At 68.1% G+C, this 53653-nt stretch carries 53 protein-coding genes, 2 tRNA genes and 1 pseudogene (1 of these 56 cut by a window edge); 34 read left to right on the forward strand and 22 right to left on the reverse strand.

All coding sequences use genetic code 11. The annotated features are described in order from the left end of the window. The 4 genes from ilvC to A9310_RS23890 form a co-directional block, all read left to right on the forward strand. Positions 1 to 154, forward strand: partial view of a ketol-acid reductoisomerase gene (gene ilvC, locus A9310_RS23870; protein WP_065632699.1) — the final stretch only. Its footprint begins 860 nt before the window's first position; the window shows 154 of its 1014 coding nt (coding positions 861-1014); the start codon falls outside the window, past its left edge; its stop codon occupies positions 152 to 154. Between the two features lie 457 nt (positions 155 to 611). Next, a complete protein-coding gene (locus tag A9310_RS23880; protein WP_065632700.1) occupies positions 612 to 1973 on the forward strand; it encodes a hypothetical protein in 1362 nt (453 codons plus the stop codon). 62 nt (positions 1974 to 2035) lie between these two features. Further along, positions 2036 to 2806 (forward strand): hypothetical protein, encoded by a 771-nt coding sequence (locus A9310_RS23885; protein ID WP_065632701.1) that lies wholly within the window; start codon positions 2036 to 2038, stop codon positions 2804 to 2806. Between the two features lie 47 nt (positions 2807 to 2853). Beyond that, positions 2854 to 3705, forward strand: coding sequence for an alpha/beta fold hydrolase (locus tag A9310_RS23890; RefSeq protein ID WP_065632702.1), 852 nt, complete (start codon positions 2854 to 2856; stop codon positions 3703 to 3705). Positions 3706 to 3776: 71 nt separating this feature from the next. On the opposite strand, the gene A9310_RS23895 is transcribed toward A9310_RS23890, so the two are convergent. The 6 genes from A9310_RS23895 to A9310_RS23920 form a co-directional block, all read right to left on the reverse strand. Then, positions 3777 to 3998 carry a hypothetical protein gene (locus tag A9310_RS23895; RefSeq protein WP_254661326.1) on the reverse strand — a complete coding sequence of 74 codons (222 nt, stop codon included), beginning with the start codon at positions 3996 to 3998 and terminating at the stop codon, positions 3777 to 3779. Positions 3999 to 4045: 47 nt separating this feature from the next. Further along, complete coding sequence (locus A9310_RS23900) at positions 4046 to 4783, reverse strand: SDR family NAD(P)-dependent oxidoreductase (RefSeq protein ID WP_065632703.1); 738 nt, start codon at positions 4781 to 4783, stop codon at positions 4046 to 4048. A 27-nt stretch (positions 4784 to 4810) separates the two neighbouring features. Continuing rightward, positions 4811 to 5575, reverse strand: coding sequence for an SDR family NAD(P)-dependent oxidoreductase (locus tag A9310_RS23905; RefSeq protein ID WP_065632704.1), 765 nt, complete (start codon positions 5573 to 5575; stop codon positions 4811 to 4813). Then, entirely contained in the window at positions 5572 to 6945 is a 1374-nt protein-coding gene (locus A9310_RS23910; protein WP_058252136.1) for an MFS transporter, read from the reverse strand. Before A9310_RS23910 ends, A9310_RS23905 begins: the two co-directional genes overlap by 4 nt. Before the next feature lie 94 nt (positions 6946 to 7039). Then, the gene (locus A9310_RS23915; protein ID WP_065632705.1) at positions 7040 to 7918 is read right to left on the reverse strand and encodes a polysaccharide deacetylase; all 879 of its coding nucleotides are present in this window, start codon (positions 7916 to 7918) and stop codon (positions 7040 to 7042) included. Positions 7919 to 7922: 4 nt separating this feature from the next. After that, a complete protein-coding gene (locus A9310_RS23920; RefSeq protein WP_058252134.1) occupies positions 7923 to 9002 on the reverse strand; it encodes an asparaginase in 1080 nt (359 codons plus the stop codon). 198 nt (positions 9003 to 9200) lie between these two features. On the opposite strand from A9310_RS23920, the gene A9310_RS23925 reads away from it, so the two are divergent. Further along, the gene (locus A9310_RS23925) at positions 9201 to 10271 is read left to right on the forward strand and encodes a LacI family DNA-binding transcriptional regulator (protein WP_368072727.1); all 1071 of its coding nucleotides are present in this window, start codon (positions 9201 to 9203) and stop codon (positions 10269 to 10271) included. 103 nt (positions 10272 to 10374) lie between these two features. On the opposite strand, the gene A9310_RS23930 is transcribed toward A9310_RS23925, so the two are convergent. Beyond that, positions 10375 to 11040 carry a trypsin-like peptidase domain-containing protein gene (locus tag A9310_RS23930; protein WP_058252132.1) on the reverse strand — a complete coding sequence of 222 codons (666 nt, stop codon included), beginning with the start codon at positions 11038 to 11040 and terminating at the stop codon, positions 10375 to 10377. Between the two features lie 340 nt (positions 11041 to 11380). On the opposite strand from A9310_RS23930, the gene serA reads away from it, so the two are divergent. Together serA and A9310_RS23940 are read left to right on the forward strand one after the other, a co-directional pair. After that, positions 11381 to 12976, forward strand: a complete 1596-nt coding sequence (serA, locus tag A9310_RS23935; RefSeq protein WP_065632751.1) for a phosphoglycerate dehydrogenase — start codon at positions 11381 to 11383, stop codon at positions 12974 to 12976. Further along, a complete protein-coding gene (locus tag A9310_RS23940; RefSeq protein ID WP_065632707.1) occupies positions 12973 to 13980 on the forward strand; it encodes a 3-isopropylmalate dehydrogenase in 1008 nt (335 codons plus the stop codon). The genes serA and A9310_RS23940 overlap by 4 nt, the downstream gene beginning before the upstream one ends. A gap of 71 nt (positions 13981 to 14051) precedes the next feature. Here the strand turns inward: A9310_RS23940 and A9310_RS23945 are convergent, their stop codons facing one another. After that, complete coding sequence (locus A9310_RS23945) at positions 14052 to 15281, reverse strand: MFS transporter (RefSeq protein ID WP_065632708.1); 1230 nt, start codon at positions 15279 to 15281, stop codon at positions 14052 to 14054. A gap of 151 nt (positions 15282 to 15432) precedes the next feature. Here A9310_RS23945 and A9310_RS23950 point away from each other — a divergent pair, with 151 nt between their 5' ends. From A9310_RS23950 to A9310_RS23970, 5 genes are all read left to right on the forward strand, one after another. Then, a complete protein-coding gene (locus tag A9310_RS23950; protein WP_065632709.1) occupies positions 15433 to 16203 on the forward strand; it encodes a fumarylacetoacetate hydrolase family protein in 771 nt (256 codons plus the stop codon). Further along, positions 16200 to 17024 carry an alpha/beta fold hydrolase gene (locus tag A9310_RS23955; RefSeq protein ID WP_065632710.1) on the forward strand — a complete coding sequence of 275 codons (825 nt, stop codon included), beginning with the start codon at positions 16200 to 16202 and terminating at the stop codon, positions 17022 to 17024. The genes A9310_RS23950 and A9310_RS23955 overlap by 4 nt, the downstream gene beginning before the upstream one ends. A gap of 46 nt (positions 17025 to 17070) precedes the next feature. Further along, positions 17071 to 18549 (forward strand): glutamate--tRNA ligase, encoded by a 1479-nt coding sequence (gene gltX / locus A9310_RS23960; RefSeq protein ID WP_065632711.1) that lies wholly within the window; start codon positions 17071 to 17073, stop codon positions 18547 to 18549. Between the two features lie 87 nt (positions 18550 to 18636). Then, positions 18637 to 18708 (forward strand) — tRNA-Gln (locus tag A9310_RS23965). Between the two features lie 54 nt (positions 18709 to 18762). Continuing rightward, positions 18763 to 18835: transfer RNA gene (locus tag A9310_RS23970), tRNA-Glu, on the forward strand. Positions 18836 to 18965: 130 nt separating this feature from the next. On the opposite strand, the gene A9310_RS23975 is transcribed toward A9310_RS23970, so the two are convergent. Then, entirely contained in the window at positions 18966 to 19463 is a 498-nt protein-coding gene (locus A9310_RS23975; RefSeq protein WP_058252126.1) for a PPOX class F420-dependent oxidoreductase, read from the reverse strand. Positions 19464 to 19523: 60 nt separating this feature from the next. Further along, positions 19524 to 20258, reverse strand: coding sequence for an IclR family transcriptional regulator (locus tag A9310_RS23980; RefSeq protein WP_065632712.1), 735 nt, complete (start codon positions 20256 to 20258; stop codon positions 19524 to 19526). A gap of 107 nt (positions 20259 to 20365) precedes the next feature. Between A9310_RS23980 and leuC the strand changes: the two genes are divergently transcribed. From leuC to A9310_RS23995, 3 genes are all read left to right on the forward strand, one after another. After that, positions 20366 to 21829: a 3-isopropylmalate dehydratase large subunit gene (leuC, locus tag A9310_RS23985; protein WP_065632713.1), complete on the forward strand. Its 1464-nt coding sequence runs from the start codon at positions 20366 to 20368 to the stop codon at positions 21827 to 21829. Positions 21830 to 21880: 51 nt separating this feature from the next. After that, positions 21881 to 22474, forward strand: coding sequence for a 3-isopropylmalate dehydratase small subunit (leuD, locus tag A9310_RS23990; protein ID WP_065632714.1), 594 nt, complete (start codon positions 21881 to 21883; stop codon positions 22472 to 22474). A 173-nt stretch (positions 22475 to 22647) separates the two neighbouring features. Next, on the forward strand, positions 22648 to 23253 hold the full coding sequence (locus A9310_RS23995; protein ID WP_065632715.1) for an HU family DNA-binding protein: 606 nt from the start codon (positions 22648 to 22650) through the stop codon (positions 23251 to 23253). Positions 23254 to 23357: 104 nt separating this feature from the next. Here A9310_RS23995 and A9310_RS24000 read toward each other — a convergent pair whose 3' ends face one another. The 3 genes from A9310_RS24000 to cofC all read right to left on the reverse strand — a co-directional run bounded on the left by A9310_RS24000 (position 23358) and on the right by cofC (position 27345). Next, positions 23358 to 24290, reverse strand: coding sequence for an NUDIX hydrolase (locus A9310_RS24000; RefSeq protein WP_065632716.1), 933 nt, complete (start codon positions 24288 to 24290; stop codon positions 23358 to 23360). Positions 24291 to 24334: 44 nt separating this feature from the next. Next, positions 24335 to 26533, reverse strand: coding sequence for an RNA degradosome polyphosphate kinase (locus A9310_RS24005; protein WP_065632752.1), 2199 nt, complete (start codon positions 26531 to 26533; stop codon positions 24335 to 24337). Positions 26534 to 26607: 74 nt separating this feature from the next. Continuing rightward, positions 26608 to 27345, reverse strand: a complete 738-nt coding sequence (gene cofC / locus A9310_RS24010; RefSeq protein ID WP_065632753.1) for a 2-phospho-L-lactate guanylyltransferase — start codon at positions 27343 to 27345, stop codon at positions 26608 to 26610. 144 nt (positions 27346 to 27489) lie between these two features. Between cofC and A9310_RS24015 the strand changes: the two genes are divergently transcribed. Next, on the forward strand, positions 27490 to 28497 hold the full coding sequence (locus A9310_RS24015) for an NAD(P)H-dependent glycerol-3-phosphate dehydrogenase (protein ID WP_058252120.1): 1008 nt from the start codon (positions 27490 to 27492) through the stop codon (positions 28495 to 28497). Between the two features lie 14 nt (positions 28498 to 28511). Here A9310_RS24015 and A9310_RS24020 read toward each other — a convergent pair whose 3' ends face one another. Then, positions 28512 to 29105 carry a DUF3515 domain-containing protein gene (locus A9310_RS24020; RefSeq protein WP_065632717.1) on the reverse strand — a complete coding sequence of 198 codons (594 nt, stop codon included), beginning with the start codon at positions 29103 to 29105 and terminating at the stop codon, positions 28512 to 28514. Between the two features lie 84 nt (positions 29106 to 29189). After that, on the reverse strand, positions 29190 to 29435 hold the full coding sequence (locus A9310_RS24025; RefSeq protein WP_058252118.1) for an Lrp/AsnC ligand binding domain-containing protein: 246 nt from the start codon (positions 29433 to 29435) through the stop codon (positions 29190 to 29192). Between the two features lie 225 nt (positions 29436 to 29660). On the opposite strand from A9310_RS24025, the gene A9310_RS24030 reads away from it, so the two are divergent. Genes A9310_RS24030 through A9310_RS24040 form a run of 3 tightly spaced genes read left to right on the forward strand, consistent with a single transcriptional unit; the run spans position 29661 to position 31964 of the window. Continuing rightward, positions 29661 to 30701, forward strand: coding sequence for a thiamine-phosphate kinase (locus tag A9310_RS24030; protein WP_065632718.1), 1041 nt, complete (start codon positions 29661 to 29663; stop codon positions 30699 to 30701). A 31-nt stretch (positions 30702 to 30732) separates the two neighbouring features. After that, positions 30733 to 31254 carry a gamma carbonic anhydrase family protein gene (locus A9310_RS24035; RefSeq protein WP_065632719.1) on the forward strand — a complete coding sequence of 174 codons (522 nt, stop codon included), beginning with the start codon at positions 30733 to 30735 and terminating at the stop codon, positions 31252 to 31254. A gap of 26 nt (positions 31255 to 31280) precedes the next feature. After that, positions 31281 to 31964: a uracil-DNA glycosylase gene (locus tag A9310_RS24040; protein ID WP_065632720.1), complete on the forward strand. Its 684-nt coding sequence runs from the start codon at positions 31281 to 31283 to the stop codon at positions 31962 to 31964. Between the two features lie 81 nt (positions 31965 to 32045). Here the strand turns inward: A9310_RS24040 and A9310_RS24045 are convergent, their stop codons facing one another. Both A9310_RS24045 and rpmB read right to left on the reverse strand, forming a co-directional pair. Next, on the reverse strand, positions 32046 to 32870 hold the full coding sequence (locus A9310_RS24045; RefSeq protein WP_065632721.1) for an enoyl-CoA hydratase/isomerase family protein: 825 nt from the start codon (positions 32868 to 32870) through the stop codon (positions 32046 to 32048). Positions 32871 to 32977: 107 nt separating this feature from the next. Further along, entirely contained in the window at positions 32978 to 33169 is a 192-nt protein-coding gene (gene rpmB, locus A9310_RS24050; RefSeq protein WP_065632754.1) for a 50S ribosomal protein L28, read from the reverse strand. Between the two features lie 281 nt (positions 33170 to 33450). On the opposite strand from rpmB, the gene A9310_RS24055 reads away from it, so the two are divergent. The 3 genes from A9310_RS24055 (at position 33451) to A9310_RS24065 (ending at position 38234) form a co-directional block, all read left to right on the forward strand. Then, positions 33451 to 35100 carry a DAK2 domain-containing protein gene (locus tag A9310_RS24055; protein ID WP_065632722.1) on the forward strand — a complete coding sequence of 550 codons (1650 nt, stop codon included), beginning with the start codon at positions 33451 to 33453 and terminating at the stop codon, positions 35098 to 35100. Further along, on the forward strand, positions 35097 to 37343 hold the full coding sequence (recG, locus tag A9310_RS24060; protein WP_065632723.1) for an ATP-dependent DNA helicase RecG: 2247 nt from the start codon (positions 35097 to 35099) through the stop codon (positions 37341 to 37343). Before A9310_RS24055 ends, recG begins: the two co-directional genes overlap by 4 nt. 117 nt (positions 37344 to 37460) lie before the next feature. Then, entirely contained in the window at positions 37461 to 38234 is a 774-nt protein-coding gene (locus A9310_RS24065; protein ID WP_058252111.1) for an HNH endonuclease family protein, read from the forward strand. A gap of 18 nt (positions 38235 to 38252) precedes the next feature. Here the strand turns inward: A9310_RS24065 and A9310_RS24070 are convergent, their stop codons facing one another. From A9310_RS24070 to A9310_RS24085, 4 genes are read right to left on the reverse strand one after another with little or no spacing between them, the layout of a single operon-like run. Further along, positions 38253 to 38618, reverse strand: coding sequence for a multidrug efflux SMR transporter (locus tag A9310_RS24070; protein WP_336276194.1), 366 nt, complete (start codon positions 38616 to 38618; stop codon positions 38253 to 38255). 48 nt (positions 38619 to 38666) lie between these two features. Further along, complete coding sequence (locus tag A9310_RS24075; protein WP_065632724.1) at positions 38667 to 39272, reverse strand: hypothetical protein; 606 nt, start codon at positions 39270 to 39272, stop codon at positions 38667 to 38669. A gap of 37 nt (positions 39273 to 39309) precedes the next feature. Further along, positions 39310 to 39714 carry a DUF302 domain-containing protein gene (locus A9310_RS24080; protein WP_058252109.1) on the reverse strand — a complete coding sequence of 135 codons (405 nt, stop codon included), beginning with the start codon at positions 39712 to 39714 and terminating at the stop codon, positions 39310 to 39312. A 53-nt stretch (positions 39715 to 39767) separates the two neighbouring features. Then, a complete protein-coding gene (locus tag A9310_RS24085) occupies positions 39768 to 41930 on the reverse strand; it encodes an MMPL family transporter (RefSeq protein WP_065632725.1) in 2163 nt (720 codons plus the stop codon). Positions 41931 to 42057: 127 nt separating this feature from the next. On the opposite strand from A9310_RS24085, the gene A9310_RS24090 reads away from it, so the two are divergent. From A9310_RS24090 to holA, 12 genes are all read left to right on the forward strand, one after another. Then, on the forward strand, positions 42058 to 42348 hold the full coding sequence (locus A9310_RS24090) for a metal-sensitive transcriptional regulator (protein WP_217492978.1): 291 nt from the start codon (positions 42058 to 42060) through the stop codon (positions 42346 to 42348). A gap of 105 nt (positions 42349 to 42453) precedes the next feature. Next, positions 42454 to 43782 (forward strand): glutamate-5-semialdehyde dehydrogenase, encoded by a 1329-nt coding sequence (locus A9310_RS24095; RefSeq protein ID WP_065632757.1) that lies wholly within the window; start codon positions 42454 to 42456, stop codon positions 43780 to 43782. Next, entirely contained in the window at positions 43782 to 44726 is a 945-nt protein-coding gene (locus A9310_RS24100) for a MoxR family ATPase (protein WP_175401209.1), read from the forward strand. Before A9310_RS24095 ends, A9310_RS24100 begins: the two co-directional genes overlap by 1 nt. Beyond that, the gene (locus A9310_RS24105) at positions 44726 to 46120 is read left to right on the forward strand and encodes a VWA domain-containing protein (protein WP_065632726.1); all 1395 of its coding nucleotides are present in this window, start codon (positions 44726 to 44728) and stop codon (positions 46118 to 46120) included. The genes A9310_RS24100 and A9310_RS24105 overlap by 1 nt, the downstream gene beginning before the upstream one ends. 48 nt (positions 46121 to 46168) lie before the next feature. Further along, a complete protein-coding gene (nadD, locus tag A9310_RS24110) occupies positions 46169 to 46948 on the forward strand; it encodes a nicotinate-nucleotide adenylyltransferase (protein ID WP_065632727.1) in 780 nt (259 codons plus the stop codon). A gap of 10 nt (positions 46949 to 46958) precedes the next feature. Continuing rightward, a complete protein-coding gene (rsfS, locus tag A9310_RS24115; protein WP_004023080.1) occupies positions 46959 to 47321 on the forward strand; it encodes a ribosome silencing factor in 363 nt (120 codons plus the stop codon). After that, positions 47318 to 48031: a histidine phosphatase family protein gene (locus A9310_RS24120; RefSeq protein WP_065632728.1), complete on the forward strand. Its 714-nt coding sequence runs from the start codon at positions 47318 to 47320 to the stop codon at positions 48029 to 48031. Before rsfS ends, A9310_RS24120 begins: the two co-directional genes overlap by 4 nt. A 13-nt stretch (positions 48032 to 48044) precedes the next feature. Beyond that, positions 48045 to 48869, forward strand: a complete 825-nt coding sequence (octT, locus tag A9310_RS24125; protein ID WP_065632729.1) for a diglucosylglycerate octanoyltransferase — start codon at positions 48045 to 48047, stop codon at positions 48867 to 48869. Between the two features lie 4 nt (positions 48870 to 48873). After that, positions 48874 to 49734, forward strand: a complete 861-nt coding sequence (locus A9310_RS24130) for a DegV family protein (protein WP_065632730.1) — start codon at positions 48874 to 48876, stop codon at positions 49732 to 49734. A gap of 116 nt (positions 49735 to 49850) precedes the next feature. After that, on the forward strand, positions 49851 to 50852 hold the full coding sequence (locus tag A9310_RS24135; RefSeq protein WP_065632731.1) for a ComEA family DNA-binding protein: 1002 nt from the start codon (positions 49851 to 49853) through the stop codon (positions 50850 to 50852). A 3-nt stretch (positions 50853 to 50855) separates the two neighbouring features. Then, positions 50856 to 52253 (forward strand): ComEC/Rec2 family competence protein, encoded by a 1398-nt coding sequence (locus A9310_RS24140; protein ID WP_065632732.1) that lies wholly within the window; start codon positions 50856 to 50858, stop codon positions 52251 to 52253. Between the two features lie 86 nt (positions 52254 to 52339). Further along, the gene (gene holA / locus A9310_RS24145; RefSeq protein ID WP_065632758.1) at positions 52340 to 53308 is read left to right on the forward strand and encodes a DNA polymerase III subunit delta; all 969 of its coding nucleotides are present in this window, start codon (positions 52340 to 52342) and stop codon (positions 53306 to 53308) included. Positions 53309 to 53399: 91 nt separating this feature from the next. Here the strand turns inward: holA and A9310_RS24150 are convergent. Then, positions 53400 to 53653 (reverse strand): annotated as a pseudogene (locus A9310_RS24150) (IS110 family transposase); the annotation flags it as partial.

The following is a 53653-nucleotide window of genomic DNA, read 5'->3' on the forward strand; positions in this document are numbered from 1 at the left end:
CTTCGTCAAGCGCCTCGTCGCCAACGTCGAGGGCGGCAACAAGGAGCTCGAGGGCCTGCGCAAGGACAACGCCGAGCACCCGATCGAGGTCACCGGCAAGAAGCTGCGCGACCTGATGAGCTGGGTTGATCGTCCGATCACCGAGACCGCCTGAGTCGCAGTAGTTCTCACGGTCGGCCCCCGGGGTTCCTCCCGGGGGCCGATCGGCGTTCGAGGGCCGCGTCCTCGAGCGGGTCGGCTGTGGATCGCCTGTGCCCGATTAAGCGGTTGACTGCTACCGTCATTCCCGAACATCAATGGGGGTGTGATGCGGGTAGATCCAGACGTTCTCCGTTCGCTGGCGAACCAATCCGACGACGCTGCTTCGGGCGTTCTGACAGCCGATCTCGGGGGTAAGGCCCAGCGAGCTGCAGACGGCGTCGACGGTTCGTCGACGCAGTGGGCTGCACGACTCGTCGCCATGGAGCTCCGCTCGCGAGCGGAGTCCATTTCCGACAGCATGACCGCCATCGGAGGGGCGGTTCGAGGCGCAGGCAACACCTTCGAGGTCGAGGATGCGACGCTAGCCCGGACGTTCGAGCGCCTCGAGTTCGGACCGGGGAGGAACTGACATGCTGCCGACCCGGCCGCAGCTGACCGGTTGGAATCCTGGAACACTCGCCGGTGGTGGGGAATCGATCGAAACCGCAGGGACGTCTGTGGAGTCCGCTGTGGGTTCGGTGTACACCGCGTGTGAGAACCTGCCCTCGCTGAGCGGATGGTCGGGCGAAAGCCACGATGCCGGGACCGAGGCGTTCCGACGCGCCGGCATTTCGTCTGCAAGCCTCGCATCATTTGCTGCATCTGTCGGATCGGCGCTCTCCGAGGGTGCACACACGTTGGCGACTGCGCGATCTGGCCTTCTCACGAAGGCCGATGCCGTCGACGCGAGCAAACTGTGGGTTACGGACGCGTGGGTGGTTCTGATCGATCCGATCGAACTGTCCCAGGAGGAGGCTGACCGTCTGGTCGCGGAAGCGAACAGTCAGCAAGGCGAGGTGAACCAGCTACTGCTGGCCGTCGACGCCGCTGACGACGCGATTGCGGAGGCTATCCAATCTGCGGCGGGCAGGCATGGCTGGACGAATCCAGCGGCCAACACGTTCGTCCCTGTCCCGGGGTTCGTGCCACCGACCGATCAAGTGCCCAATCCGGGAACGCTTTTGGGCATTCAACAGCAACTGATGGTGCGTGCCGAGGACATGGCTATGACGGTACGAGCGACCGAGAAGTTCGAAGACGACCAAGGTCGGCACAAGGTCCTGTACATGCAGGACGGTACTCGTCAGGTGATCACCGAATGGAATCCTTATCGAGGATCTATGCCGACGATGAAGCTCTCCGAGACAACCGTGAAGCATTATGGCCGCGGAGGAGAGACTATTTCGACCTCGTATTCGTACGAGGACCTCACCGGCACTAAGAGATTCTCAACCACATGGGCTGACGGAACGACGGCATACGCGGAGGAGTGGGAGGACGGGTACAAGAGCGGTCGGGTCACCACACCCGACGGCCGCACGGGAGACATCCCCTCTGACAGCCCGTTTTTCACACATCCGGTCGCGACGACCATCGGAGGAGCACTCAGCGGAGTCGACAAGTATGTTGCCGACGGTCATAGTATCCCGCGGGTCTCGGCCGCCGCTGTTGACAACATTGGCGTGGGCGCGAAGTACGGTGGCCCGGCGTTGGCCATCGGCGTGGGTATCTACGACGTGGTTGTGGCCGAGGACAAATGCGTTGCCAGTATCTCCGCGGCGCTTGGAGTCGCCGGAGGGGTCGCGGGCGGTGTCGCTGGGGGCGGGTTCACTTCCGCGGGGGGTCCGCTTGCCGTGGGCGGGGCGGCGGTTGGTTCGATGGCCGGCAGCTGGATATTCGGGTCGATTGGCACGAAGGTCGGCGAAGCTGTCTGCCCGTCACCGGCGTCGTGACGTCGCCAACCAACCCGATTTGGCAGCGGCACCCGTATCCCGTATTCACAGCAAGGATCGTTATGACAAACATTCGCAGGCCCGCTGAGTGGCGAGGTGGCCGTATCACCGGTGTACTGTTCGTCGCACTGATGGCACCGGCTGTAGTCGCTCTATTGGTGACGGCGCTTCGGTCGCAGGACGTGCCGACGGTGTTCGTCGCCGTGACGTTTGCGCTCGGGATGTGCGCATTTCTGGCCGGGGGGCTGCGTACGCGTGTCTTCGAACAGGTGCAACCGAATGTAGACACGGCGACCGGTCGTCTCACGCTGCGATACGACCAGATTTTCGACCGTCTATCCCGTGCCGCGCTCGCGTTGGGGGCGGCCGGCGGCATCGTATTCGTGGCACTTGTCCCGATGGGGAAACTCGACTTGTCGCTGACGCCTGGTCAGCGGACTTTCTTTCCTCTAGCGGTGGGCGTCACTGTCGTTGCTGCAGTCTATGCCGAGTATGCACGCCACAAACATGGGCCGCCGAGGATCACGCTGGACGTAGATGCTGTGACACTCAATCGAACTTCGTCGCAGACGCCGTTTCGCTGGGCAGACATCACTCGTATGGACGCCGAACGGATCGGGTCATGGCCAAAGCGTGACGTGGTGTACATAGAGACGACGGAGGCGTCAAAACCATACGTGCTGGGTGACGCGCCCTGTTACACGCCCGGCGGTGCGGCGCTGTATTCGTTGCTGCGGTTCTACTGGTTGAATCCAGAATCGCGGATCGAGCTGAGCGACGGTCGCGCTGCGGCGCGCCTTGCCGCCGAAGATTTCGTCGACACGGGTCGGTAGGTCCAGGGGTTCGCCGCGATCGGCGCCTCCGGTCTAGGGTCTGACGCGTGCAGAGCTTCAGTGTTGAATTGCCGCAGCCGATTCATCGCACCGTCGACGGCGTACAAGTAGCGACATATGTCTTCGAGCCGCCCCGCCACACCGGCGCCGAGGTCGTGATGTGCCACGGGACCCCGTGGTCGGCGTACGTGTGGGCCGGCGTGGCGCACCAGATCGGCCTCGGTCGCCGAGTCTTCCTGTGGGACATGCCCGGATACGGGCAGTCGATGGTCAGGGACGCACCGGTGGATCTGGCGACCCAGATGTCGAGATTCGCTGTGCTGCAGTCACAGTGGGGTCTGACGCGGCCGCACGTGATCGCACACGACATCGGGGGCGCGGTGGCACTGGGTGCGCATCTGCTCCACGGTCGCGAGTACGCGTCGTTGTTCCTCTGGGACATCGTGACTCTGGATCCGTGGGGGTCGCCCTTCTTTCGACTGGTCGCCGACAACACCGAGGTCTTCGAGCAACTTCCCGACCCCTTGCACGCGGCGTTGGTGCGCGAGTACATCGCCGGTGCCGCGCGGCACCGGCTGACGGACAATGACTTCGACGAGCTGACCCGTCCGTGGCTCGGCGGGGAAGGCAAAGCCGGGTTCTATCGTCAGATCGCGGCATTGCGGCCGGAGCACACCAGACCCGTCGCGGAACGCCTGTCGCAGGTCCGGTGCCCGACGCGGATCGGCTGGGGCGCCGACGATCCGTGGATTCCCGTCGAGCAGGCCACGCAGCTACGAGACCTCCTGCCCGACCGCCGCGACCCCGTGATCCTCGACGGTGTCGGACATCTCGCACCTCTGGAAGCGACGGCAGCGGTCACCCGGCAGATCGAGGACTGGCTCGGGGCGGTGACGTGACCGCGGTGACCTCACCGACGACGCCGCGGCTGCCGGAAGTTCTCCGGTAGCCGCGGCGGTGATCGTGATCGTCACATGGCGTGTGCCGGCAGACCCCGTTCCCGTACGTGGGCAGTCTCGAGTCCGGACCGCCGGGAGACGATGTCGACGAGTTCGTCGTAGGTGCGACACACCACCGCGGAACCGGTGGGGGCGCTGACCACCCATCCCGAGGGAATTGCACGAACATGGTCGCGGCGCAGCAGCTCCGACATCCGCCGGGCCACGTGCGCACGCCGGCGAGGCCCGGACACGAACTCCGCGGCCCAATCCGGCGGTGCGCCTGCGCAACCTCCGCACATCAGGGCATCACGTCGCCGGAATTGGGGCCGAGTACCTGCCCGACGAACAGGTTGCCACCCGGATCGGAGGCGAGGAGCACGGCTGCCGGTGCGATCTCCTCGGGCCGGCCGAACCGTCCGAGGGGGAGTTCGGCGCGCTTGTCTCGCTTCCACCCGTCGTCGATGCCCTCGACCATGGGGGTGTCGATCGGACCGGGTGCGATGGCATTCACGAGCACGCCACGTCCCGCGGTCTCGAGCGAGATCGACTTCGTCATCGCGATCACGCCAGCCTTCGCCGCGGCGTAATGCGCCAGCGAGACACCGCCTTTGATGCCCAGCTGCGAGGCCACGTTGATGATGCGCCCGGCGCCCTGGGCCAACATCGGCCGCAGCGCCGTCCGATTGCACAAGAAGACGCTGGTGAGATCGATGTCGATGGTCTCACGCCACATCTCGGTGGACATGTCCACGGTCGGCGACTGGGTGAGGATGCCGTGTGAGCAGACGAGGATGTCGAGTCCACCGTCCTCGTCGACCATCCGCGCCACCAGCGCATCGACCTCGGGCTCGGATGTCGCATCCAGAACGACCCCGCGCCGGGCGCCGACCTCGTCGGCGACTGCGGTCACCCGATGATCGCGATCCGCAAGCGTCACAGTGGCGCCCTCGGCGAGATAGGCCGACGCGATCGCACGCCCGATTCCCGACGCCGCGCCGGTGACCAGAGCGCGCCGGCCCCGGAGAATTCCGGTCATGTCAGATCCTCTCTTTCAACCCGTTGTTCAGTCGCGCATAGCGGTGGTCAGTGCCCCGTCGACGACGATCGCCTGACCGCTGACATAGGAGGCCTGCGGACTCGAGAGGAAGGCGATCACCTCGGCTACCTCCCGTGGATGGCCGACCCGACCCCAGGGGATGTAACCCCCTGCCCGGTCCAAGCCCTCGGGGCCGAGCGAATTGACGGCGTCACTCGACTGCGGAGTCCGGATGAGGCCGGGGATGATGGCGTTCGCGCGGATGCCCCGGGGCCCGTATTCGACGGCGAGACTTCGAGCCAGACCGATGATCCCGGCTTTGGCCGTCGCGTAGTGGGCGTGGTTCTGCCACCCGTAGACACCGCCGGCGATCGACGAGATCACGGTCACCGATCCGCCTTCGGTCATGTGGCGGAGTCCGGCGCGAGCCGTCCGCATGACGCCATGCAGGTCGACGGCCATCATGTCGTGCCATTGTTCGTCGGTGATGGAATCGAACGAGGCCTCGCGGAGGATTCCCGCGTTCGCGACCGCGATGTCGAGACGTCCCCACGCCGACACGAGGCCCGCGGCGAAGGCGTCCACCGACTCGGTCGAGCGCACGTCGACCTCGACGATCCGCCCCTGTCCACCGGCGTCGCTGACGTCCCGCAGCGTCGTCTCCGGATCGTGCGGGTCGCCCGGGAATGTCCCGATCCCCACGCGCACGCCTCGTTCGGCCAGGCAGACCGCGGTGGCGGCGCCGATGCCCGAAGCGGCACCGGTGATCATGGCAACGGCCGGGTCGGTCATGCCTGTGCTCCTGCCGTCGTCGTGGGGCCCGCGGGCACGCCGGCCTGCGGCGGCGTGTCGGCGACCTTGCGTGCGCCGAGCACGATCACCGCCGACGCGATGGCGCCGAGCGCACCGACCCAGAGCGCGGCGGTCGAGTAACCGACCGATGCCGCGGTGAGACCGGTCAGGATGAAGCCCGAGATGATCGCTCCGGGTTGCGACATCGCGCCGATGAAGGCACTTCCCGTTGCGCGACAATCGGTGTCGAAGCACTCCGCCTGGAAGAACATGATGGCGGCGTACGGGCCGAGGAGGAAGAACAGGCCCATCATGTAGGTCACGAGCACGAAGATCTGACTCGACGGTCCGAGCAGCATCGCGCCGAAGAACAGACCCGAGAGCAACCAGCCGACGGCAATGGTGTTGCGCCGCCCGAATCGGTCGCCGGCCCAGCCGTGCGCGAGGTAACCCGCGACCGCGACCAGATTCGACAGCACCACGAGGATGAGGGTGCTCGAGGCGTCGATCCCCTTACCCTTCTCCAGCACCGTGGTACCCAGGACCGAGAAGGTCTGGATCGCGAACCAGTTGAGCAGCCAGGCCAGGGACAACACGACCGTGTTGCGCAGGTGCTTGCCGGTGAAGATCCGTTTGAAGGGTGCCGAGGTCTGCTCGACCGTGGCGGTCGCGGCCGCGAGGGCCTCCGCCTCGTCGTGCTTTCCGGCCTTGCGGAGTTGCTTGACCGCGTGCTGCGCCTCGAATTGCGGGCTCTCCTTGAGGGTGCGGCACACGAGGGCGACGATGACCGCGGGAATGGTGGCCAGCAGGAACGCGATCCGCCAGGAGTCCGCGCCGAAGATGGCCGTCACGATGGCGACGAATCCGGCCGCGAGCAATGCGCCGGCCGGCCAACCGGTCTGGACCATCGAGTAGACGAACCCACGACGCTTCTTGATCTTCTCGTCCTCGGTCAGCTCGTAGAGCTCGTTGAGATACGTGGCGTTGACCGACTGCTCGGCGAGGCCGAGGCCACTGATCGCGCGGACACCGATCAGCGAGGTCGCGCCGAACGTCGCCGCCGTGGCCGCCGACGACGCCGCGGTACCGCCGACCGAGATGATCATGCCCTTGCGACGTCCGAGCTTGTCGACCATGGGACCCACGAGGAGGACCACGATCGCGGTGCCGACGCTCACCAGGGTGGAGACCAGGAGTGCGTGACTGGTCGACCAGCCGAACGACTCCTCGATCCGCGGGAGCAACGTGCCGAACAGGATGAAGTCGTACACCGCGATCGTCCAGGCGAAGAACGCGATTCCGGACGCGCGTCGGGTCTCCTTGCCGGTGACACGACGCAGCCCCGGGGGTGGGGTGGTGGATTGAGACATGGTTGTGCTCTCTTGCTCAGTGGGATGTGCGAAGCCGGCGCGTCATCGGGTCGGCATAGGGGAATGGGCGGTGCGGCAGTCGGCGGCCCGGAAGTCAGCGGCGCGGCGAGCGCTTCTTGAAGTCTTCGGCGATGGTGTCGAAATTCGCCCAACGGATACCGTCGTGCGAATTGATGTGCTCGATCAGGCGCTCGAGCATGAGCAACACCTGCGGCCGGCCGGAGACGTCCGGGTGGATGGTGAATGTGAAGACGGCGTAGTCGCTTTCGCGATAGACCCAGTCGAACTGGTCACGCCACATCTCCTCGATGTGTCGCGGATTGACGAATCCGTGGCTGTTCGGGCTGCCCTTGATGAACATCATCGGGGGGAGATCGTCGAGGTACCAGCTCGCCGGGATCTCGACCAGGTCGGTCTCCTCACCGCGGACGAGCGGTTTCATCCATTCCGCGGCCGGCTTGTCGTAATCGATCGGGGTCCATGAGTCACCCACCCGGACGTAGTACGGCTCGAAGTCACGATGCATCAGCGAGTGGTCGTAGGTGATCCCGCGCTCGACGAGCAACTCGTTGGTGACCTTGCTGAACTCCCACCATGGCGCGACGTATCCGGTGGGCCGCTTGCCGGTCCGAGTGCTGATCAGATCGATGCAGTGATCGAGGATCTCCGATTCCTGCTCACGTGTCATCGCGATCGGGTTCTCGTGACTGTATCCGTGCACACCGATCTCGTGTCCCGCGGCGACGACCTGATCGAACTGTTCGGGGAATGTCTCGACGGAGTGCCCCGGCCAGAACCAGGTTGCCGGGAGATCGTATTTCGCGAGCAGGTTGTTGAGGCGGGGGACGCCGACCTCACCCGCGAACACTCCGCGAGAAATGTCCCCGGGAGAGTTCTCGCCGCCGTATGAGCCGAGCCAGCCGCCGACCGCGTCGACGTCGATGCCGAAAGCTACGAAGATTTCCTTGGCCATTGTTTCAGTCCTCCTTGGTGTTCGGGAGCTCGTTGTCGTGGATGAGGGTCGTGTGGATGTCGGTGGAAACGTCGGAATTCGATGCCCGGTTCGGCGACACATCTGCATATGTCTCGATCAAGTGGGCGAGGGGCTGGTCGCGCGTCCGGCCGGTGGACAGCAACAGCGCCAACAGAATCCGTGCCTGCGTCGCAGGCAGGCCGGAGACGGGTGGGACGCCGGCGCCGACCAGATCCGCACCGCCGCCGTTGCCGTAGACGCCGCGGACGGGTCCGGCCGGTACACGGGTGGACAGGACGAGCGCCAGGCCGTCATCGACGAGGTCGGCCGCGGCTTCGACGATCGCCGGGTTGCCGTTGCCGATACCGGTTCCCGCCAGCACGATTCCGGCGGCGCCGCAGGCCGCAGCCGCGCGCAGCAGCGCGTCGTCCGCACCGGGATAGACGTCGACAAGATCGACACGCGTGTCGTCGAATCCAGCATCTGGGCGTGGCAATGGGTCGGGTCGCGGCGCCGTGGGCCCGAAGCAGACCTGCCCATTCGTCACCTTCCCCGACGAGGCAGAGACGACGGAGCGGAATGCATCGAGTGCGGTCGTGTGGATCTTTCGTGCCCCCCGGGCGGGGATGATCTGTCCGGCGAAGACGATCATGACGCCACGGTCGCGGGCGGTCGGCGTCGCGGCGACGCGGACGGCGTCGGTGAGGTTGCCCGGACCGTCACCGTCGGCGTTGTCGCCGGCCCGTTGGGCACCCGTCAGGACGACGGGACGGGGATCGTCGTGGACGAGGTCGAGGAGGATCGCAGTTTCCTCCATGGTGTCGGTTCCGTGCGTGATCACCACGCCGTCGACCCGTTCCGTGGACCGGGTGAGAAGTGCGCCGACCGCGTCACTGATCTGCCGCAGATGTCCGAGTGTCAGCCGGTAGGAGCCCACCGTCATCAGATCGACCGTCTCGATCTCGATGTCGTCGAGGCCCGCCCGTTCGACTAGTTGCGCGGCGGTCTTGGTCGCCACGACCCCGGCGTCGGTGGCCTCGGAGGCAATGGTGCCGCCCGTGGCGACGATGGCGATCCGCGTCATCGGTTGCGGCTCGAAGGTGTGGTGAGGCCCCCGATGGCGGGAGCGATTCGGATGACTGTGACGTGCATGACGTGAAGTGAAGCACAACCCAAACGTTTGACGCAATCGTTTGTGTAACTTCCGCCAAACGTTTGTGTAAATCGCGACGTAACAGAAGTCGTTGGGTACGCTGTGGGCCATCGACGAGAGAGGGCCGGGTTGAGAAAGCCAGTACAGGGGACGGCGAGGGGGCCGCTGACACTCCGCATGATCGCCACCGAACTGGGGGTCAGCCCGTCAACCGTGTCCCGGGTGCTCAACACGCCCGGCGACGCCGCGCTCCGCTGGGGGTCCTCCGACACTGTCGCCCGGATACGCGCATTCGCCTCCGAACACGGCTATTCCCCGAACCCCCAGGCATCGAGCCTGCGGACCCGTCGCTCCGGACTGATAGGCGTACTCGTACCGCGGCTACAGGACTACGTACTCGCCACCATCTACGAGGGAGTCGAGGAGGCGGCCTACGAGTCGGGACTCTCGACGTTCGTCACCAACTCGCTGGACAAGCCCGACAATCAACGCTCGCGGACCCGCATGATGATCGACCGCCGTGTCGATGGCCTCATCTACGGGGACGCTCATCTCGATCACCACTTCCTCGACGAGATCTATTCGGAGGGAGTCAAATTCGCGCTCGTGTCACGAACGGCGGGGGACTATCCCTCGGCGACGGTCGACGACGTCAAGGGCGGACGGCTGGTCGGTGGGCATCTGTACGACACCGGGCGGCGAGATGTCGCGGTCCTCGCCGGCTGGGAGTTCGCGTCCACCGCACGTGACCGCACCAACGGCATCGTGACCGCGTTCGCCGAACAGGGCGTCGAGATCCCGGACGACCGTATCGTGTATTCGGGTTTCGACCCGGCCGGCGGTCGTGCCGCGGTCGAGCAGCTGCTGGAGACCGGGTCGGTGCCGGATGCCATCTTCGCGACGAACGACTTCGCTGCCATCGGAGCCTTCGGGGCCCTGCGCGATCGCGGGATTCGGGTACCCGATGACGTTGCACTCGTCGGTTACAACGACACGCCCATCGCTGCGGGCGGGGCCGTCCCACTGACCACGATCCGGTCGCCCATGCACGAGATGGGCAGACGAGCCGTCGGCTTGCTGCTCGAGGTCATCGGCGGCCGGACGCCCGAGTCGGTCGTGCTCGAGCCCGAGCTGATCATCCGATCGAGCAGCACCTCCATGAGCGAGCAGGCGGGCGACCCGTCATCCGTCGAGGCCTGACGGGCGAACACCACACGCAGCGGCGTCGCGTACGTCACCCCGGACACGACGACGCCCCGGAGGGAAACCATCCGGGGCGTCGGTGGGGGTGGGACCAGAGTCGTCAGGCGACCCGGAATCCCTTGTAAGCGTCGAGCGAAGCGATCCGCTTCAGGATCGGCTGGATGTTGGTGCCGGTCTCGGGGCCGAGGCAACCGAGGAAGTAGTAGGCGTTCACCATGCCCACCAGCCGGTCGCCGACGACCACGGGGCTACCGGAGTCACCTTCGATGACGCACATCTGGCTGACGTGCACGTCGCCGTCGGAGAACCAGGCGATGCCGCAGGTGTTGCCGGTGGTCCGGCCTTCTTTGCAGGCGATGGTCGGGAAGGCGAGCGGCGCCTGGTCGACCGAGCGGATCGTCACGCCGCGGACCGTGCGCAGCGGCACGACTCGCGAGGCGTCGAGTTCGATGATCGCCATGTCGAGATCCGGCGCGGTGTAGGTGATGGTGCCTGCCTGGCCGCGATCCTGGAACGTCTCGGAGTAGACCTTCTGGCCGGGAGTGCCACAGTGTCCCGCGGTGACGCCGATGAGCTTGTTGGTCTTCGAGCGGCCGATGGTGGTCAGGGTGCAGGCCGCGGCCGAGTTGCCGCCCTTGAGCACCAGGATTCCGGACCCGCCTCCCATGAAGATCTTCGCCGGTGCGGCAACCGCGACGCCCCCTCCCCAGCCGGCCAGCACCGTCGCAGCCAAAACCGCCAACAGTACTGTCAGCTTCTTCGTCATCCGCACTCCACTTCTCGGGTCAACCAGTTCTCGATCACGGGCATCGCCGCCCGTCGGGAACTTAGCGATGGGCGGCAAGCACACCGTACCGGGCGCCCCACGCGCGCACGGCGGCGTGGGATCGAGCCGCGGTCGGTTTGCAACACTTCTGTGATGCGCCGCGCGAGTTTGCCGTAATGCGCGTCACACTCTACTCGTGCCGGGGGACAGGGCTCTCGTTTCGGGGTAGACCGCATGCTCGACGGCACCTACCACACCTTTAAGCTGTCGTACGGAGTCGTCACCGACACTCCATACCGACGTTCGTGAAACCGCACTCCCCGAACCTGGAGAAATGACTGTGAGCTCTGCTGGCCGCCCGGTTGTACTCATCGCCGACAAGCTGGCGCCGTCCACCGTGGAAGCACTCGGTGACGGTGTCGAGGTGCGATGGGTCGACGGCCCGGATCGTCCCAAGTTGCTCGAGGCGGTCGTCGATGCCGACGCCATCCTGGTCCGCTCCGCGACGACCGTGGATGCCGAGGTCCTCGACGCGGGCAAGAAGCTGAAGATCATCGCCCGGGCGGGTGTCGGTCTGGACAACGTCGACGTGCCTGCCGCGACCGAGCGCGGCGTCATGGTCGTCAACGCCCCGACCTCGAACATCCACACCGCGGCCGAACATGCCGTCGCGCTGCTGATGGCAGCGTCGCGCCAGATCCCGGCCGCGGACGCCACCTTGCGCGAGAAGACCTGGAAGCGTTCGTCGTTCAACGGCGTCGAGATCTTCGACAAGACTGTCGGTGTCGTCGGACTCGGCCGCATCGGCCAGCTGGTGGCCGCGCGGCTGGCAGCCTTCGAAACCCACATCATCGCCTACGACCCCTACGTGTCGCCGGCTCGTGCGGCCCAGCTCGGGATCGAGCTGGTCAGCCTCGACGAACTCCTCGAGCGCGCCGACTTCATCACCGTCCACCTGCCGAAGACCCCGGAGACCCTGGGCCTCATCGGCGCCGAGCAGCTCGCTCGGACCAAGAAGGGCGTCGTCATCGTCAACGCCGCCCGCGGTGGTCTCATCGACGAGCAGGCACTGGCCGACGCGATCAACTCCGGTCAGGTCCGCGCGGCCGGCCTCGACGTCTTCGCCACCGAGCCCTGCACCGACTCGCCGCTCTTCGAGCTGCCGCAGGTCGTCGTGACGCCCCACCTCGGCGCATCGACCAGCGAGGCGCAGGATCGCGCGGGCACCGACGTCGCCAAGAGCGTCCGACTGGCGCTGGCCGGTCACTTCGTCCCCGACGCCGTCAACATCACCGGGGGCGCCGTCGACGAAGAGGTCGCACCGTGGCTCGAGGTCGCTCGCAAGGCGGGCGTGCTCGTCGGGGCCATCAGCAAGGAGCCGCCGACCTCCATCGTCGTCGACGTCCGTGGTGAACTCGCCGCGAACAACGTCGACGTGCTCGGCCTGTCCGCGCTGCGCGGCCTGTTCTCCGCAGTGCTCGACGAGCCGGTCACCTTCGTCAACGCCCCCGCGGTCGCCGAGGGACGCGGGGTGAGCAGCGAGGTCACCACCGCCCCGGAGAGCCCCAACCACCGCAGCGTGGTCGACGTGAAGGCCGTGTTCGCCGACGGCTCGACCCACAACGTCTCGGGCACGCTGTCGGGTCCGCGCCTGGTGGAGAAGATCGTCAACATCAACGGGCGCAACTTCGACCTGCGCGCCGAAGGGCACAACCTCATCGTCAGCTACGCCGACCAGCCGGGTTCCCTCGGCAAGATCGGAACGCTGCTCGGGAACGCCGGCATCGACATCCTGGCGGCCGGTTTGTCGCAGGACGCCGAGGGCGGCGGCGCGACCATGATGCTGCGCGTGAGCAGCGTCCTCGACGACGAGGTCGTCGCCGCGATCGGTGACGCGGTCAGCGCAACCCTCATCGAACAGGTCGACCTCGCATGAAACTCGCAGTCATCGCCGGTGACGGCATCGGTCCCGAGGTCATCGGCGAGGCACTGGGCGTCCTCGACTCGGTCGTACCGTCGGTGAGCACCACCGAGTTCGACCTCGGCGCGCGCCGCTACCACCGCAACGGCGAGCTGCTCACCGAGGACGACCTCGAGTCGCTTCGTCGTCACGACGCGATCCTGTTGGGCGCCATCGGCGATCCGTCCGTGCCGTCGGGCGTGCTGGAGCGTGGTCTGCTCCTGACGATGCGATTCGCACTCGACCACCACGTCAACCTGCGGCCGTCGCGCCGCTTCCCCGGTGTCTCCTCGCCCCTCGCGGGCGACCCCGACATCGACTTCGTGGTCGTGCGGGAGGGGACCGAGGGGCCCTACACCGGCAACGGTGGCGCGATCCGTGTCGGAACCCCGAACGAGGTCGCCACCGAGGTCAGCGTCAACACCCGGTTCGGTGTGGAACGCGTCGTGCGCAACGCATTTCAGCGTGCCCAGCAGCGTCGCAAGAAGCTGACGCTGGTCCACAAGACCAACGTGTTGACCTTCGCCGGGTCGATGTGGAGTCGCGCGGTCGAGGAGGTGGGTGCCGAGTTCCCCGACGTCACCACCGACTACTGCCACGTGGACGCGGCGACCATCTACCTGGTCACCGACCCCGGCCGCTTCGACGTGATCGTCACCGACAACCTGTTCGGCGACATCATCACCGACATCGCCGCCGCGGTGAGCGGTGGTATCGGGTTGGCCGCGTCGGGCAACATCGACGCCACCGGCGCCAACCCCTCGATGTTCGAGCCGGTGCACGGCTCGGCACCCGACATCGCCGGGCAGGGCAAGGCCGATCCGACGGCCGCGATCCTGTCGGTCGCGCTCCTGCTCCAGCATCTCGGCGACGACGACGCCGCGGCCCGGATCGAGAAGGCCGTCGCCGACGACCTCGCCGAGCGCAGCGGTACGTTCAGCACCTCCGAGATCGGTGCGCGTATCCGCGAACGGCTCTGATTCGCAGGCAGATTCAAGAGCAACGGGCGAACCCGCCACCGATTCGGTGGCGGGTTCGCCCGTTGGTGGGGTTACACGTCGACCAGCTCATCGGCTGCCCGCATCCGGTCGCGCGGGACCAGGGGCGTCGCGATAAGCGGTGCCAGGGCGGTCGCGGCAAAGGCGATCGGGAAACCGACGGTCGCGATGAGTGCTCCGAGAAGCGGTGTGGTCGCCGCGGTCACCAGATACTGTCCGGTGTTCTGCACGGCGAGTCCGCGTCCGCTCCATTCCGGTCCGACGTACTCGGCTATGGCGGTGAACGCCAAGCCGTTGTCGGCCACCGAGATGACACTCGCCACCGCCATGAGCGCGGGCGCGAGTGGGCTGTCGAACCAGTCGGCGATCGCGAGCGCGGACATGGCGGCGACACCGGCCACCGCGATCACGCGGACCGGTCGCATCCGCGACATCCAGGCGTCCGACCACCGTCCGGCGACGATCCGGCCCAGTGCACCGATGATCTGGGTCACGGTGATCAGGGTTCCGGCGCCGGCCGGTGACCACCCGTGCGCGACGATCAGCCAGGTCGGTACGAAGGTCCACAGCATGGACTGGGGGATGACCAGCAGCATGCTGACGATGTGGATGCGTGCGAGGAAAGAGTTGTCGCGGTAGGGATTCGTGCGCGGGGGAGGGTTGCCGACCGTCGACGCGGGAGCCGGCCGACGCGGCGGATCGGTGATGCCGACGACCACCGCGACGAGTCCTGCAGCAGTCACCACGGCTGGGATCGCCAGTGCCGCAGCGGGTCCCGAACTCGCTGCGACAACCGGCATGGTGAGAGCGCAGACGCCGATCCCCAGCGGTTGTGCCATCTGCCGGATGCCCATCGCAGTCCCACGCTGGTGTGCGGGAAACCAGCCGACGACGATGCGACCGCTGGCCCCGTTCGCCGCCCCCGAGCCGAGACCGCCCACGAAGAGCGCGGCACCCACGACGGCATAGGACGCATCGGCTGACGCGGCGACGGTCGCCCCGGTCGCGCCGGCGAGCGAGATCGACAGCGACAGCAGGAGGATCCGTCGTTCGCCGTAGCGGTCCAACAGGATTCCCCACGGGATCGTCGCCGCCATCAGTCCGACCGTCGGGATCGCGGCAAGCGCCGAGGCCTGGGTGAGGGTGAGTCCGGCGTCGGTGTGCAGCGTGGGGATCAGGTAGGCGACACCGCTGACCACACAAGTCGTGGTGAGCGCGGCGAGCAGCGAGCACCCGAGGATGATCCACCTTCGGGCAGTGGTGATGTCGTCGACATCGGTCATGGTCTACTCACCTCGCTGCCTGTCCGGACCCGGTGAACCGGGGTTGGATATCTCAATATATGAAACAGTGTGACCACATTGTAAAACCGGCACCGACGTCCGCCAACTCGTCTCCCAACGTGTGGGATCGGCGGTGCGATAGGGTCTGGACATGCGCTTAGGTCGAATTGCGAGTCCTGACGGCGTGGCCTTCGTGTCCGTCGAGGGCGACGGAGACGACGCCGTCGTCAAGGAGATCGCCGAACATCCCTTCGGTACGCCGACGTTCACCGGCCGGTCGTGGAAGCTGGCGGATGTCCGGGTGTTGGCGCCGATCCTCGCCAGCAAGGTGATCTGCATCGGCAAGAACTACGCCGCACACGCGGCGGAGATGGGCGGCGAGGCGCCCGCCGACCCGGTGATCTTCCTCAAGCCCAACACTTCGATCATCGGCCCCGAGGTGCCCATCGTGCGTCCGCCGTCGTCGCAACGGGTCGATTACGAGGGGGAGCTCGCGGCCGTCATCGGACGCCCGTGCAAGGACGTGAAGGCCGCGCAGGCCAAGGGCGTGATCCTCGGATACACGGTCGCCAACGACGTAACCGCCCGCGACCACCAGCAGGCCGACGGTCAGTGGACCCGCGGCAAGGGGTACGACACCTTCTGTCCGCTCGGCCCGTGGATCGACACCTCGCTCGATCCGTCGGACGTCGAACTCGTGACGGAACTCGACGGCGAGGTCAAGCAGCGGACCCGGACATCGCTGATGCTCCACGACGTCGGTGAGATCGTCGAGTGGATCTCGCGCGTGATGACCCTGCTGCCCGGCGACGTGATCCTCACGGGCACCCCGGAAGGGGTCGGGCCCATGGTCGCCGGTCAACGTATCTCGGTGACCGTCGACGGTATCGGTACGCTCTCCAACCCGGTGGTGGACAAGTGACAGCTCCCAGCACGGCCCGTGTCAACGGGATCGACATCTCCTACAGCCTCGCCGGGTCGGGCCCGCTCGTGGTCATGGTCATGGGAACCGGAAGTCCCGGCCGCGTCTGGAAGGCGCATCAGGAACCCGCGCTGGTGAAAGCCGGCTTCACCGTCGTGACGTTCGACAACCGCGGTGTCGCACCGTCGTCGGAGTGCGCCGAGGGTTTCACGCTCGACGACATGGTCGCCGACACCGCGGCCCTGATCGAACACCTCGGCCGCGGTCCGGCGATCGTGATCGGCACCTCGTTGGGTGCCCGGATCACCCAGGAGCTGGCGCTGGCCCGCCCCGACGTGGTCAAGGCGGCGGTGATGGTTGCGACGTACGGCCGCAACACCCCACTGCAGGAAGCGATCTCGGCCGGTGAGCGGGCCCTCTACGACAACAAGATCAAGCTGCCACCGGAGTACGAGGCCGCCATCACCGCGCATCTCAACCTGTCGCCGCACACGCTCGACGACGACCGCACCGCGCGAGACTGGCTCGACATCATCGGGTTCTCCCCGCAGACGATCACCCCGGGCGTCCGCGCACAGCTCGAACTCCACAACAAGGAGTCCAACCGTCTCGCGGCGTACCGCGGCATCACCCGGCCCGCGCTGGTCGTCGGATTCGCCGACGACCGGACCCTGCCGGCGAAGCTGGCGCGCGAAGTCGCCGAAGCCATTCCAGGCGCGGAGTACGTCGAGATCGAGCGGGCCGGTCATTTCGGTTATCTCGAACAGCCGGCCGAGGTGAACCGGGTCCTGGTGGAGTTCTGCGAGCGCCACCGGGCCTGACGGCGGGCGTGCGGGGGCGGCGGTCGGCTTCGATACGCTGAGCCTCATGACCAGTAGTGAGGCCGTTCGCGTCCGATTCTGTCCATCCCCGACCGGCACTCCCCACGTGGGACTCGTGCGGACCGCGCTCTTCAATTTCGCGCAGGCCCGGCACGACGGTGGCACCTTCGTCTTCCGCATCGAGGACACCGACTCGTCGCGAGACAGCGAAGAATCCTACGAGGCCATCCTCGACGCCTTGCGCTGGCTCGGTCTCGACTGGGACGAGGGGCCGGAGGTGGGCGGACCCTACGGTCCCTACCGGCAGTCCGAGCGGCGGGAACTCCATGCCGACGTCGTCGCCCGCCTTCTCGAGGCCGGCGAGGCCTACGAGGCGTTCTCGACCCCGGAAGAGGTGGAGGCCCGGCACCGCGCCGCCGGACGCGACCCCAAGCTCGGGTACGACAACTTCGATCGTGACCTGACGCCCGAGCAACGTGCGGCCTACCTCGCCGAAGGACGTAAACCCGTTGTCCGCCTGCGGATGCCGGACACCGACCTCACCTGGGACGACCTCGTGCGCGGCACGACGACGATCAAGGCGGGTACCGTTCCCGACTTCGCGCTGACCCGTGCGGCCGGCGATCCGCTCTACACGCTGGTCAACCCGGTCGACGACGCGATGATGAAGATCACCCATGTGCTGCGCGGCGAGGATCTCCTGTCGTCGACTCCGCGGCAGCTCGCGCTGTACGACGCGCTGATCCGTATCGGCGTCGCCGACGCCGTGCCGGCCTTCGGGCACCTGCCCTTCGTGATGGGTGAGGGCAACAAGAAGCTCTCCAAGCGCGACCCCCAGTCGAACCTCTTCCACCATCGCGACCGCGGTTTCATCCCCGAGGGTCTGCTCAACTACCTCGCGCTGCTCGGCTGGGGTTACAAGAGCGATGTCGACGTCTTCAGCCTGGCCGAGATGATCGCGGCTTTCGATGTGCGACAGGTCAACTCGAACCCCGCACGGTTCGATCAGAAGAAGGCCGACGCCATCAACGCCGAGCACATCCGGATGCTCGAGGTCGCCGACTTCACGGCGCGGCTGCGCTCGTATCTCGTCGCGCAGGGCAAGCTCCCCGAGAGCGCCGACGACGAGACCTTCGCGGCTCTGGCCGAATTGGTGCAGACGCGTATCCAGGTCCTCGGCGACGCGTGGGACCTCATCTCCTTCGCCTACGTCTCCGACGACGAGTTCACGATCGACGAGAAGGCGGCGAGCAAGAACCTGGGCGCCGACGCGGTGCCGGTCCTGGACGCCACCATCGCCGCGGTCGAGTCGCTGGACTCCTTCACCACCGCCGCACTGCAGGACGCACTGAATGCTGCGCTGGTGGACGATCTGGGGCTCAAACCGCGCAAGGCGTTCGGTCCGGTACGCGTGGCGGTGACCGGCTCCCAGGTCAGTCCGCCGCTCTTCGAATCGATGGAGATCCTGGGTCGCGACAAGACGCTCGCGCGGCTGGCCTCGGCACGGGAGATCGCAGCCAAATAGTGCCGCTGAGCTGCACGTTTGTGGACTTACGGTGACCCTTTGATACTCTCTTTCTCGGCAGTTTTTCCGCAAGGAGAATCAAGCCAATGGGGTATGGTGTAATTGGCAACACAGCGGTTTCTGGTACCGCCATTCTAGGTTCGAGTCCTGGTACCCCAGCGGACAGAAAGAGATCGAGACCGTGCTAAGGTCTTGATCGCCGGAAGTTCCCATGGCCCCGTCGTCTAGCGGCCTAGGACGCCGCCCTCTCAAGGCGGTAGCGCGGGTTCGAATCCCGTCGGGGCTACGAGAAACACCCTTCCTCTGCGATGCAGGGGGAGGGTGTTTTTCATTGCGCGACAGACCATCTCGTCCGTGTTGCGATGATCACACCGAAACACGGACGAGGGTCAGAAGGTGTCGCGCCGGGACTGCGGTCAGAGGAATTCGGCGGTGGTGCCCGAGGCCGGCATCTCGGGGATGCCGAGCTTGCGGTGGTCCCAGGAACGGGTGCGGGACGGACGGATCCGGACGGCGACGCGCTTGTTCATCATCTGCTCGACGAATGGTCGCGATTCTTCGGTGTAGGGCGCTGTGTAGCGTTCCCAGACGCTGATGCCGACCTTCAGGCACGAGTCCGGGTCGTCGAGGATCTCGGCAGTGCCCTCGAAGGTGACGCCGCGCAGTGTGTCGTAGGTGTCACCGTCCTCGATCATCACCGAGCACCGGTTGTTGCGACGGATGTTGACCGCCTTCTGCGACTTGGATTTGGTCTCGAACCAGATCTCGCCGTCGATGATCCCGTACCACATCGCCACGAGGTGGATGCTCCCGTCCGCTCCGGTGGTGGCGAGGGTCGCGGTCCGACTGCGCGCCACGAACTCCGCGATCTCGGCCTCGGACATGACGATCTGATTGCGTTGGTTGACTCCCATTCCCCGACGCTAGCCCACCGGCGGGTTCATCGGAACCGCTCCGGGTGCAACGGCTCTGGGTCAGGGACGTGCGGCCTGGAGGCGTTTGTGGATGGCGTCGGCGGCGGCGAGCAGATCGGCGGCCCAGCGTGCACCGGGTCGCCGGCCCATTCGGTCGATCGGCCCGGACACCGAGATCGCGGCGACCACGTCACCGTTGCCGTCGCGCACGGGAGCCGACACACTCGCGACTCCGGCGGCGCGTTCACCGGCGCTCTGGGCCCACCCGCGCCGGCGGATCTCGTGCAGTGCGCGCTCGCTGAAGACGCTTTCCGGCACGAGCGCGCGCTGGGTGGCGGGGTCGGCCCAGGCGAGGAGGACCTTCGCCGCGGACCCTGCGCTCATGGGGAACCGGGTGCCCACCGGCACGGTGTCACGCAGGCCGGTCGGTGGTTCCATCGCGGCGACGCAGACGCGTTCGGCCCCTTCGCGGCGATAGACCTGAACCGATTCGCCGGTGATGTCGCGGAGCCGGGGGAGGACCATGAGAGCCGACTCGGTGACGGGATCGTGTGCCGAGGAGGCGAGTTCGCCGAGGACGGGGCCGGGCTGCCAGCGGCCGGTGACATCCCTGGTCAGAAAGCGGTGCGTCTCGAGTCCGACGGCGAGTCGATGTGCCGTCGCGCGGGGCAGACCGGTGCGCTCGCAGAGCTCGGAGAGATTGCACGGCGCCTCGGCGATCGCGTGCAGCACCGCCACGGACTTGTCGAGCACTCCGATTCCGCTGCTGACCGCGGATGCGGTATCCTTTCCCATAGGACGATACTAGCTGTCCAAATAGTGAGATGCACGTTCGAAACACAGCCAGAACGTCAACACCGCGTGCAGAGTCCGAAGAACCCGAGCAGATAACGAGTGAAGCCATGAGCAACAGCCCAGCCCAGCCGCTGACTCTCGCCGAGAAGGTGTGGCGCGACCATGTCGTCGTCCCCGGTGACGTCGATGCGTCCGGCAACACCAATCCCGACTTGATCTACATCGACCTCCACCTCGTCCACGAGGTCACCAGTCCCCAGGCCTTCGAGGGCCTGCGCCTCGCCGGTCGTCCGGTCCGCCGACCGGATCTGACCATCGCGACCGAGGACCACAACGTCCCGACGGTGGACATCGACAAGCCCATCGCCGATCCCGTGTCGCGGACCCAGGTCGACACGCTGCGCAGCAACTGCGAGGAATTCGGCGTCCGCCTTCACCCCATGGGTGACGCCGAGCAGGGCATCGTCCACGTGGTCGGGCCGCAGCTGGGCCTGACCCAACCCGGCATGACCGTCGTGTGCGGTGACAGCCACACCTCCACACACGGTGCCTTCGGAGCGATCGCGATGGGTATCGGTACCAGTGAGGTCGAGCACGTCCTGGCGACGCAGACCCTCTCGCTGCGCCCGTTCAAGACGATGGCGATCAACGTCGACGGCGAGCTCCCGCCCGGCGTGACGAGCAAGGACCTGATCCTCGCGATCATCGCGAAGATCGGCACCGGCGGCGGGCAGGGTTACGTGCTGGAGTACCGCGGGGAGGCGATCCGCAAGCTCTCCATGGAAGCGCGGATGACGGTGTGCAACATGTCGATCGAGGCAGGCGCCCGGGCGGGGATGATCGCACCCGACGAGGTCACCTACGAGTTCCTCAAGGGCCGCCCGCATGCCCCCTCGGGTGCCGATTGGGATGCTGCCGTTGACTATTGGGACAGTCTGCGCACCGATCCCGGCGCCACCTTCGACGCCGAGGTGCACATCGACGCCGCCTCGCTGACCCCGTTCGTCACGTGGGGGACCAATCCGGGACAGGGTGCCCCGCTCGGCGCGGCGGTACCCGACCCGGCGGAGTACGGCGACGAGGTCAAGGCGAGTGCCGCGGCCAAGGCGCTCGAGTACATGGGCCTCGAGCCCGGAACGCCGCTGCGCGACATCAAGGTCGACACGGTCTTCGTCGGCTCCTGCACGAACGGCCGGATCGAGGACCTGCGCGAGGTCGCCGGCATCCTCAAGGGGCGCAAGGTCGCGGACGGGATGCGGATGCTCATCGTGCCCGGTTCGATGCGGGTGCGTGCACAGGCCGAGGACGAGGGACTCGGAGAGATCTTCCTCGCGGCCGGCGCCGAGTGGCGGCAGGCCGGGTGCTCGATGTGCCTGGGCATGAACCCGGACCAGCTCGCCCCGGGGGAGCGGTGTGCGTCGACCTCCAACCGCAATTTCGAAGGGCGCCAGGGCAAGGGTGGCCGAACGCACCTCGTGTCTCCGGGAGTGGCAGCGGCCACCGCGCTGCGCGGCACCTTGTCCGCGCCCGCCGATCTGGACTCGCAGCCGGCGCCCGCCGATCTCGGTTGAGTCACGGTCCGACCCACATTCCTGCCACATCATTCGAACAGGGGCTTTCTCATGGAACCGTTCACCGAACACACCGGAATCGGTGTCCCGCTGCGTCGCAGCAACGTCGACACCGACCAGATCATCCCGGCCGTCTATCTGAAGCGGGTGACGCGCACCGGCTTTGAGGACGGTCTGTTCGCCGGTTGGCGGACCGATCCCGATTTCATCCTCAACAACGAGCCCTGGAGCCGCGGGTCGGTCCTGGTTGCCGGTCCCGACTTCGGCACCGGGTCGTCGCGTGAGCACGCGGTCTGGGCGCTGTCCGATTTCGGCTTCCGCGTGGTGATCTCGTCGCGTTTCGCCGACATCTTCCGCGGCAACTCGGGCAAGGCGGGTCTGGTGGCCGCGCAGGTCGAGCAGTCCGACGTCGAACTGCTGTGGAAGCGCCTCGAGGAGACTCCGGGCCTCGAAGTGACGGTGAGCCTTGTCGATAAGACGGTCACCGCCGGAGACCTCGTGGTGCCGTTGGCAATTGATGACTACACGCGGTGGCGCCTGATGGAGGGTCTCGATGACATCGGACTCACGTTGCGCCAGGTAGAGGCGATTTCCGAGTACGAGTCGGCGCGTCCGGCATTCAAGCCGCGCACCCTCGCGGACTGATTTCGCACCGCCGCGGCGGGGTCATCTCGCCGCGGCGGCACCATCGTGAGCTGCCATGCCATTTCGCAACACGGCGTCCTAATTGGCGTGGAAGATGGACGTTTTCACATCCGACGTTTACCGTGTGTTGGTAGCTGGCCGAAACTCGGTCAGATCAGCTTGCGGAGGTACTCATGAACAAGGCGGAGCTCATTGATGAGCTGACCAAGAAGCTCGACGCGGATCGCAAGACTGCGACTGAAGCCGTCGAGCTCGTCGTCGACACGATCGTGCGCGCGGTCAACAAGGGCGAGAGCGTGACGATCACCGGCTTCGGCGTATTCGAGAAGCGGAAGCGCGCACCGCGCGTCGCCCGTAACCCGCGCACCGGCGAGACCGTCAAGGTCCGCGCGACCTCGGTGCCGGCGTTCCGTCCGGGCGCTCAGTTCAAAGCCGTTGTGGCGGGCAAGCAGAAGCTGTCCGCGACCGGTCCGGCTGTGAAGCGCGGAAGCGGGGCCACCACCACGGCAGCCAAGAAGGCTGCGCCGGCGAAGAAGACGGCCGCCAAGAAGACGACCGCCGCCGCCAAGAAGACCACGGCGGCCAAGAAGGCTCCGGCGAAGACCACGGCGGCCAAGAAGACCACCGCGGCCAAGAAGGCTCCGGCGAAGACCACGGCGGCCAAGAAGGCTCCGGCCAAGAAGGCGGCGCCGGCGAAGAAGGCCACCGCGGCGAAGAAGGCTCCGGCCAAGAAGACTGCCGCGAAGAAGACCGCGGCGAAGAAGACCACCCGTCGCTGACCTGCGGGACAACCGCGGTCGACGACCACAATTCAGCCCCCGGCGTACTTCCCCCGCCGGGGGCTGAATCGTGTTCGGGGTCAACCGGCGGAGGGGCGCGGGACTCAGGCTGTCGGGAGCGGCCCGGCGATGTGATCGGCCGCCACCAGCCGGCCGTCGAACAGGGACAGAACCCACACACTGCCCTTGCGGTTGGAGGCCTTGGGAAGCGGGATCGAGTCGCGCTCGGACCACCAGTCCATGAGGGGCGGGATCACCTTGCCCTGACTGCAGACCGCCAGGGTCGACGTCGTGTCGGCGGCGAGTTCGAGGATCCGGCGTTGCGCCGCTGCCGGATTGGTCCGATACGTCTCCTCCGACAGATCCGGCTCGCTGTGCAACTCGACCCCCAGCCGGTCGCGTAGCGGTTCCAGGGTCTGCTCACAGCGGACGCGATCGGCCGAGTGCACCCGGCTCGCCCCGAACGCGATCAGCAATGGGGCGAGGGCGGCGGCTTGCGCCCGGCCGAGTTTGTCGAGGGGCCGCAACCGGTCGTCGCCCTTGTAGGTCGAGCGCCGGCCGGCCTTGGCGTGCCGTACCAACAGGAACGTGTGCAGGTCCGCGGGTAGCCGCACGAACTCCTCGAGGATCGTGCGATCGAGCGGATAGCTCAACATCTCCCGGGCCTCGTCGACGGAGAGCCACCGCAGCTCGTCGACCTCGTGCCCGGCGACGAACTCTCCGTCGGACGCTCGCGCCGACCAGTAGCGCACATGCTTGCGGGTACTGCCGAGGTCGTAGTGGACGTCGTCCAGGTGCCGGCCGAGAACGACGTGTTGGCCCGTCTCCTCGGCGATCTCGCGCACCGCCGTGTCGATGAGGGTCTCGCCCGGCTCGGCCTTTCCCTTGGGCAGCGTCCAGTCGTCGTACTTGGGGCGGTGGACGACCGCGATCTCGACATCGTCGATCTCGGCGGCATCGTTCCCGGTCGGACCGGGGACAACCGGTCGCCAGACCACACCGCCGGCGGCCCACACCTCATTCGTCTTCTTCGCCATGTCGATGGTGATCGTAGAGGTCGAAGGTTACGCGTCGGTGCCGGTCACGAACTGGTCTCCGGCCGACGACGATTGCGCCGCATCATCTGTCGCTGATGGTCGCGCACCTCTTCGCCCTCGGCGGGTGAGGCCACCCAGCTCCCGTCGGACTGCAGGACCCAGCAGCGGGTCCGCGGATCGAGGGCGGAGGCGAAGATGTCACCGAGTTCACCGGCCAGACGCTCGTCACGGACGTTCACCATGACCTCCACGCGCCGATCGAGATTGCGGTGCATCATGTCCGCGCTGCCGAACCAGTACTCGTTCTGCGCACCGAAATACAGGATTCGGGAGTGCTCGAGGAACTGCCCCAGGATCGACCGCACGTGGATGTTGTCGCTGTAACCCTCGACCCCGGGCCGCAGCGCGCTGATGCCACGGACGACGACGTCGACGGGCACCCCGCTCTGCGAGGCCCGGTACAGCGCATCGATCACCTGCTCGTCGACCAGTGCATTCGCCTTGAGCTGGATTCTCGCGCGCGTGTCGCCGTCGCGGAACAGCTCGATCTCGCGATGGATCCGTTTGATGATGCCCGCCCGGATGCCGTGCGGCGCAACGAGGATGTTGCGGTACTCCTGCTTGCGGGAGTAGCCGGTCAAGGTGTTGAACAGGTCGGTCAGGTCGGCGCCGATGTCGGGGGCGGCGGTCAGCAGGCCCACGTCCTCGTAGAGCCGCGCGGTCTTCGGGTTGTAGTTGCCGGTCCCGATGTGGCAGTACCGCTTGATCGTCGAGCCCTCGCGACGCACCACCAGGCAGGTCTTGCAGTGGGTCTTCAAACCGACGAGGCCGTAGACGACGTGGACGCCGGCCTGTTCCAGTTTGCGGGCCCACTTGATGTTCGCCTGCTCGTCGAAGCGGGCCTTGATCTCCACCAGCGCGACGACCTGCTTCCCGGCCTCGGCGGCGTCGATGAGCGCGTTGACGATCGGGGAGTCGCCGGAGGTGCGGTACAGCGTCTGCTTGATGGCCAGGACCTGCGGGTCGGCCGCGGCCTGCTCGATGAACCGCTGCACGCTCGTCGAGAACGAGTCGTACGGATGGTGGACGAGTACGTCACCGTCGCGAAGAGTAGAGAACACGCTCTTGGGTGTCTCTCGCTCGCCGAACGCGGGGTGGGTGGCGGGGACGAACGGACGGTCCTTGAGATGCGGGCGGTCGAGCGCGTAGATCTCGAAAAGTGATGACAGATCGAGGAGTCCGGGCACCTGGATGACGTCGGCGGGGTCCACCTCGAGCTCGCGCAGCAACAACTCGAGCATGTGCTCGCTCATGTCGTCGGCGACCTCGAGCCGCACCGGCGAGCCGAACCGACGGCGCGCGAGTTCTCGCTCGAGCGCCTGGAGGAGGTCCTCGTCGCGGTCCTCTTCGACCTCGAAGTCGGCGTTGCGGGTGATCCGGAAGACGTGGTGCTCAACGATTTCCATACCCGGGAACAACGTCCCGAGGTTGGCCGCGATCAGACTCTCCAACGGTAGGAACACCGCGCTCCTGGCGGCCTTGTCGTCGTCGGACGCCCGAGCGGGCGACAGCCGGTCGACGCGGATGAAGCGGTTCACGTTGTCCGGTACCTTGACCCGCGCGAAGTGCTCGCCGCTCTCGTTGACGTCGCGGACCGTGACCGCGAGGTTCAGCGACAACCCGCTGATGTACGGGAACGGATGAGCGGGGTCGACCGCCAGGGGCGTCAGGACCGGAAATACCTCGTCCTGGAAATAATCGGTCATCCGCGCCTGCTGCTCGGCGGTGAGCTGCGACCAGGACACCACGTAGATGTCGTTGTCGGCCAACGCCGGTCGGACCGAATCGAGGAAGACGCGCGCGTGCCGGTCGGCGACGGTCTGCGCGCGTCCGGCGATGCGCATGAGTTGTTCTCGCGGCGACAGGCCGTCGGCGGACCGGACCGACAGGCCGGTCTCGTCGCGCCGCTTGAGTCCGGCCACCCGCACCATGAAGAACTCGTCGAGGTTCGAGGCGAAGATGGCGAGGAACTTCGCACGATCGAGGAGCGGCAGGGAGGTGTCCTCGGCGAGCGCGAGCACCCGGGAGTTGAAGTCCAGCCAGCTCAATTCCCGGTTGAGGTAACGGTCCTCGGGCAGGTCGGCGGATTCGTCGGGCACCAGGGTGGCGGCCGGCGGGGCATGCGGGATCGGTGTCGTGGTGACCGTGGCGGTCTGCGATACGTCATCGTCGGCGGGGCTCACCCCCCAATGATGACCCATCGCCGTCCCCGGCGTACACGCCCGCCGGTCGGACGCTTGTCGATTGCGGGTCGGGGTCAGAGATGACGCAGCGCAGCGACGGTGTGCGGTCCGAGGCCGAGCTCGCGGGCGACGCCCAGGTCCGCCGCGGTGTCGACGTCGGTGCGCAGGTCGGCCCACTCCCGGCCGGCCGGGTCGAGTTCGACGGCGCCGGCGGCCCGGTGGGCGGCCGCCGAACCGGGACCGAAACGGGGAGCGGGGACGCCGGTACCGGTGCCGTGCAGCAGCACCGTCCCGGATCCGTCCCGGTCGGTGACGAAGCTCGAGCGGTGTTCACCGGCGGCGCGCAACACGGCGGCGACGGACGTGCTCGTCGCCGCCGGCAGATCGGCCTGCACGTACATCAGGCCCGTCGACTCGGGCCACGCCTCGCGCGCCCAGCGCGCACCCTCGACGAACGCGGAGTTGAGACCGGCGTCCGCGGGTGCCCGGTGCGGCGACTCGCTCAGGCCGCGCATGCCCGAGCGCCGCGCCGCGGCGAGCACCTCGTCGTCGGGGCTGACGACGACGAGCCGAGAGATCCCGGCGCCGCGCAAGGCGTCGACGGTGTCGAGGAACATCGCCAGGACGAGGGAACCCCGGGCGACGGGGTCGTCACCCTCGAATGCGGTGGACAGCGTCGCCGCCAGTCGTGACTTCGCGCGGTGCAGATTCTTGACCGCCAGCACGGCCGCGACCGACGTCGCGACGGGCTCGTTGCCCCCCGCGTCGACGACCGTCGAGTCGGCGCCCGCGCCGACGGTGCTGTGTTCCATGCCGACCATCATGATGCACCGACCCCTGGTCGGTGACATTCCGGGTCGGCCATACCCGGCAGGCACTAGGGTGAGCAGGGTCGGCCGTCCGGCCGGCGCCGGCGGTGGGAATACGGAATTGGGCTTGCCCGGTGGGAGGTTGCGGTGCGCGCAGCGGTGATGGGTGCGGGTTCCTGGGGAACCTCGGTGGCGAAGGTGCTGGTCGATGCCGGTACCGACACCGTGATCTGGGCGCGGCGACCCGAACTCGCCGAGGCGATCAACACCGAGCACGTCAACGCCGACTATCTACCCGGCATCGCGCTGCCCGCCGCGCTCACCGCGACGAGTTCGGCGGTCGATGCCCTGCTCGGCGCCGACGTCGTCGTCTGCGGTGTCCCGTCGCAGTCGTTGCGCCCCAACCTGACGCAGTGGACGCCCTACATCGGGTCGGATGCGTCGTTGGTGTCGCTCGCCAAGGGCATCGAATCCAACACCCTGCTGCGGATGAGTGAGGTCATCGCCGAGGTGACCGGTGTCGCCGACGACCGGATCGCGGTGCTGACCGGGCCGAACCTGGCACGCGAGATCGCGGAGGGTCAACCGGCGGCGACCGTGATCGCCTGTGCCGACGAGGCGCGGGCGGTGACGCTGCAGAGCGCGTTCAGTACGCGATACTTCCGGCCGTACACCAACACCGACGTCGTCGGATGTGAGATCGGCGGCTCTGCGAAGAACGTCATCGCGCTGGCCTGCGGGATGGCCAGCGGCATCGGGTTCGGTCAGAACACCCTAGCGACGATCATCACTCGTGGGCTCGCCGAGACGATCCGGTTGGGCGTCGCGGTGGGCGCGCAGATCGAGACGCTGGCGGGTCTCGCCGGGATCGGGGATCTCGTCGCGACGTGTTCGTCGCCGTTGTCGCGCAACCGCACGTTCGGCGCGCGGCTGGGGGAGGGTGCCACCATGGCGCAGGCTCAGGAGGCCACCAACGGGCAGGTCGCCGAGGGCGTCAAGTCGTGCTCGTCGGTGCGTGCGCTGGCCGAGCGACACCAGGTGCCGATGCCGCTCACCGACGCGGTCCACCAGGTCTGTCACGACGGCATGTCGGTGGCCGACGCGGTCAATTCGCTGTTGGGCCGCAGCACCAAGCCGGAGATCTACCGGGACTGAGCGCCCGCCGCCGATCAGCCGAAGTCGAGCGGTCCCCGTTCGAGGGTGCGGTCGATCAGTCCCGAGATGTCGGTGATGGGTCCGTTGCCGGCGTTCGTCGGAATCCACATCGCGACATAGGGCCGGTGGTCGACGCACACATAGGCCTGGCCCGAGCCGTCGACCGTGTCCGTGATGAACCACTGGACCCCGGCCTGGCCGGCGGCGTGGATCTCCTGGAGATTGCTGGTGGGAGACAGCTCGGCAGGTCGGGTCACCCCGCACCGAAGTGTCATGTCGTCGCCCGGGCCGGKCGACGGCCACGTCGCGCGGTCGCCGGAGACCTCTTTGGTACCGAAACCCTCGAAGGTGTCCGGTGCTTCGGTGAGCAAGCGGGTGCACTCCGCGGCGACCGGGCCGACGGAGTCGTAGGACTCGATCGGGGTCACCGGATCGGGGCGCATCGCGGCGAACACGATGAAGCCGGCGAGCACCATCACGGGAATGGCTACCAGGGTCGCGACGAGTGCGGGGCTGAGACGTCCGCCGCCGCCATACCGCGCGGAGTCCTCGGCGGATTCGCCGTCGACGGGATCCTGCTGGGTGTCATCCGAACCTGCTGACGTCACCCCACAACAGTAGGAGTCGGTCTGCCGAACCCGCGCACGGGGACCCGTCACGATCACCTGTCGTCGGCGGCCGGCCGACGCCCCTCAGCGCGTCGTGGGGACCACCGGGCAGGTCAGGGTGCGGGTGATCCCGTCCACCTTCTGGATCTGCGGAACCACGTTCTCGGTCAGGTGGGTGGCATCGGACGCGTCGACCCGGACGATCACGTCGTACGGCCCACTGACCTCTTCGGACGAGGCGACCCCGGCGATCTCGGCGATGGTCGCAGCTGCGAGGGCGGCCCTGCCGACCTCGGTCTGGATCAGTATGTATGCCTGAACCACGGACATCCTCTCCGTCTGTGTCGTACCCGGGCCACATCGTATGGGGCACATCGTCGACACGGCCTGTCGTACCGGCGGCTCGGCGCATGCGCGGTCGTCGGGCAGTGCACGGCTGCCGCGGGCGGCCGGACTGTCACGGATCGCTCCCGCCCGGCGGCCCCATACACTGTGGCACACATTGTCACCGACAACCCTGTGCGCGCGCGACCGGAAGAGGAAAGGCCCCGACGAGTGACCTTCGACGAGACCGGTCGGCAGGACCGCGCGATCGACCGGACCGACACGGTCGGGGCCATCGGTGAGCGTGCCGTGATCGCCGCGTTGACCGCGTCCGCGACCTCCGGTGAGCCGGCCGACGACATCGTGATCGGATCCGGTGACGACGCAGCCGTTCTCGACATCGGGGGATCGGCGGTGATCAGCACCGACACCGTCGTCGAGGGGCGCCACTTCCGATTCGACTGGTCGACGCCGGCGCAGGTCGGGGCCCGAGCGGTGGTACAGAGTGCCGCGGACGTCGCCGCGATGGGCGGCCGCACAACGGGTCTCGTCGTGTCCATCGCGTGTCCGTCGGACACGCGGGTCGGCGTCGTCCTCGACCTGAACGACGGCGTGGTCCGCGCGGCACACGAACTGGGGGCCCGGGTGCTGGGCGGCGACCTCGTCGCGGCCGGCCAGGTGGTCGTGAGTGTCACCGCGGTCGGCGCGCTCGAGGGCCGGCCCCCGGTCTCGCTGGGCGGTGCCCGGCCTGGTGACGTCCTCGCGGTGAGCGGTCCACTGGGAGCCAGCGCCGCGGGACTCGCGGTGCTGTCCGATCCGCGTGCGGTGGTCACCGATTGGTCGGAACTGGTTGCACTGCACCGAGTTCCGAACCCCGACCTCACCCAGGGGCCGGTCGCCGCGGCGGCGGGTGCGCACGCCATGACCGACATCTCCGACGGCCTGGTCGAGGAACTGCTCACGATGTCGAGGGCTGCGCAGGTCGCCATGACCGTGCATGGCGACGCCGTACCGCGGCGCCCGGATCTGGCTGCCGCGGCAAGCGAACTCGGGGCGGACGTCGGCCGCTGGGTACTGGCCGGCGGCGAGGACCATCACCTGCTCGCGGCGTTCGGTGGGCCCGCGGTGCCGCCAGGGTGGACCGTCATCGGCTCGGTGGGGGAGAAATCCTCGTCGGCGCCCGAGGTCTGGGTCGACGACCGCCGGGTCGGCGGGCCCGACGGTCTCGAACTGCACGGGTGGCAGTCCTTCGCCGACCCGACTGGTGACTGAGGTCCCCGGGGCGCACCATTAGAGTCGCCTCATGGCGATCTACGCACTCGACGACCGAGAACCGGTCCTGGGACAGGACACCTACGTGCACCCGGACGCGGTGGTGATCGGCGCGGTCACCCTGGGCGACGGTGTCTCGGTGTGGTCGGGCGCGGTACTCCGCGGCGACTACGGGACCATCACCGTCGGCGCCCGCAGCAACATCCAGGACGGCACCGTCATCCACTGCACGGTTCTCGACCCGACCGTGATCGGCGAACGGTGCGTCGTCGGACACAACGCGCACATCGAGGGCGCGACGATCGGAAACGACTGCCTCATCGCCTCGGGATCGGTGGTCCTGAACGGGTCCACGGTCGGCGACGGCGCGATCGTCGGAGCCGGCGCGGTGGTCCCGTTCAAGTTCGACGTTCCCTCGCGACGGATGGCGCTCGGTGTACCGGCCCGGCTCCGCGACGGCTACGAGGTACCGGAGGGGCACACCGAACTCAACTGCGAGATGTACTTCCAGAACGCGCAGCACTATCGCACCGCCCTGAAACGACTGGACTGACGACCGCCCACGACGGAGGCAATCGAGTGACCGCACCACCCAAACCCCTTGCCGAACTGATCGACCCGGGCTGGGCGCAGGCGCTCGCCCCGGTCGAGCCGCTCATCACCGAGATGGGCCGGTTCCTGCGCACCGAGATCGCCGAGGGGCGGCGCTATCTGCCTGCGGGACAACATGTCCTGCGGGCATTCACGCGCCCCCTCGACGACGTGCGCGTGCTGATCGTCGGGCAGGATCCATACCCGACGCCCGGGCACGCCGTCGGACTGAGCTTCTCGGTGGCGCCCGACGTGCGCCCGATCCCGCGTTCCCTGACGAACATCTACACCGAGTACTGCGCCGATCTCGGCTACCCCATGCCGACCACCGGGGATCTCACGCCGTGGGCGGACAACGGTGTGCTTCTGCTGAACCGCGTGCTCACGGTGGCCCCCGGCGAGCCGGCCTCTCACCGGGGGAAGGGCTGGGAAGAGGTGACCGAGTGCGCGATCAAGGCGCTTGCCGCCCGCGACGAGCCGCTCGTCGCGATCCTGTGGGGCCGGGACGCCGCGGGACTGGAGAAGTGGCTGCCCGACGTCCCGACCATCGTGTCGGCGCATCCGTCACCGTTGTCGGCCTCGCGCGGGTTCTTCGGGTCCCGACCCTTCAGCCGGGCCAACGAGGAACTGATGGACCTCGGCGCCGAACCGGTGGAGTGGCGTCTGCCGTGACCCTTCGAGGCTCGTCGACCTCGACGCGCTCCTTCGTCGCTTGCTCGGCCCGGTGGCTGGCGCGTCACGAAGGGTTGCCCTCTAGCGGCCTCGGGTGAAGTCCGGCGCGCGCTTGCCGACGAAGGCGTCAACTCCCTCGATGCCCTCGGGCAGTCCGGACCGTTCGGAGATGGAGCGGGCTTCGAGGGCGAGGTGCTCGACCAACGTGGTGTCGGCGGAGACGGCCAACAGATGCTTGGTCATCGCGTCGGCGTCGCGGGGACCCGACGCGATGGCCTCGGCGGCCGTGCGCGCGGCGGACTCGACCTCGTCGTCGGCGACGATCTCCGACAGCAGCCCCCACTGCTGGGCCTCGTCGGCGCTGATGACGCGGTCGGTCAGGATGATCTGGCGTGCCCGGGCAGCGCCGACGGCGCGGGGGAGGGTCCAGGTGAGACCCCCGTCGGGAGTGAGACCGATACCGCGGTAGGCGGGCCGCAGCCGGGTCGACGGACCACCGACGGCGACGTCGGCGTGCAACACCAGCGACATGCCCGCGCCGGCGGCCCAGCCCTTCGCGGCGACGACGACGGGGCGGTTCGCCTCGTACAGGGCGCCGACGAGCTGATGGAAGTTGTCGGCGATCTCGCGCAGATAGGTCGGGCGGTCGTCCGCACCGGCGAAGGCGCGGACGTTGCCGCCGGCGCAGAAGTTCTTGCCCAGCCCGACGAGCAGGACCGCCCCCACGTCACGCTGTCCACGCGCGACCTCGCGCAGTGCCTGGGTTCCCGCGGCGAGGGCGGCGTCGTCGAGCGAGTTGCCCGCGCCCGCCGTCGAGACCGCGAGGGTGAGGACGCCGTTGCGCTCGTGCACCAGAGCGTCGGTGTCGTCTACGGCAGCGGGGGCGGTGGGGTTCGATGAGGCCATGCGCGAAACCCTATCGCGCACACGCCAAAGAACCGATGCCGGGGAGCTTGCGCTCATGGCATCGGGTCTCGTGCTCTCGAACTCCCACCCGCGGACGGGCGAGGAGGTCAGACAGCTGCGGTCTTGCCGGCCTTCAGGCAGGAGGTGCAGACGTTCTTGCGCTTGCGGTTGCCGGGGGCGACCTCCACGCGAACGGACTGGATGTTCGGGTTCCAGCGGCGGTTGGTACGGCGGTGCGAGTGAGACACCGACTTGCCGAAGCCCGGGCCCTTGCTGCAAATATCGCAGACGGCAGCCATCGTCGAACTCCCTTGGTAGATGATCATGGTCTGGTGTTCAGCCGCTCGGATCGATCGGCACCACCGGTGGGTGTGCGCGCTCGAGGCGAAAGGCAACCCTGCAAGGATAACCAGGTCGTGGTGGCGTGACCAAATCCGAGCCGATCCGCCACCCGGTCCCGCTCGGGCGCGCCGCACGGTCGGACACCCCGAGTAACCTTGCCCACAACCTCACCAGCCGGTCACGTTGCGCGCGAGAGCACAGTACGTCGCGCGCCGCGTCTGCGAGAAAGAGCCACCGTGTGATCGCCCGCACCGTCAACCCGCAGTTGCTGCGCGATTGGGCCCGAGTCTCGGTCGAACAGCTCGAGTCGCTGCGCGGCGAGATCAACGACCTCAACGTGTTCCCGATCCCCGATTCGGACACCGGGAGCAACATGCTCTTCACGATGCGGGCCGCGGCCGAGGCGGTCGAGAAGACGCCGCCCGACGCGTCGCTGCCCGAGGTCGCCCGCGCGATGGCCGACGGCGCGGTGGCGCAGGCGCGGGGCAACTCGGGGATCATCCTCTCGCAGGTGCTGGTCGGACTCGCGGACGGTGCGGAGATCCTGGGCGACACCGACGCCCTGACCTTCGCCGAGTTCTCGACGCTGGGTCTGCGTCTCGGTTCGCTCGCGGCGACCCGTGCGGTGAGCGAACCGCGCGAGGGTACGGTCCTCACGCTGGTGCGGGTCGCCGCCGAATCGGCCGCGGCGCACGAGCACGAGTCCCCGGCCGACCAGGTGCGCGCCGTCGCCGACGACTGTGCCGAAGCGCTCGAACGCACCCCGGAACAGCTGTCGGTGCTCGCGAACGCGGGCGTGGTGGACGCGGGCGGGCGTGGCTTCCTCGCGATCGTGGACGCCATGGTCAAGGTCATCACCGGCGTCTCGCACCGCCGCCGGCGTTACCGGGGCATCCTCACCGACAGCACCACGCTGGGTCACGGACCGGACGACAGCTGCCTCGACGGGAGCGACCAGGACTTCGAGGTCATGTACCTCCTCGACGGCGCGGCCGGCGAGCAGATCGCCGAACTGCGCGAACGTCTGGACGAACTCGGCGACGCGGTGGTGATCGTCGGCGACAGTTCCAGCGGTGAGGGCGAACGCTTCTCGGTACACGTCCACACCTGCCACCCGGGTGCGGCGGTCGAGGCCGGCGCGGGCCTCGGGCAGCTCTCGGATGTCCGGATCACTTGCTTCGCTCTCGATGCCATTCGGGCACAGGCGGATTCGGCTGAGCCGCCGCCCCGGCACAAACGGGCGGTGGTGGTCGTCGTGTCCGGTGACGGCGCGGCCGAACTGTTCGGCGAGGCCGGTGCGGTCGTGCTGCGCGCCGACGACGGACTCTCCGCCCACGAGCTGGGCCGCGCGATCCGCGACACCGACAGCGCGCACGTCGTCGTCATGGCCAACGGCGCATTGACATCGCAGGATCTCGTCACGGTCGCCACCGAGGTGCGGTCCACCCAGCGCTCGGTCCTGATGCTGCCGACGTCGTCGATGACCCAGTGCCTCGCCGCTCTCGCCGTGCACGATCCGAGCGAGGTCCCCGACGTCGACGCCTACGCGATGGCCGAGGCCGCCGCCGGGGCACGCTGGGGATCGCTGCAGTCGGCGACCACGAGGATGATGACGCTGGCGGGGATGAGCGAGGTCGGTGACGTGCTGGGGCTGATCGGCGACGACGTGCTCGTCGTGGCGCCGGATCAGACGTCGGCGTGCACCGCCCTCGTCGACCTCATGCTCTCCACCGGAGGCGAGCTCGTCACGGTGCTCGCCGGGGTCGAGGTCGACGAGGCCGCCCTCGAGGCCGTCGCGGAGCAGATGCGGCGCAGCTACCCCGGCATCGAATTGGCGGTGTACCGCACCGGACAGCGCACCGATCTCGTCCAGGTGGGTGTGGAGTGACCGAACTGGCACTGTCGGATTCGCTGTCCGACGTCCTGGGGACCAAGCCCGCCGAACAGCTCGCCACCGTCGGCGTGCACACGGTCGGGGAGCTGTTGCGGTACACGCCCCGCCGGTACATCCGACGCGGCCACGTGGTCGACCAGGAGCGGCCCGAACCGGGTGAGTGGCTGACGATCGTCGGACGGATCACCAAGTCCGATCTCATCAAGATGAGGAGCCGCAAAGGGTCGTTCCTCAAGGTGAAGGTCACCGACGACAACGACGTCTACGAGGCCAGCTTCTTCAACGCCCACCGCCTCAAGGGGCTGTTCCGACCCGGTGCACGGGTGATGATGGCCGGCGCGGTCAAGTACTTCCGCGACCAGATCCAGTTGTCGCATCCGGAATGGATGATCCTTCCCGACGGCGATCCGGAGATCGAGGACGTCGTCGGTTCCAAGATGCTGACCGAGATGTACGCGATCGAGGAGCAGATCACCGGAGAGCGCGGCGATCACCCCCTGGTCACCATGTTCGACCGCGACATCCTGCCGATGTACCCGGCCAACAAGAACATTCAGACCTGGGACATCCTCGGCGCGGTCCGCCGGGTCCTGAGTGCGAGCGCGCCGATTCCCGACGCACTCACCGAAGCCGAACGCCGCGCGCGGGGTCTCGTCAGCACCGACGAGGCGATCCGCAAGATCCACCTGCCCGATGCCGAGGACGACGTGAAGGTCGCCGCCCATCGGCTGAAGTTCGATGAGGCGCTGGCCATCCAGACCGTGCTGGCGCAGCGCCGGTTGGCGGGGCGGAGCGAGTCGGCGCCACCGTGTCCACGCGTGCCCGGCGGTCTCGAGGACAAGTTGCGTGACCGACTCCCGTTCACCCTGACCGCCGGTCAGGTCGAGGTGGGGGAGGAGCTCGCCGAGGATCTGGCCCGCGCGCAGCCGATGTCGCGGCTGTTGCAGGGCGAGGTCGGGTCCGGGAAGACACTCGTGTCGTTGCTGGCAATGCTGCGGGTTGTCGACAACGGGTACCAGTGCGCCATCCTGGCCCCGACGGAAGTGCTTGCCGCACAGCACTACCGGACGATGAAGACGATGCTGGGCGACCTCGCCGAGGCGGGCGAACTGACCGCGGCCGACGGCGCGACGCGCCTCGCGCTGCTGACGGGTTCGATGAAGACCAAGGGCCGGCGCGAGACGCTCCTCGACGTGGTGACGGGCCAGGCCGGGATCGTGATCGGGACCCACGCGCTCCTCGAGGACAAGGTCGAGTTCTTCGACCTCGGACTCGTCGTGATCGACGAACAGCACCGCTTCGGCGTGGAGCAGCGAGATGTGTTGCGCGGCAAGGGCCGCGACGGACGGATACCGCATTTCCTCGTGATGACCGCGACGCCGATCCCGCGGACCGTCGCCATGACCGCCTTCGGTGACCTCGAGACCTCGGTCCTCCGGGAGCTGCCGCGCGGTCGGCAGCCGATCACCACGTCGGTGGTGCCCACCGGGAAATCCTCATGGGTCGAACGGGTGTGGTCGCGCGCAAACGAGGAGATCGACGCCGGCCGTCAGGTCTATGTCGTGTGCTCGCGTATCGGCGACGGGCCCGAACCCGAGCCCGACGACAACGAGGAGAAGGGCCCGCGGACGACCTCGGTCCTCGAGCAGTACGAGGCCCTCGTCGCCGGCCCGTTCGCGCACCGACGCGTGGAGCTCCTGCACGGCCGCCTACCCGCCGACGAGAAGAACGCCGTCATGGATGCTTTCGGTCGGGGCGAGGTGGACGTGCTGGTGTCCACCACCGTCATCGAGGTGGGTGTCGACGTGCCCAATGCGACCACGATGGTCATCGTCGACGCCGATCGGTTCGGCGTGAGCCAGCTGCATCAGTTGCGCGGTCGTGTGGGACGCGGGCGGCATGCGGGCCTGTGCCTGCTGATGACGAATGCCCGGGACGGCTCGCCGTCGATGGACCGCCTCCGCGCCGTGGCCGGTTCGAACGACGGATTCGAGCTCGCGCGAGTCGATCTCGAGCAACGCCGGGAGGGTGATCTGCTCGGGTCCCTACAGTCGGGCGTCAACACGTCGTTGCGGTTCCTGTCCCTGCTCGAGGACGTCGAGGTCATCGAGGACGCCCGCGAACTCGCGGAAGACGTGGTGAGCGAGGACATCACGCTGCTCGAACACCGGCCGCTCGCCGACCTCGTCGACGGAATCCTCGTGCCGAACAAGATCGCGTACCTCGACAAGTCCTGACCGACGCCCCGAGCGCCAGTTGTCGTGTGTCGTGCGCCTGGCGCCACGTTCTGCGACACCGGTGCCGGGCCGATCGACACACGGAACCAGAAGGTCGCCGTGTGCGTCTGAGAATGCATGGTGATGCGTTCGCCGACGCTGCGACGACTCCGCATGCGAATCCGATGGATGCGCTGGACGCCGCGGGACTCGCCGTCCTGGTCGCCACGGCAGTGGGCGGTGCTCGTCGCCGCGGTCGTCACAGCAGTGGTGGTCGCCGTCGGCGTCGACGCCTTTCGGGCCGGTCCCGACACCGACCCGAGGATTCGGGCGATGGCGGGGCAGGCGGCGTCGCTGCTCGCCTCGATCCCGATCAGTGCGGGGCGTACCGACCGACAGGATTACGACCGGTCCGCGTTCGGCACCGCGTGGTCGGACGCCGCGTCCGTACCCGGAGGCGGCAACGGATGCGACACCCGTAACGACGTGCTCGCCCGGGATCTGCGCGACATCCGAGCCGGCCCGACGTCGAGTTGTCCGCGTGCCGTACTGGCGGGCGAACTGCGGAGCCCGTACACCGGCGACTTCGTGGTCTTCCGGCGCGATCGGAGCGCGTCGGCGGTGCAGATCGACCACATCGTGCCGTTGTCGTACGCCTGGGACATGGGAGCGTGGGCGTGGCCGCCCGACCGGCGGTTGGACTTCGCGAACGATCCCGCCAATCTCGTTGCCGTCGACGGGCGTTCGAACCAGGACAAGAGCGACTCCGAACCCGCGCGCTGGATGCCGCCGGTCCGGGGATTCTGGTGCCAGTATGCGATACAGTTCGTGACCGTCACGGCTGCATACAGATTGACGGTCGACGAGCCCTCCCGACGCGTCCTGTCGGAGGCGCTGCGGTGTGCGGACTGACGACCATGTGCCGCCGCGTCAATGCGCGCCCGCGCCCTCCGAGTTGTGCAACAGGTTCAGTCCGACGACACCCGTGAGGATGAGGAAGATGCATCCGAGCCGAGCGAGGCCGGCCGGTTCTCGCAGGAACAGGATTCCGTAGATCGCGGTACCGACCGCGCCGATCCCCACCCAGACCGCGTAGGCCGTGCCCAGGGGGATCGAGCGGATCGCGTAGGCGACACCGGCCATGCTCACGATCACCCCGATGATGAACAGGGCCGTCCACATCGGACGTGTGAAGGTGTTCGACTTCTCCAGAGCTGCCATGTAGATGATCTCGACCAGACCCGCGGTCACCAGGACAAGCCACGCCACTTCGCGATCGCTCCCGTCTTCGGACATCTGTACGGCGTCACAGTAGGCGGGAGACGGGCGGGATGCGCGCCGAGATCAGTCCGAGAACGACGGAGGTCCTCCCGCCGGCCGCTTCACCTGTGCGAATGCCGAGACGCCCGCGAGCGTCACCAGAGACGAGAAAAGTGCGTCCGCTTCGTCACCGGTCGGGATGTCGGAGAGGACGGGACCGAAGAAATGGTTGCCGTCGATCCCGGTGATGGGGCTCCCGCCGGCCTCGCCCAGAGCATCCTGGCCTCGTTGGTGCGACGCGCGCAGGGCGTCGTCGAACGACTCGTCGTCCATGGCCTCGGCCAGGCCGACGGGGAGGCCGGTGTCGACGAGGATTTCCGACACCGTCGCGGGAGTCATCTCTTCGCCCGCGTGGTGCAGCCGTCGGCCGATCGCCGAGTAGAGCGGTTCGAGGGAGTCGGTCCCGGACTCGTCGACGGCCGCCATCAACACACGTCCGAGCCTCCGCGAGGTGTCGAGTTGCTGCCGCTGCTCGTCGGAATCCGGCTCCTGGTCCTCGTTCAGGATGGCCAGACTCATCACGTGCCAGTCGACGGAGGCATCGTGTGCCTGCGCCTGGTCGATGAGCCACCGCGAGGCCGCCCACGCGAAGGGGCACACGGGGTCGAAGTGGAACTCGAAGTGGGTCATGAGAACTCCGTTGGTCTCGGACGAATGTGCAAGGGGTTCAGGACTGTGCGGTCAGGGAATCGATCGCGGCGCGCAACTTCACCGCGGCATCACGTGCGACCGGTTCGAGGTCCGGTTCGCCCGAGACCTGGACCATGAGATCGGGGTTCATCGCCTCGACGAGCGTGTGGTCGGGGTTCCCCGGGTCGGAGCGGACGACGACGTTGCACGGCAACAGCAACCCGATCTGCCGCTGGACGCCGAGCGCCCGATGCGCCAGCGGCGGATTGCACGCGCCGAGTATCAGGTACGGCTCCATGTCCTCGTCGAGTTTCGTCTTGAGCGTCGCCTGGACGTCGATCTCGGTGAGGATGCCGAATCCCTGATCGGCGAGCGCGGCTCTGGTCCGTTCGACCGCCTCCGGGAAGGGGTGCGGCAGCGTGGTGGTCAGTGCGAGTGACATCGTGTGTCCTTTCTTGTCGGCCCTCAAGGGGCGTGTACCCGATTCGGGTGAGGTCAATGCTTGAAGCTGATCGACGGGAGGATCCGGCGCAACCAGGATGGTGTCCACCACGCCGCCCGGCCGGTGATGCGTAGCAGCGCCGGCAGGAGGGTGAGGCGGATCAGGACGGCGTCGAGCAGGACTGCCACACCCAGGATGATCCCCATCTCCTTCGGAGGGAGTGGTTGGGCCAGGGCGAAGGTGAAGAAGACGGCGACCATGACCGCAGCTGCGGCGAAGATGATCCGCCCGGAGTGGGCCATGCCGTCGACCTGCGCGGTCGATGGATCCCCGGAGCGTTCGTAGTGTTCTTTGGCGGTGGCGAGGAGGAACACGGTGTAGTCCATCGCGATCGCGAAGATCATGGCGAAGAAGAACACGGGGGCCCAGCCGTCGAGAAATCCCTGAGGTGTGAAGCCCAGCAGGTCTGCCAGGTGCCCGTCCTGGAAGATCAGCTTCGCGACGCCGAACGCCGCGGCGGTGGACAGCAGGCTCACCACAGTGCCGATGAGTGCGATCAGCGGCGCTTGGAGTGACACCAGCAGCAGGACGAAACCGAGGACGAGAATGACGGCGACGACCAGCGGGAAGTAGTCGTTCAGAGCGTGCTGCAGGTCGAGGTTCTCGGTGGGCGCGCCGCCGACGAGAGCGCCGTCGGGCAATGCGTCACGCAGGTCGTCGACGATTGTGGCCATCTGGCCGGCGGACGGGTCGACGGTCGGAAGAGCCTGCATGAGAACGAGGTCCGAGTCGTCCGCGGCCGGCGTCGCGGGAGTGACCATGGTGATCCCCGGGGACTGCGCCGCGACCGCGGCGGCCTGCTGCGCCTCGTCGGCGGGTGCGACGATCTGCAGCATCCCCGGTGCGCCCTCGCCCATCTGCGACTGCACGAGTTCATAGCCCTGGCGGACGGGCGCGTCGGCCGGGACGACGCCGATGGAGGGCATAGCGACCTTCAACCCGACGACCGGGATCGCGAGCGCGACGAGAACAACCAGGGAGCCGGTGGCGACAGCCCACGGATGGCGCTGCAGGAAGCCGCCCCAGCGTGCGAACACCGGCGATCGGTGCTGCTGGCGGCGCGCGTACGGCAGCGAGACCGCGTTGATCCGGCCACCCAGGGCGCCCAGCGCGGCGGGTAGGAGAGTGAGGGTTGCCGCGAGGACGAAGGCCACCGCGAGCATGATGCCCACCGCCATCGTGCGCACCGCCGGTGCCGGAACCAGCAGCACGGCCGACAGGCTCACCAGAACCGTGATGCCGGACAGCAACACCGCCTTGCCTGCGGTGTCCATCGTCTGCGCGACCGCCGCGCGCATGTCGTCGCCGTGCTCCCGGACCGAGTCGCGGAACCGCGACACCAGGAACAGTGCGTAGTCGATGCCCAGCGCCAGCGCGAACATCATCGCGAAGTTCATGGCCCACACCGAGATCGGGGTGACCTGGTTCAACAACACCAGGCCGCCCGCGGATGCGACGAGACCGGCGATGGTCAGCAACAATGGGAGACCGGCCGCGACGAGCGACCCGAAGGCGAGCACCATGATCGTCAGCGTGACCGGCCATGAGAACAGCTCGGCCTTGATCATCGCGTCGTGATTGGCCTCGTTGAAGTCGCTCCACAGGGCCGAGGCACCCGTCGGGTACACCTCGATCCCGTTTCCGGACAGGGCGATCAACGCGTCCTTGTGCTCATCGACAGCGCGCACCATCTCGTCGGTGTCGGCGGCCGCGCCCACTATGACGATCCCGGTGTGGCCGTCCGGGCTGATCGACGTGCCGGGCTGTGGCGGGACGACCTGGGCGAACCGGCTGTCCGTCCCCGCCAGTGCAGCGATCTCGCCGACCACCTCTCGAATCGCGGGACCGTCGACCGTGTCGCGCTCGGAGTGGACGACCACATGGACCGCTGCCGACGAGTTCCCGCCGAAATGTTGCTGAGCCAGCTCGCGGACCTGCACGGACTCCGACCCGTCGGCCTGCCAGCCCGCGCCCGCGAGTGCGGAAAACACCGACGGCGCCGCGGCTCCCAGGACGAGCAGGACGAGGAGCCACACGCCGAACACCCAGCGGGCGTGCGCGGCCATGGCCGCACCCCACCGGCCGAGGCCCCCGGGCGGGGAGCCCGCGGGGTCGGTAGTGGTCGCCTCGTCGGACAGAGGTGTGATCGGCGCCATGGATATCCTTTCGTATATACCCCTGGGGGTATTCGTCTGGCGGCTAACATACCCATGGGGGTATCTTGACGTCAAGAATTCAGCACCCAACCGGACGTCGGTGGTGCACGACAGCGAGGAGGCCTCGATGGCCGATGACAAGAGGCCCCACGTGGCCGTCGGCGACGATGCGATGAGTGCCGTCCTCAACCGTCTACGCCGAGCGCAGGGGCAGCTCGCCGGCGTGATCGCGATGATCGAGGCCGGGCGTGACTGCAAGGATGTGGTCACCCAGCTCGCCGCGGTGTCCCGTGCGCTCGACCGCGCCGGTTTCAAGATCGTGGCCTCGGGAATGCGGCAGTGCATCGAGACCGTTGACGGTGAGCAACCGCCGTTGACCGAGGCAGAGCTGGAGAAGCTCTTCCTCACACTCGCCTGAGGCGCCGACCGTGGATCTCGTTGGGGACTCCGAACCTGCGGCGTTACTCTGAGAACGGCACTTTCCGGGCGGTCGCGCCCGGAACCACCGAAGTCGAGGATGTTGATGAGCGCACCCACCGCAGAGCAGTCCGTCGCCGAAGGCGGCTCCGGCGCCGAGAAGTCCGACACCGAGAAGTCCGACACCGAGAAGTCCGACACGGAGAAGGTCGTTCTCGGGCTTGCCCGTGCCGCCAAGTCGGCGTCCCGCTCGCTGAGCGGTCTGACGACCGCGGGCAAGAACGAGGTCCTGCTCGCCGCGGCCGACGCCATCGAGGCGGCCACCGACACCATCCTCGCCGCGAACGCGGAGGACATCGCACGTGCCGAGGCGGCCGACATCGAGGTGAGCCTGCTCGACCGGCTGCGGCTCGACGCCTCGCGCGTGGCCGGTATCGCCAACGGTCTGCGGCAGGTCGCCGTGCTCCCCGACCCGATCGGTGAGGTGGTTGCGGGGAAGACCCTCCCCAACGGGCTGCAGCTGCGTCAGCTGCGCGTGCCCCTGGGGGTCGTGGGCATCGTGTACGAAGCGCGCCCCAACGTCACCGTCGATGCGTTCGGGATCTCCTTCAAGTCCGGGAACGCGGTGCTGCTGCGTGGCTCGTCGTCGGCCGCGTCGTCGAACGCCGAACTCGTGCGCGTGCTGCGGGAGACCCTGTCGGCCAAGGGGGTCAGCGCGGATGCAGTGTCGCTGCTGCCCAGCGACGATCGGTCCAGCGTGACCGCGCTCATCCGGGCGCGCGGACTCGTGGACGTGGTCATCCCCCGTGGCGGCGCGGGCCTCATCGAGGCCGTGGTGTCGAATGCGACGGTCCCGACGATCGAGACCGGCGTCGGCAACTGCCACGTCTACGTCCACGCACTCGCCGACCTCGATGTCGCGGCGCGTGTCATCCTCAACTCCAAGACCCGCCGGCCGAGTGTCTGCAACACCGCGGAGACCGTGCTCATCGACAAGGCCGTCGCGGCCGACGCGCTGCCGCGGATCACCTCGGTGCTGCAGACCCAGGGCGTGGTCATCCACGGCGACGAGCCGGGTATGGAGCCGGCCACCGAGGACGACTGGTCCATGGAATACCTGTCGATGGACATCGCGATGAAGGTGGTCGACGGGCTCGACGCCGCGGTCGCCCACATCGACACCTACGGAACCGGCCACACCGAGGCGATCATCACCACCGACCTGGCGGCCGCCGACGAGTTCACCCGGCGCGTGGATGCCGCCGCCGTCATGGTCAACGCATCGACCGCCTTCACCGACGGCGAGCAGTTCGGCTTCGGCGCCGAGATCGGCATCTCCACCCAGAAGCTCCATGCCCGCGGCCCGATGGGTCTGCCGGAACTGACCTCGACCAAATGGGTGGTCTGGGGCAACGGCCACGTGCGGCCCGCCTGATGAGCGCGACGACCCCGGACGCGGGGACCGCGGGATACACCGGCTCGGGCCCGGCCGTCGTGCCGTCGTTCGAGGGTGTCGACGACGTCGTCGGTCGCCTTCGCGCGACGGGTTACCTCGCCGACGACGCGACCGCGACCTCGACCTTCCTGGCCGACCGTCTCGGCAAGCCGTTGCTGGTCGAGGGGCCGGCGGGTGTCGGCAAGACCGAACTCGCCCGGTCCATCGCGGCGGCCACGGATGCCGAACTCATCCGCCTGCAGTGCTACGAGGGCATCGACGAGGCCCGCGCGCTGTACGAGTGGAATCACGCCAAGCAGATCCTGCACATCCAGGCGACGGGGGACCGCGCGTGGGATGAGGCCAAGGCCGACATCTTCTCCGACGAGTTCCTCCTGCCGCGGCCGCTGCTCAAGGCGATCTCGCGCGAGGGTGCCACCGTGCTCCTCATCGACGAGGTCGACAAGGCCGACGTCGACATGGAGGGGCTGCTGCTGGAAGTGCTCAGCGATTTCGCGATCACCATCCCGGAGATGGGAACCGTTGCCGCTCAGCGTCGTCCGATCGTCTTGCTGACATCGAACGCGACCCGCGAGCTGTCCGAGGCACTCAAGCGTCGTTGTCTGTACCTCTACATCGACTTCCCGGATGCCGAGCGCGAGAAGGAGATCCTCGCGTCGCGGGTGCCGAACCTGTCGGATTCGCTCAGCGCCGAGCTGGTGCGGATCGTCGGTGTCCTACGCACACTCGACATCCGCAAGAAGCCGTCGGTGGCCGAGACGATCGACTGGGCGAACACCCTGTTGGCGCTGGGAGCCGGGGAGAAGGCCACGGCCAAGAGCGGTGGCGGATTCGACGACGGACTCATCGCACGGACCCTCGGTGTCGTGCTGAAGCACCGGCCGGACCTCAAGACGGCTCTCAAAGAACTCAAGCTGGGCTGATGACGGCTCCGCTCGTCGCGCACCTCACCGATTTCGTCGACGAGTTGCGTCGTCGCGGGATCGTGGTCGGGCCGTCGGCGCTGATCGATGCGGCGAGTGCCATGGAGGTCCTCGACCTCCTCGAACGCCCCCGTCTACGCGAGGGGCTCGCGACGACACTGCTCGTCGATCACGCCCATCGCGGTGTGTTCGACCGGGTCTTCGACCTGTGGTTCCCGGTCGGCGCCGGAATGCGCACCGTGACCGAGGATCTTCCGCGCACCCCCGACGGCGAGCTCGATGTCGAGGCGGTCCGGGACGCGCTGGCGGAGATGCTCGCCGACGACGCGTCGGCGAACGACGGCCGGCTCGACCAGGCCATCGCGATGATCGTCGACGAGTTGGGGCGGTACGGATCGACTCGGGGCGAGGCGTTCTCGGCCTATCAGGCCATCACCGCGGTGAGTCCGCAGACACTGATCGCGAAGATCGCGGCGGCCATGGCCGGTGATGGCGATGGGGACGGCGGCCGGGCCGGTACGGAACCGCTCTACCGGCAGGCGGCGCGCCAGAAGGCCAACGATCTGCGTGCGGCGATCGAGCGAGAGACCCAGCGGCGCATGGCCGACCGCAACGGCCGCGAGAAGGTCGGCGCCTACGCGGTGCCCCCGCTACCCGAGAACGTCAACTTCCTGTCGGCGGGTGCCAAAGAACAGGTGGAGATTCGCAAGACCATCGAGCCACTGGCGAGGTTGCTGGCCGCGAAGCTCGAGACGAGGCGACGGCGCGCTCACCGCGGCGCGGTCGACGTCCGGAAGACGCTGCGCGCCTCGATGTCCACCGGTGGGGTGCCCATCGAACTCAGTCACCGCAAGCCCCGACCGGGGCGGCCCGAACTCATCATCATCTGCGACGTCTCGGGGTCGGTGGCCGGGTTCAGTCAGTTCACGTTGCGCTTGGTGTATGCACTGCGGCAACAGTTCTCGAAGGTGCGGGTGTTCGCCTTCGTCGACACCGTCGACGAGGTGACCGATTACTTCGACCACGGCGAAGAGGATTTCGGTGCGGCGATGCACCACATGATCTCCACCGCGCGGATCTCCACCCGCGACGGTCACTCGGACTACGGCAACATGCTGGCCGGGTTCGTCGCCGACTACGGCGATACGCTGACCCACCGGGGTGCGTTGCTGATCCTGGGGGACGGGCGGAACAACTATCACGATCCGCACGCCGACGCGCTCGCCGAACTGGTGGAACGGGCCCGGCACGCCTACTGGCTCAACCCGGAGGCCAAGCAGCACTGGGGCACGGGTGACTCGGTCGCGACCGATTACGCGGACGTGATCGACATGTTCGAATGCCGGAACGCCACACAACTGGGCACGGTCATCGCCGACCTCCTGCCGATCTGACCAGCGCTGCCGATTCGCATCAGTGCTCGACGCGTAGACTGACCGTCCATGTCACCCGACCGCCCGCGTGCGCGCCGTATCGGCGTGATGGGCGGCACGTTCGACCCGATCCACAACGGGCACCTCGTCGCGGCCAGCGAGGTCGCCCACCGGTTCTCGCTGGACGAGGTGATCTTCGTCCCGACCGGCCGTCCCTGGCAGAAGATCGGCGAGGCGACGACGGTGAGCCCGCCGGAGGACCGCTACCTCATGACGGTCATCGCGACCGCGTCGAATCCGCAGTTCAGCGTCAGTCGTGTCGACATCGACCGCGACGGCGACACCTACACCGTGGACACGCTCCGCGACCTGCGGGCGCTGCTTCCGGAAGCCCAGCTGTACTTCATCACCGGTGCCGACGCGCTGGAATCCATCCTGTCGTGGCAGGACTGGGAGGAGCTGTTCGGCCTCGCCCGATTCGTCGGCGTGAGCCGCCCGGGGTACGAGCTCGACGCCACGCACCTGGCCCACCATCTCGAGGCCATGCCCGCCGACACCCTGCATCTGCTGGAGATCCCGGCGCTGGCGATCTCGTCCACCGAGTGCCGGACGCGCGCGTTGCAGGGTCGGCCCGTCTGGTACCTGGTGCCCGACGGCGTCGTGCAGTACATCGCCAAGCGGAAGCTGTATCGTGCGCCCCGGGCGTCGTCGCCCGGTGTCTCCGCCCCGGCGCTTCCGGGGGCCAACCGCCCCGAGCGGCTCCCGCCCCAGGAAATCCCGCCCGGGGAACTGCAGAGCGATGCCGATGGGTCGGACCGGACCGTGGGCGAACAGGCCGTGACCGAATGAGAGGACAAGTGTGACTGCGTCAGCTGAAGCGCTGGAGATGGCCAAGGTGGCCGCCCTGGCCGCGGCCGAGAAGCTCGCCCACGAGGTGACGGTGATCGACGTGTCGGAGCAGTTGGTGATCACCGACGCCTTCGTGATCGCCTCCGCCGACAACGAGCGTCAGGTGAACTCGATCGTCGACGAGGTCGAGGAGAAGCTGCGGGAGGCCGGCCACAAGCCGCTGCGGCGCGAGGGTACGCGCGAAGGTCGTTGGGCACTGCTCGATTACGCCGACATCGTGGTGCACATCCAGCACACCGACGAACGACGCTTCTACGCGCTGGAGAGTCTGTGGAAGGACTGCCCGGTGGTCGAGGTGGACGGGCTGTCGTGAGTGGCGGTCCCGACTCACACGACACCGCCGTCGAACGTCTCACCCCGGTGGTGCGGCGCCTGATCCTGTTGCGGCACGGGCAGACCGAGTACAACGCGGCGAGTCGGATGCAAGGCCAGATCGACACCGATCTGTCCGAACTCGGTGTCCGGCAAGCCGGTTCGGCGGCGGTCGAGCTCGCCAAGCGGCAGCCGGTGGTCATCTGGTCGTCGGATCTGCGGCGGGCCCGCGACACCGCCGAGGCGCTCGCGCATCGAACCGGTCTGCCGGTGACCACCGACGTGCGCCTACGGGAGACACACCTCGGTGAGTGGCAGGGTCTGACGCACCTCGACGTCGATGCCGCGATGCCGGGCGCGCGCGCCGTCTGGCGCGATGACGCGACCTGGACGCCGCCGGGTGGGGAGAGCCGCGTCGACGTCGCCCGCCGCTCCACCCCCCTGGTCGACGAGTTGATCGAGCTGCTGCCGGAGTGGGGCGTCGGCGACAACCCGGAGGCGCCGGTGGTGCTGGTGGCCCACGGGGGAGTGATCGCGGCGATGACCGCGGCGCTGCTCGGGCTGCCGGTCGAGAACTGGCCCGTCTTCGGGGGGCTCGCGAACACGAGTTGGGTGCAGCTGTCGGGGCACAGCATGCCCGGCGAACTGCCGCGGTGGCGCCTGGACGTGTGGAACGCGTCCGCCGAGGACTCCGACCCGGCGGTGCAGTGAGCGACGTCCGCCGATGACCGAGGCCGCCGGACCCGGTCCATCCGCTGCCGATGCGCGGGAGCGATGTGTGCTGGTGTTGTCCGACTCGCTCGCGTACTACGGTCCGCAGGGCGGTCTGCCCGCGGATGACCCTCGGATCTGGCCGATGCTCGTGGGCGCTGCGACGCGTTCGGATGTGCGGCTGTTCGGCCGGATCGGGTGGACGAGCCGGGACGTCTGGTGGGCCCTCACCCAGGACCCGAACATCTGGGCCACCGTGCCCCGCGCCGACGTCGTCGTGCTCGCATTCGGAGGGATGGACACTCTGCCCTCGCCGCTTCCGACGGCTTTCCGGGAGCAGATCCGCTACATCAGGCCGAACGGGTTGCGGCAGCGAATACGCGCGGCCTACGCATGGATACAACCGCGGGGGTCGCACCTCGGATGGCCGCTCGCGCTGCCGCCGCACGTCACGATCGAGTACCTGGAGAAGATCCGCGCGGCGCTCGCCCAGCTGCGTCCGGACCTCCCGATCGTCGTGTGCCTGCCGCCCACCCACCGCAGTCCGTATTACGGCAACGTCCATGCCGGGCGGATCCCGACGACCGCGGCGATGTCGCGGTGGGCGTCGAGCCACGGCCTACCGTGTGTCGACTTCTACCCGGTCACCCGGGACGCCTTCGACGACGACACCGCCGAGATGAATCCCGACGGAATCCACTGGGGTTTCTCGTGCCACCGGGGGATCGCCGACCTGGTCGCCCCGGTCGTCGACGCCGTCCGGCGGCGCGCGAATCGCGACACCGGGGGCCCGACCCCGACGCCCGTGGAGGCCCGGCGCGTGAACCCGTTAACGTAGACGCGTGCCTGTCGTCGTCGTCACAGACTCTTCGTCCCGACTGCCGCGGTCGGTGACCGAGCACTACGGGATTCGGCAGGTCCCACTGCACCTCGCCGTCGGCGACGAGGACTACCGGGAAGGTGTCGACGACATCCCGGCCGACATCGTGACGACGCCGGGCGTGACCACCTCCGGCGCCAACCCCAACGACCTCTCCGAACATTTCGAGTCCGCGCTCGAGGCGAGTCAGGGTGCCGGCGTCGTCGCCGTCCACATGTCGCGCCGATTGTCGGGGACCTGGAGTTCGGCGCGGATGGCCGCGGAGAAGTTTTCCGGCCAGGTTCGGGTCGTCGATTCCCGATCTGTCGGTCTCGCAGTCGGTTTCACCGCCGTCGCGGCCGCCCAGGCCGCCGCCGGGGGAGCCGACCGGGACCGCGTGTACGAGTCCGCCATCCGACAGGCAGCGACCGTCGACTCGCTGCTGTGTGTGCAGCAGCTCGACAATCTGCGCAACAGTGGCCGGATCAGCGCCGCGGGCAAGCTCTTCGGATCGGCGCTGTCCATCAAACCGATCCTGCACATGGTCGACGGGACCCTGACGCTGAAGGAACGTCATCGCACGTTCTCCAAGGCTCTGGACAAGATGGTCGACGCCGCCGCCGACTCCGCGGGCGGGCGTGCGGTCACGGTCGGCATCCAGCACTGTCAGAGCCCGGACGTCGCCGAGGAACTGCGCGCGGCAGTCCACGCCAAGTTGCGGGTGGTGACCTCCGAGCTGACCGTCGATCTCGGTCCCATCCTCGGCACCCACGTCGGCCCCGGCGCGGTGGGCGTCGTGATCGCCGCGCACCTCGAACCGATCGAAGGTCTCGGCGAGTCCTAGCGGTCCGGCCCGCCGGACTCGGCGTCATCCACAGCTCGCACTGACCGTCCACAGATCGCGGGCTCCGCGGCTCGCGTGCGGAGCAGCGGCGGCTGTGCCACCTAGCGTGTGGCGTCATGAGCGCATCAGGACGGCGGAACCCGCTGGACCGGCTGGCGCCGGTGGCCGATCTGCCGGGCCGACGGGACGGTACGGCAGGCATCGACCCCGAGTCGCCGCCGCGCGCGCCGGACATCGACGACTCGCTCGGCCCCGTCGAAGAACCCGAGCATCCTGGGTGGGGGATCGGCGGGATGCCGACGTGGCTCGACACGCCGGCGCGAACCCACCGTCGACGGTCGGACGCCGACGGCGGCGACGGTGTCGGGGGCGTCGGTGCCGAGGATGACGATGACTTCGACGCCGATCCCGTCCCTCGGCGGCGCTTCGCGGTCGCGCCACCGGCAGCTCTCGCGCTGATCGCGGTCGGTGTCGTCGTCTGTGCCGTCGCGGCCTTCGGACTGTTCCGCGGGTCGGAGTCGGCGCCGGTCGTGGATTTCGGTGCGGTGGTTGGCACCTCGTCGATGTCGGACCCGTCGACGCCGCCGGCCGTGCCGACCGAATCGATCCCGGCGCAGATGGTGGTCAGTGTCGTCGGTTTGGTGCACACGCCGGGTCTGGTGCAACTAGCGCCCGGGGCGCGGGTCGCCGACGCGATCGACCGGGCGGGAGGTGCGCGCAAGAACGCGGATCTGCTGTCGCTGAACCTTGCGCAGGTCCTCCGGGACGGCGATCAGATCCTCGTTGGCTACGCGGGCGGGCAGGGCGAGATGTCGCTGCGCAGTGCTGTCGTCGGGGCTTCCGGCGCGCCACCCGCACCCGCGGGTGCACCCCCGGCAGATGCAAGTGCTCCCGCCGGCGGTTCGGGTGGTCCGCCGGCCACCGGCGGACTCGTGAACCTCAACACCGCCACCGAGGCCGACCTCGACGAGTTGCCCGGGGTGGGGCCGGTGACCGCGAAGGCCATCCTGTCGTGGCGGGATCGCAACGGGCGCTTCAGCTCCGTGGACCAGCTGGCCGAGGTCGACGGTATCGGTCCGGCACGCCTGGCCAGACTGCGCGATCTCGTGACGGTCTGACGGGTGGACTACCGCCTGCTGGTACCGGCGGTGGCGGTGTGGGCGGTGACGGCGTTCGGGCTGGTGATGCCGCCCGGCTACACGCTCGGGCTGGCGATCTGTTCGGGCGCGGTGGCCTCGGTCGGCACGCTGGTCTGTGCCGGCGGCCGGTTGGGATGGGACGCGGTCGGTTTGATCATCGTCGTGGCCGGACTCGCCGCGGTGTGCGCGACCTCGTTGGCGATCCGGCAGGAGGTCCGCTCCGATCACCCGCTGACCGCGTCGGCCGGGAAGTCGACGGTCGTGCTGACCGTGCGTGGTGATCCGGTGGTCGTCGGGCCGTCGTCGGCCGGACGAGTCCGTCTGCGCGTCGACGTGGAACAGGTTGGTTCGCATCGTGTTCCGACGGCTTCTGCCGACGTGATGGGCGATCTCGGGGAGTGGTCGGGCCTGTTGCCCGGGCAACGGGTGGTCACGGTCGCGCGGGTGCGGCCGCCGCCCGAGCACTCGCTTCTGGTGGCGACCCTGACTGCGCAGCAGCCCCGGGTCGTCGGCTCGCCGCCCGCCCACCAGCAGGTGGCCGGTGCGATCCGGGAACGGTTGCAGGTGTTGGCCGCGCGGGCGCTCGACGAGGACGCGGCCGGACTCCTGCCCGGCCTCGTGCTCGGCGACGAGAGCTCCCTCGACGACGGCCTGCGGGACGATTTCCGCGACGCCGGCCTGAGCCATCTGACCGCGGTCAGCGGCAGCAATTTCGCGATCGTCTGCGGAGCAGCGCTTCTCGTGGTTCGCAGTGCGGGTGTGCCACCGCGGGCGGCCGCGGTCGTCGGGCTGGTGGTGATCCTGGCATTCGTGGTGCTCGTCCGGCCGTCGCCGAGTGTGGTGCGTGCCGCGTTGATGGGAGCGGTGGGTGTGTTGGCGCTCTTCGCCTCTCGTCGGGCGCAGGCGTTCCCGGCGCTCGGTGCGGCGGTCGTCGGCGGACTCCTGTGGTGGCCCGAGCTGGCGCTGCAACCGGGGTTCGCCCTGTCGGTCGCCGCCACCGCCGCCATCGTGCTGTGGGCTCCACGACTCCGTGACCGGTTGCGCGAGTGGCGTTGTCCGCCGGGTGTCGCCGAGGTGATCGCGATGGCGGTCACCGCGCAGGTGGTGACGGCGCCGATCGTGGTCGTGGTGACCGGTACGTTCTCGGTGGTGGGGATCGTCGCGAATCTCCTGGTCGCCCCGGTGGTCGCGGTGATCAGCGTGGTCGGCACCCTCGCCGCACTCATGGGCGCGATCGGGCCGCCCGACGGTGTCGGCGCGCTCGTGGGTGAACTACTGGTGCGCGCCCTCGCCCCCGAGCTGTGGTGGATGGTCGCGTGCGCGCGCACCCTCGGCGGCGTGGGCTGGGCGAGTGTGGAGGTGTGGTCGCCGTTCGGATGAGGCTTGCGACGCTCCATCGTGTCGCGTGGCCGACGCCGGCGTCGGGCGCTGCGACCGTGTCGGCGCCGTCTGGCACCATTGTCGCCGTGACCGATCGCCTGCACCTGCTGCTCGGAGACGACGACTTCCTCACCGGCCGGGTGATCTCGGCCGTGGTCGACGCCGCGTCGAAAGCCGCGGGCACCCCGGTGCCGGTGACCCGGGTGCGTGCCGGCGACGTGAGCGAACACGAACTCGCCGAACTGCTCAGTCCGTCGCTGTTCGCCGAAGAGCGGATCGTCGTCGTCGAGGCCGCCGCCGACGCGGGCAAGGAGCCGGCCGCGCTGATCGCCGCGACCGCGTCGTCGCTGCCCGAGGGCATCACGCTGATGGTGATCCATCACGGCGGGGGCCGGGCGAAGTCGATGGTCCCCGCCTTGAAGAAGGCCGGTGCCGTCGAACACGAGACGACCGCCCCGAAGTGGCCGTCGGAGCGGATGACGTTCGTGCGCAACGAGTTCCGGTCGCTGGGCGTGAAGGTCGGCGCCGAGGTCGTCGAGCAGGTGGTCGAAGGCGTCGGATCAGAACTTCGCGAGCTGGCCGCCGCGTGCGCCCAACTCGTGGCCGACACCGGCGGCAAGGTCGACCGCGACACCGTGCGCCTGTACTACCAGGGCCGTCCCGAGGTGACCGGATTCGAGGTGGCCGACCGGGCGGTGACGGGCGACCGTGCCGGCGCGCTGGAATCCCTGGCCTGGGCGCTGCACCACGGCGTGCCGCGGGTGCTGCTTGCCGACGCCCTCGCCGAGGCCGTCCACGCCATCGCTCGCATCCGACCCATGGGGTCGATCAACCACTTCGATGCGGCCCGCGAACTCGGCATGCCGCCCAACCGGGTCAAGAACGTGCAGGCGAAGGCCAAGGCGTGGGACGCGGAGTCGATCGCGCGGGCGGTCGGCGTGGTCGCGGCGCTCAACGCGGATGTGAAGGGGCAGGCCGCCGACCCCGATTACAGCCTCACCCACGCCGTCGCCACGGTCGCCGACCTCCGGCCGGACGGGCGTCGGCGGAGCTGACGCCACGCGGCCGGTCTTGAGTCGGCCGTCGGACGGGAGTGGCTTCGACTCGGCGCCTCGCTCCGCTCGGGGCCGGCTCATAGCTCCTATGTCAAGCGGCGGCGGGTGTTGGGTTGTCGGCTTTGCGGGTGCGGGCGTGGTGGTCGGTGGTGAGGTGGTTGTAGACGACGCGGGCGAGGCGGCGTTTGAGGCAGCGCATCGCCTCGCGAGGGGTCTTGTTTTCGGCCTTCTTCTTCTCGTAATAGGCGTGGCCGAGGGTGTCGGGCATGCGTGCCTGGGTCAGCGCGATGCGGTGGATCGCGGCATTGATCTGGCGGTTGCCAGACCGGGTGAGTCGATGGCGTC

Source organism: Gordonia sp. UCD-TK1 (genome assembly GCF_001691435.1).
GTDB classification, from domain to species: Bacteria; Actinomycetota; Actinomycetes; order Mycobacteriales; family Mycobacteriaceae; genus Gordonia; species Gordonia hongkongensis.

What these genes read in the sequence shown, in the direction of transcription:
- A9310_RS23880 (WP_065632700.1), top strand. Translation starts at nt 612, where the DNA reads ATGCTGCCGACCCGGCCGCAGCTGACCGGTTGGAATCCTGGAACACTC.
- A9310_RS23885 (WP_065632701.1), top strand. Translation starts at nt 2,036, where the DNA reads ATGACAAACATTCGCAGGCCCGCTGAGTGGCGAGGTGGCCGTATCACC.
- A9310_RS23900 (WP_065632703.1), bottom strand. Translation starts at nt 4,783, where the DNA reads ATGACCGGAATTCTCCGGGGCCGGCGCGCTCTGGTCACCGGCGCGGCG.
- A9310_RS23905 (WP_065632704.1), bottom strand. Translation starts at nt 5,575, where the DNA reads ATGACCGACCCGGCCGTTGCCATGATCACCGGTGCCGCTTCGGGCATC.
- A9310_RS23910 (WP_058252136.1), bottom strand. Translation starts at nt 6,945, where the DNA reads ATGTCTCAATCCACCACCCCACCCCCGGGGCTGCGTCGTGTCACCGGC.
- A9310_RS23915 (WP_065632705.1), bottom strand. Translation starts at nt 7,918, where the DNA reads ATGGCCAAGGAAATCTTCGTAGCTTTCGGCATCGACGTCGACGCGGTC.
- A9310_RS23920 (WP_058252134.1), bottom strand. Translation starts at nt 9,002, where the DNA reads ATGACGCGGATCGCCATCGTCGCCACGGGCGGCACCATTGCCTCCGAG.
- A9310_RS23930 (WP_058252132.1), bottom strand. Translation starts at nt 11,040, where the DNA reads ATGACGAAGAAGCTGACAGTACTGTTGGCGGTTTTGGCTGCGACGGTG.
- A9310_RS23940 (WP_065632707.1), top strand. Translation starts at nt 12,973, where the DNA reads ATGAAACTCGCAGTCATCGCCGGTGACGGCATCGGTCCCGAGGTCATC.
- A9310_RS23945 (WP_065632708.1), bottom strand. Translation starts at nt 15,281, where the DNA reads ATGACCGATGTCGACGACATCACCACTGCCCGAAGGTGGATCATCCTC.
- A9310_RS23950 (WP_065632709.1), top strand. Translation starts at nt 15,433, where the DNA reads ATGCGCTTAGGTCGAATTGCGAGTCCTGACGGCGTGGCCTTCGTGTCC.
- gltX (WP_065632711.1), top strand. Translation starts at nt 17,071, where the DNA reads ATGACCAGTAGTGAGGCCGTTCGCGTCCGATTCTGTCCATCCCCGACC.
- A9310_RS23975 (WP_058252126.1), bottom strand. Translation starts at nt 19,463, where the DNA reads ATGGGAGTCAACCAACGCAATCAGATCGTCATGTCCGAGGCCGAGATC.
- A9310_RS23980 (WP_065632712.1), bottom strand. Translation starts at nt 20,258, where the DNA reads ATGGGAAAGGATACCGCATCCGCGGTCAGCAGCGGAATCGGAGTGCTC.
- leuC (WP_065632713.1), top strand. Translation starts at nt 20,366, where the DNA reads ATGAGCAACAGCCCAGCCCAGCCGCTGACTCTCGCCGAGAAGGTGTGG.
- leuD (WP_065632714.1), top strand. Translation starts at nt 21,881, where the DNA reads ATGGAACCGTTCACCGAACACACCGGAATCGGTGTCCCGCTGCGTCGC.
- A9310_RS23995 (WP_065632715.1), top strand. Translation starts at nt 22,648, where the DNA reads ATGAACAAGGCGGAGCTCATTGATGAGCTGACCAAGAAGCTCGACGCG.
- A9310_RS24000 (WP_065632716.1), bottom strand. Translation starts at nt 24,290, where the DNA reads ATGGCGAAGAAGACGAATGAGGTGTGGGCCGCCGGCGGTGTGGTCTGG.
- cofC (WP_065632753.1), bottom strand. Translation starts at nt 27,345, where the DNA reads ATGGAACACAGCACCGTCGGCGCGGGCGCCGACTCGACGGTCGTCGAC.
- A9310_RS24025 (WP_058252118.1), bottom strand. Translation starts at nt 29,435, where the DNA reads ATGTCCGTGGTTCAGGCATACATACTGATCCAGACCGAGGTCGGCAGG.
- A9310_RS24035 (WP_065632719.1), top strand. Translation starts at nt 30,733, where the DNA reads ATGGCGATCTACGCACTCGACGACCGAGAACCGGTCCTGGGACAGGAC.
- A9310_RS24045 (WP_065632721.1), bottom strand. Translation starts at nt 32,870, where the DNA reads ATGGCCTCATCGAACCCCACCGCCCCCGCTGCCGTAGACGACACCGAC.
- rpmB (WP_065632754.1), bottom strand. Translation starts at nt 33,169, where the DNA reads ATGGCTGCCGTCTGCGATATTTGCAGCAAGGGCCCGGGCTTCGGCAAG.
- A9310_RS24065 (WP_058252111.1), top strand. Translation starts at nt 37,461, where the DNA reads ATGGTGATGCGTTCGCCGACGCTGCGACGACTCCGCATGCGAATCCGA.
- A9310_RS24070 (WP_336276194.1), bottom strand. Translation starts at nt 38,618, where the DNA reads ATGTCCGAAGACGGGAGCGATCGCGAAGTGGCGTGGCTTGTCCTGGTG.
- A9310_RS24075 (WP_065632724.1), bottom strand. Translation starts at nt 39,272, where the DNA reads ATGACCCACTTCGAGTTCCACTTCGACCCCGTGTGCCCCTTCGCGTGG.
- A9310_RS24080 (WP_058252109.1), bottom strand. Translation starts at nt 39,714, where the DNA reads ATGTCACTCGCACTGACCACCACGCTGCCGCACCCCTTCCCGGAGGCG.
- A9310_RS24085 (WP_065632725.1), bottom strand. Translation starts at nt 41,930, where the DNA reads ATGGCGCCGATCACACCTCTGTCCGACGAGGCGACCACTACCGACCCC.
- A9310_RS24090 (WP_217492978.1), top strand. Translation starts at nt 42,058, where the DNA reads ATGGCCGATGACAAGAGGCCCCACGTGGCCGTCGGCGACGATGCGATG.
- A9310_RS24095 (WP_065632757.1), top strand. Translation starts at nt 42,454, where the DNA reads ATGAGCGCACCCACCGCAGAGCAGTCCGTCGCCGAAGGCGGCTCCGGC.
- A9310_RS24100 (WP_175401209.1), top strand. Translation starts at nt 43,782, where the DNA reads ATGAGCGCGACGACCCCGGACGCGGGGACCGCGGGATACACCGGCTCG.
- A9310_RS24105 (WP_065632726.1), top strand. Translation starts at nt 44,726, where the DNA reads ATGACGGCTCCGCTCGTCGCGCACCTCACCGATTTCGTCGACGAGTTG.
- nadD (WP_065632727.1), top strand. Translation starts at nt 46,169, where the DNA reads ATGTCACCCGACCGCCCGCGTGCGCGCCGTATCGGCGTGATGGGCGGC.
- octT (WP_065632729.1), top strand. Translation starts at nt 48,045, where the DNA reads ATGACCGAGGCCGCCGGACCCGGTCCATCCGCTGCCGATGCGCGGGAG.
- A9310_RS24135 (WP_065632731.1), top strand. Translation starts at nt 49,851, where the DNA reads ATGAGCGCATCAGGACGGCGGAACCCGCTGGACCGGCTGGCGCCGGTG.